Source organism: Parashewanella spongiae (assembly GCF_004358345.1).
GTDB lineage: Bacteria > Pseudomonadota > Gammaproteobacteria > Enterobacterales > Shewanellaceae > Parashewanella > Parashewanella spongiae.
Window position 1 is genome coordinate 173,015 of record NZ_CP037952.1, and the last position, 57,671, is coordinate 230,685.

General features: G+C 40.0%; 52 protein-coding genes (2 of these 52 running past the window's edge). 20 read left to right on the forward strand and 32 right to left on the reverse strand.

Annotated elements, in window-relative coordinates; genetic code table 11:
• Positions 1–822 carry the 5' end (the start) of a DNA polymerase I gene (polA, locus tag E2I05_RS00690; RefSeq protein ID WP_121853741.1) on the reverse strand. 1,953 nt of this gene lie to the left of the window's left edge, so 822 of the gene's 2,775 nt are visible here — the first part of the coding sequence; it begins with the start codon at positions 820–822; its stop codon lies beyond the left edge, outside the window.
• A gap of 375 nt (positions 823–1,197) precedes the next feature.
• On the opposite strand from polA, the gene elbB reads away from it, so the two are divergent.
• Complete coding sequence (elbB, locus tag E2I05_RS00695) at positions 1,198–1,851, forward strand: isoprenoid biosynthesis glyoxalase ElbB (RefSeq protein WP_121853740.1); 654 nt, start codon at positions 1,198–1,200, stop codon at positions 1,849–1,851.
• Here the strand turns inward: elbB and glpG are convergent.
• Positions 1,843–2,685: a rhomboid family intramembrane serine protease GlpG gene (glpG, locus tag E2I05_RS00700; protein ID WP_121853739.1), complete on the reverse strand. Its 843-nt coding sequence runs from the start codon at positions 2,683–2,685 to the stop codon at positions 1,843–1,845. The genes elbB and glpG overlap by 9 nt on opposite strands.
• A 114-nt stretch (positions 2,686–2,799) precedes the next feature.
• Positions 2,800–3,147: an alpha/beta fold hydrolase gene (locus E2I05_RS22885; RefSeq protein WP_121853738.1), complete on the reverse strand. Its 348-nt coding sequence runs from the start codon at positions 3,145–3,147 to the stop codon at positions 2,800–2,802.
• Positions 3,148–4,069: 922 nt separating this feature from the next.
• On the opposite strand from E2I05_RS22885, the gene ltrA reads away from it, so the two are divergent.
• Positions 4,070–5,176 (forward strand): group II intron reverse transcriptase/maturase, encoded by a 1,107-nt coding sequence (ltrA, locus tag E2I05_RS00710; protein ID WP_280525323.1) that lies wholly within the window; start codon positions 4,070–4,072, stop codon positions 5,174–5,176.
• Positions 5,177–5,688: 512 nt separating this feature from the next.
• Here ltrA and fieF read toward each other — a convergent pair.
• Both fieF and E2I05_RS00720 read right to left on the reverse strand, forming a co-directional pair.
• Positions 5,689–6,558, reverse strand: a complete 870-nt coding sequence (gene fieF / locus E2I05_RS00715) for a cation efflux pump FieF (protein WP_121854280.1) — start codon at positions 6,556–6,558, stop codon at positions 5,689–5,691.
• Between the two features lie 168 nt (positions 6,559–6,726).
• A complete protein-coding gene (locus tag E2I05_RS00720) occupies positions 6,727–7,218 on the reverse strand; it encodes a Spy/CpxP family protein refolding chaperone (protein ID WP_133309414.1) in 492 nt (163 codons plus the stop codon).
• A gap of 157 nt (positions 7,219–7,375) precedes the next feature.
• On the opposite strand from E2I05_RS00720, the gene E2I05_RS00725 reads away from it, so the two are divergent.
• A complete protein-coding gene (locus tag E2I05_RS00725) occupies positions 7,376–8,062 on the forward strand; it encodes a response regulator (RefSeq protein ID WP_121854283.1) in 687 nt (228 codons plus the stop codon).
• A 41-nt stretch (positions 8,063–8,103) separates the two neighbouring features.
• Positions 8,104–9,456, forward strand: a complete 1,353-nt coding sequence (locus E2I05_RS00730) for an ATP-binding protein (protein WP_121854278.1) — start codon at positions 8,104–8,106, stop codon at positions 9,454–9,456.
• Between the two features lie 724 nt (positions 9,457–10,180).
• On the opposite strand, the gene E2I05_RS00735 is transcribed toward E2I05_RS00730, so the two are convergent.
• Positions 10,181–11,368, reverse strand: a complete 1,188-nt coding sequence (locus E2I05_RS00735) for a cyclic di-GMP phosphodiesterase (RefSeq protein WP_279387039.1) — start codon at positions 11,366–11,368, stop codon at positions 10,181–10,183.
• 336 nt (positions 11,369–11,704) lie between these two features.
• On the opposite strand from E2I05_RS00735, the gene E2I05_RS00740 reads away from it, so the two are divergent.
• Both E2I05_RS00740 and ppc read left to right on the forward strand, forming a co-directional pair.
• Positions 11,705–12,163, forward strand: a complete 459-nt coding sequence (locus tag E2I05_RS00740) for a GNAT family N-acetyltransferase (RefSeq protein WP_121854277.1) — start codon at positions 11,705–11,707, stop codon at positions 12,161–12,163.
• 268 nt (positions 12,164–12,431) lie between these two features.
• Positions 12,432–15,080: a phosphoenolpyruvate carboxylase gene (ppc, locus tag E2I05_RS00745; protein ID WP_121854276.1), complete on the forward strand. Its 2,649-nt coding sequence runs from the start codon at positions 12,432–12,434 to the stop codon at positions 15,078–15,080.
• Positions 15,081–15,157: 77 nt separating this feature from the next.
• Here the strand turns inward: ppc and E2I05_RS00750 are convergent, their stop codons facing one another.
• From E2I05_RS00750 to E2I05_RS00760, 3 genes are all read right to left on the reverse strand, one after another.
• Positions 15,158–16,285: a hypothetical protein gene (locus E2I05_RS00750; protein ID WP_121854275.1), complete on the reverse strand. Its 1,128-nt coding sequence runs from the start codon at positions 16,283–16,285 to the stop codon at positions 15,158–15,160.
• A gap of 70 nt (positions 16,286–16,355) precedes the next feature.
• On the reverse strand, positions 16,356–17,627 hold the full coding sequence (locus E2I05_RS00755) for a CinA family nicotinamide mononucleotide deamidase-related protein (RefSeq protein WP_121854274.1): 1,272 nt from the start codon (positions 17,625–17,627) through the stop codon (positions 16,356–16,358).
• 50 nt (positions 17,628–17,677) lie between these two features.
• Entirely contained in the window at positions 17,678–18,826 is a 1,149-nt protein-coding gene (locus tag E2I05_RS00760) for a Kelch repeat-containing protein (RefSeq protein ID WP_243641105.1), read from the reverse strand.
• A gap of 100 nt (positions 18,827–18,926) precedes the next feature.
• Here E2I05_RS00760 and E2I05_RS00765 point away from each other — a divergent pair, with 100 nt between their 5' ends.
• Together E2I05_RS00765 and E2I05_RS00770 are read left to right on the forward strand one after the other, a co-directional pair.
• Complete coding sequence (locus E2I05_RS00765; RefSeq protein WP_121854273.1) at positions 18,927–19,331, forward strand: lysozyme inhibitor LprI family protein; 405 nt, start codon at positions 18,927–18,929, stop codon at positions 19,329–19,331.
• A gap of 23 nt (positions 19,332–19,354) precedes the next feature.
• Entirely contained in the window at positions 19,355–19,720 is a 366-nt protein-coding gene (locus E2I05_RS00770) for a VOC family protein (RefSeq protein ID WP_121854272.1), read from the forward strand.
• Between the two features lie 51 nt (positions 19,721–19,771).
• Here E2I05_RS00770 and E2I05_RS00775 read toward each other — a convergent pair whose 3' ends face one another.
• Both E2I05_RS00775 and E2I05_RS00780 read right to left on the reverse strand, forming a co-directional pair.
• Complete coding sequence (locus tag E2I05_RS00775) at positions 19,772–20,443, reverse strand: Fe2+-dependent dioxygenase (protein ID WP_165905525.1); 672 nt, start codon at positions 20,441–20,443, stop codon at positions 19,772–19,774.
• A gap of 334 nt (positions 20,444–20,777) precedes the next feature.
• Positions 20,778–22,994 (reverse strand): TonB-dependent siderophore receptor, encoded by a 2,217-nt coding sequence (locus E2I05_RS00780; RefSeq protein ID WP_121854270.1) that lies wholly within the window; start codon positions 22,992–22,994, stop codon positions 20,778–20,780.
• Between the two features lie 440 nt (positions 22,995–23,434).
• On the opposite strand from E2I05_RS00780, the gene E2I05_RS00785 reads away from it, so the two are divergent.
• Positions 23,435–23,716: a hypothetical protein gene (locus E2I05_RS00785; protein ID WP_121854269.1), complete on the forward strand. Its 282-nt coding sequence runs from the start codon at positions 23,435–23,437 to the stop codon at positions 23,714–23,716.
• Positions 23,717–23,908: 192 nt separating this feature from the next.
• Here the strand turns inward: E2I05_RS00785 and E2I05_RS00790 are convergent, their stop codons facing one another.
• A complete protein-coding gene (locus E2I05_RS00790; RefSeq protein ID WP_133309415.1) occupies positions 23,909–24,382 on the reverse strand; it encodes a hypothetical protein in 474 nt (157 codons plus the stop codon).
• 277 nt (positions 24,383–24,659) lie between these two features.
• On the opposite strand from E2I05_RS00790, the gene E2I05_RS00795 reads away from it, so the two are divergent.
• Positions 24,660–25,883 carry a tyrosine-type recombinase/integrase gene (locus E2I05_RS00795; protein ID WP_121854009.1) on the forward strand — a complete coding sequence of 408 codons (1,224 nt, stop codon included), beginning with the start codon at positions 24,660–24,662 and terminating at the stop codon, positions 25,881–25,883.
• Between the two features lie 111 nt (positions 25,884–25,994).
• On the opposite strand, the gene E2I05_RS00800 is transcribed toward E2I05_RS00795, so the two are convergent.
• Positions 25,995–27,092: a hypothetical protein gene (locus tag E2I05_RS00800; RefSeq protein ID WP_121854010.1), complete on the reverse strand. Its 1,098-nt coding sequence runs from the start codon at positions 27,090–27,092 to the stop codon at positions 25,995–25,997.
• A 184-nt stretch (positions 27,093–27,276) separates the two neighbouring features.
• Between E2I05_RS00800 and E2I05_RS00805 the strand changes: the two genes are divergently transcribed.
• Positions 27,277–27,465 carry a DUF2442 domain-containing protein gene (locus tag E2I05_RS00805; RefSeq protein WP_121854011.1) on the forward strand — a complete coding sequence of 63 codons (189 nt, stop codon included), beginning with the start codon at positions 27,277–27,279 and terminating at the stop codon, positions 27,463–27,465.
• Positions 27,466–27,554: 89 nt separating this feature from the next.
• On the opposite strand, the gene E2I05_RS00810 is transcribed toward E2I05_RS00805, so the two are convergent.
• The 14 genes from E2I05_RS00810 to prmA all read right to left on the reverse strand — a co-directional run bounded on the left by E2I05_RS00810 (position 27,555) and on the right by prmA (position 42,114).
• Positions 27,555–28,373 (reverse strand): hypothetical protein, encoded by an 819-nt coding sequence (locus tag E2I05_RS00810; RefSeq protein ID WP_121854012.1) that lies wholly within the window; start codon positions 28,371–28,373, stop codon positions 27,555–27,557.
• 32 nt (positions 28,374–28,405) lie between these two features.
• Positions 28,406–29,698: an McrC family protein gene (locus tag E2I05_RS00815; RefSeq protein WP_121854013.1), complete on the reverse strand. Its 1,293-nt coding sequence runs from the start codon at positions 29,696–29,698 to the stop codon at positions 28,406–28,408.
• Positions 29,679–32,201 carry an AAA family ATPase gene (locus tag E2I05_RS00820; RefSeq protein ID WP_243641094.1) on the reverse strand — a complete coding sequence of 841 codons (2,523 nt, stop codon included), beginning with the start codon at positions 32,199–32,201 and terminating at the stop codon, positions 29,679–29,681. Before E2I05_RS00820 ends, E2I05_RS00815 begins: the two co-directional genes overlap by 20 nt.
• Before the next feature lie 262 nt (positions 32,202–32,463).
• A complete protein-coding gene (locus tag E2I05_RS00825) occupies positions 32,464–32,946 on the reverse strand; it encodes a hypothetical protein (RefSeq protein WP_207805296.1) in 483 nt (160 codons plus the stop codon).
• Positions 32,939–33,634, reverse strand: a complete 696-nt coding sequence (locus tag E2I05_RS00830; protein ID WP_121854014.1) for a DUF3800 domain-containing protein — start codon at positions 33,632–33,634, stop codon at positions 32,939–32,941. Before E2I05_RS00830 ends, E2I05_RS00825 begins: the two co-directional genes overlap by 8 nt.
• Positions 33,635–33,649: 15 nt before the next feature.
• A complete protein-coding gene (locus E2I05_RS00835; RefSeq protein WP_121854015.1) occupies positions 33,650–36,028 on the reverse strand; it encodes a hypothetical protein in 2,379 nt (792 codons plus the stop codon).
• Positions 36,021–37,244: an SIR2 family protein gene (locus E2I05_RS00840; protein WP_121854016.1), complete on the reverse strand. Its 1,224-nt coding sequence runs from the start codon at positions 37,242–37,244 to the stop codon at positions 36,021–36,023. Before E2I05_RS00840 ends, E2I05_RS00835 begins: the two co-directional genes overlap by 8 nt.
• A 278-nt stretch (positions 37,245–37,522) precedes the next feature.
• Positions 37,523–37,993 carry a YagK/YfjJ domain-containing protein gene (locus tag E2I05_RS00845; protein ID WP_170179604.1) on the reverse strand — a complete coding sequence of 157 codons (471 nt, stop codon included), beginning with the start codon at positions 37,991–37,993 and terminating at the stop codon, positions 37,523–37,525.
• A 301-nt stretch (positions 37,994–38,294) separates the two neighbouring features.
• Positions 38,295–38,522, reverse strand: a complete 228-nt coding sequence (locus tag E2I05_RS00850) for a helix-turn-helix transcriptional regulator (RefSeq protein WP_121854018.1) — start codon at positions 38,520–38,522, stop codon at positions 38,295–38,297.
• Entirely contained in the window at positions 38,519–38,731 is a 213-nt protein-coding gene (locus E2I05_RS00855; RefSeq protein ID WP_121854019.1) for an AlpA family phage regulatory protein, read from the reverse strand. The genes E2I05_RS00850 and E2I05_RS00855 overlap by 4 nt, the downstream gene beginning before the upstream one ends.
• Positions 38,732–38,819: 88 nt before the next feature.
• Positions 38,820–39,614 carry a DUF6387 family protein gene (locus E2I05_RS00860; RefSeq protein ID WP_121854020.1) on the reverse strand — a complete coding sequence of 265 codons (795 nt, stop codon included), beginning with the start codon at positions 39,612–39,614 and terminating at the stop codon, positions 38,820–38,822.
• A gap of 122 nt (positions 39,615–39,736) precedes the next feature.
• Positions 39,737–40,042 carry a DNA-binding transcriptional regulator Fis gene (gene fis, locus E2I05_RS00865; RefSeq protein WP_121854021.1) on the reverse strand — a complete coding sequence of 102 codons (306 nt, stop codon included), beginning with the start codon at positions 40,040–40,042 and terminating at the stop codon, positions 39,737–39,739.
• Positions 40,043–40,059: 17 nt separating this feature from the next.
• Entirely contained in the window at positions 40,060–41,028 is a 969-nt protein-coding gene (dusB, locus tag E2I05_RS00870; RefSeq protein WP_121854022.1) for a tRNA dihydrouridine synthase DusB, read from the reverse strand.
• 204 nt (positions 41,029–41,232) lie between these two features.
• Complete coding sequence (gene prmA / locus E2I05_RS00875; RefSeq protein ID WP_121854023.1) at positions 41,233–42,114, reverse strand: 50S ribosomal protein L11 methyltransferase; 882 nt, start codon at positions 42,112–42,114, stop codon at positions 41,233–41,235.
• A gap of 427 nt (positions 42,115–42,541) precedes the next feature.
• Here prmA and E2I05_RS00880 point away from each other — a divergent pair, with 427 nt between their 5' ends.
• From E2I05_RS00880 to E2I05_RS00900, 5 genes are all read left to right on the forward strand, one after another.
• Entirely contained in the window at positions 42,542–44,956 is a 2,415-nt protein-coding gene (locus E2I05_RS00880) for a TonB-dependent receptor (protein WP_121854024.1), read from the forward strand.
• 96 nt (positions 44,957–45,052) lie between these two features.
• Positions 45,053–45,343, forward strand: coding sequence for a hypothetical protein (locus E2I05_RS00885; protein ID WP_121854025.1), 291 nt, complete (start codon positions 45,053–45,055; stop codon positions 45,341–45,343).
• Positions 45,340–46,872, forward strand: coding sequence for a PepSY-associated TM helix domain-containing protein (locus tag E2I05_RS00890; protein ID WP_121854026.1), 1,533 nt, complete (start codon positions 45,340–45,342; stop codon positions 46,870–46,872). Before E2I05_RS00885 ends, E2I05_RS00890 begins: the two co-directional genes overlap by 4 nt.
• Positions 46,869–47,177 carry a DUF3325 family protein gene (locus E2I05_RS00895; protein ID WP_121854027.1) on the forward strand — a complete coding sequence of 103 codons (309 nt, stop codon included), beginning with the start codon at positions 46,869–46,871 and terminating at the stop codon, positions 47,175–47,177. Before E2I05_RS00890 ends, E2I05_RS00895 begins: the two co-directional genes overlap by 4 nt.
• A 1,105-nt stretch (positions 47,178–48,282) precedes the next feature.
• Positions 48,283–49,197 carry a reverse transcriptase domain-containing protein gene (locus E2I05_RS00900; protein WP_133309416.1) on the forward strand — a complete coding sequence of 305 codons (915 nt, stop codon included), beginning with the start codon at positions 48,283–48,285 and terminating at the stop codon, positions 49,195–49,197.
• Here E2I05_RS00900 and E2I05_RS00905 read toward each other — a convergent pair.
• Positions 49,095–50,240, reverse strand: coding sequence for an ISAs1 family transposase (locus E2I05_RS00905; protein ID WP_133309417.1), 1,146 nt, complete (start codon positions 50,238–50,240; stop codon positions 49,095–49,097). The two genes, E2I05_RS00900 and E2I05_RS00905, sit on opposite strands and share 103 nt — an antisense overlap.
• A gap of 192 nt (positions 50,241–50,432) precedes the next feature.
• On the opposite strand from E2I05_RS00905, the gene E2I05_RS00910 reads away from it, so the two are divergent.
• On the forward strand, positions 50,433–50,813 hold the full coding sequence (locus E2I05_RS00910; RefSeq protein WP_170179605.1) for a group II intron maturase-specific domain-containing protein: 381 nt from the start codon (positions 50,433–50,435) through the stop codon (positions 50,811–50,813).
• A gap of 464 nt (positions 50,814–51,277) precedes the next feature.
• Here E2I05_RS00910 and E2I05_RS00915 read toward each other — a convergent pair whose 3' ends face one another.
• The 3 genes from E2I05_RS00915 to trxA form a co-directional block, all read right to left on the reverse strand.
• Positions 51,278–52,423: a hypothetical protein gene (locus E2I05_RS00915; protein WP_121854647.1), complete on the reverse strand. Its 1,146-nt coding sequence runs from the start codon at positions 52,421–52,423 to the stop codon at positions 51,278–51,280.
• 173 nt (positions 52,424–52,596) lie between these two features.
• The gene (gene rho / locus E2I05_RS00920) at positions 52,597–53,862 is read right to left on the reverse strand and encodes a transcription termination factor Rho (protein WP_121854646.1); all 1,266 of its coding nucleotides are present in this window, start codon (positions 53,860–53,862) and stop codon (positions 52,597–52,599) included.
• A 224-nt stretch (positions 53,863–54,086) separates the two neighbouring features.
• On the reverse strand, positions 54,087–54,413 hold the full coding sequence (trxA, locus tag E2I05_RS00925; RefSeq protein ID WP_121854645.1) for a thioredoxin TrxA: 327 nt from the start codon (positions 54,411–54,413) through the stop codon (positions 54,087–54,089).
• A 316-nt stretch (positions 54,414–54,729) separates the two neighbouring features.
• Here trxA and rhlB point away from each other — a divergent pair, with 316 nt between their 5' ends.
• A complete protein-coding gene (gene rhlB, locus E2I05_RS00930) occupies positions 54,730–56,043 on the forward strand; it encodes an ATP-dependent RNA helicase RhlB (RefSeq protein WP_121854644.1) in 1,314 nt (437 codons plus the stop codon).
• Positions 56,044–56,970 (forward strand): Ppx/GppA phosphatase family protein, encoded by a 927-nt coding sequence (locus E2I05_RS00935; protein ID WP_121854643.1) that lies wholly within the window; start codon positions 56,044–56,046, stop codon positions 56,968–56,970.
• Here E2I05_RS00935 and E2I05_RS00940 read toward each other — a convergent pair.
• Positions 56,959–57,357 (reverse strand): thioredoxin family protein, encoded by a 399-nt coding sequence (locus E2I05_RS00940; protein WP_121854642.1) that lies wholly within the window; start codon positions 57,355–57,357, stop codon positions 56,959–56,961. The genes E2I05_RS00935 and E2I05_RS00940 overlap by 12 nt on opposite strands.
• A 125-nt stretch (positions 57,358–57,482) precedes the next feature.
• On the opposite strand from E2I05_RS00940, the gene E2I05_RS00945 reads away from it, so the two are divergent.
• A protein-coding gene (locus E2I05_RS00945; protein ID WP_376707908.1) for a mechanosensitive ion channel family protein crosses the window boundary here: on the forward strand, positions 57,483–57,671 show its 5' end (the start). It continues 1,068 nt past the right edge of the window; the window shows 189 of its 1,257 coding nt (coding positions 1–189); its start codon is at positions 57,483–57,485; the stop codon falls past the right edge of the window.

A 57,671-nucleotide genomic window follows, 5' to 3' on the forward strand; every position in this document is an offset into this window, starting at 1 on the left:
TTCATCATTGTCAGCTGGTTGGTGTTCTAACGCTTGCCATGTTTGCTCAAGTTCAACATCAAGTTTAATGGTGGCAAGCTCGTAAGATAATTGCAGTGCCTTCGCATTATCACGAATTTTGGTTGGCATGGTTTTCGAACCTCGAAAGCCAAGGGCTACGACAGCGTCAGGATCGGAGAGTATATTTGCGACACTACCAGCACCGATGAGTAAGGCTAAGGCTGTTTTTTCGCCAACACCTGGTAATCCCGGAATGTTATCGGCTTTGTCGCCCATTAGGGCGAGTAAATCGATTATACGATCAGGACGAACCCCAAACTTTGTGGTGACTTCATCAGGTCCAAGGATGGTATCTGTCATGGTGTTAATTAGGGTGACATTATCGTCAACTAATTGTGCCATGTCTTTATCACCCGTGCTGATCAACACATTGCGACCGTCTTTGCTCGCTTGAGTGGCGATTGTGCCAATGACGTCATCGGCTTCAACGCCCGGAATCGAAATGAGAGGTAACCCCAATGCTTTAATAATGCGGTGTAATGGCTCTATTTGATTACGCAAGTCATCCGGCATAGGTGGACGCTGGGCTTTGTATTCACTGTACATATCATTACGAAATGTTTTGCCTTTGGCGTCAAAGACCACGGCTATATGGCTTGGAGAATATTGCTTGAGTAAGCTGCGCAACATATTAACTACACCATAGACAGCTCCGGTGGCTTCGCCTTTCGAATTGGTTAAGTGCGGTGGCGCATAATAAGCGCGATAGAGATAAGAAGAACCATCGACAAGAACGAGTGGGTTATCGGCAATTGTTGGCATAGGTAATGAAGATTTCTTTGTGGCTTTGATTAGTTAATAGCATGCCACAGACAGGCAAAATCGGCTACGACAATTTCTATCATAACTTGTGGATAAGTCTGTGAATTTAAATTTTTGATCGCCAAAGCAGATCGCAGATCAATGAAACGCAATAAGCTTAACCTATTGATTTTTAGTGGTTAATTTCTTTTGGTGATGCAGTTGTGTAATCGATTGAAATTTAGTCGTAATTTGTGGACTTTTATTATTGCAAGCTGTTTCATCCTTGATTCAGTACAATTTTATGGTAGGTATATTTGCTGTAATTAAGTTAGCATATTTTTCGAGCAGATCAATCAAAAAATGAACAATTTGTTAAATAAAAAGGTAATTCATATGAAAAAGGTGGCTGTGCTATTAAGCGGATGTGGTGTCTTCGATGGTTGTGAGGTTAATGAGGCGGTGTTAACTCTGCTAACGATCGCAACAGAAGGTGCAAGTTATCAATGTTTTGCGCCAGATCAAGAACAAATGCATGTGATTGATCATTTGAGCGGAAATGTAGCGGAAATGGAAAAGCGAAATGTATTGGTGGAGTCAGCACGTATTGCACGTGGTGAAGTACTTGCAACAACGGCATTAGAAATTGACAATTTTGACGCGCTTATTATTCCGGGAGGTTATGGCGCGGCAAAAAATTTATGTGATTTTGCAGTAAATGGAGCAGATTGTGAAATATCCACATTAGTTGAGTCCTTTATCGATCAATTTAAACAAGCTCAAAAACCAGTGGGTTTTATTTGTATTTCACCAGTGATGATCCCAAAGATCTATCCTCAAGGTGCTACTGGCACTATCGGTACAGATGAAGAAACGGCTGCTGCATTTGATGTGATGGGTGGCCAGCATCAACAAACTAATGTGGATGACATTGTTGTGGATAGCAAAAATAAAGTGGTCAGCACTCCGGCTTATATGTTGGCGAACACCATAGTGGAAGCTCACAAGGGCATAGAAAAATTGGTTAAAAAAGTCATAGCACTAACGTGAAGGACTTTTTCGGCTGTCTATCCAGCCTTGAACTAGGCCTATAATGAATCCAGCTAAGTGAGCACCGTTGGCCGTAGCCGTCGGTAAGGCTTGGCTGAAGCCTAACACCATCCATACAATGGTGATGACCACTAAAGCGGGTTGAATTTGTATACCGCAATCAGGCCGACGTACACTGAGCACAGCCACATAAGCGATGAGCGCATACACGACGCCGGACAGCCCGCCGAAGTTAGGACCAGCAAGAAAGTACTGAACAACATTAGGCAAGGTGCCGGCGACAATTAATAATGTCAGTAGTTTTGTTAATCCAAGATATCTTTCAATTTTACCACCGAAGTACCACCACCAGAGCAAGTTTGAGAGAATATGAATTAACGAAAAATGCAGTAAGCTTGGAGTGAAAAAGCGCCAAAATTCATTGGCTTGGTTATTGGCGGTTGCGCCGAAGTAGGAAAATGCGGAATACATTTGACTGGCAAAACCCAGATTCATCAAGCCGAAAATCAAAATACAACTAATAAATATAATGAAGGTCAATGGACCTGAGTTGGCTAAAAACTGCTTGATAATAGGGCGTGACGATGAAGTGTATTCGATTTTATTGCGTGTATCGCCATGTTCCCAAGAAGCTTGTAAGTATCTAGGATCGTTTGGATGCGATAGAAAGTGCTCTAATACTTTATGGGCGATTTCGGCGTCATCTTCAGTAGCCACAAGAATGATCACCCCTTGTGGTATTGGCTCTAACACGCACTTGATGCCTTGACTCTTTAGGTAGTCAGAATACGCTTGCGCGGCACGTAGGTTCGGTATTTCGCCAATTTCTATCATGTTGATACTCTATTTTGTATTTAATGGCTTGGAGTTTAGCAAGCATTATTTAGGTTCGCTTTGATAAGCTGAGCGATCTTTTCAGTTAACCATTGCGGCCCCAAATCCGCAATATCATTGTGGCGAGCATTGCCAATAGTGAACACACGCAGTTAAGTTTTCGAGCTCATCTTTACGATACAATACCCCTTCATCAGCCGGAAAGTCAGAGGCACGGATCGATAACACTTTGATATTTTTATCGCGTGGCAAGGGTACTCGGCGATGATCTAATGTTACCACTGAAGTAACATGTTGGGGATATTGCGCGGTATATAAGGCCGAAATATCCCCTCCGTTTGAATGGCCGACAAAAAGCGGTTTCTCAAAATGATAAGCTGGGTATCGGCTTGAAAGCGTTTGTCTGACGTACTCAAGAGTATTGCCCCCCGCGTTGCCAGTTTTCGAGTCTAGTAATGGAATAGGATTTTTCTATTGATAAACCTAAAAACATCAGTTGAACGCAGAGTATATGAGCAACTGTTTGAGCAATACGATGATTTTATTATCATGTTTTTCACCCAATGAGTGAAATGCTCTACGCTCACAAGCTTGTTAAAATGGCTGCTATCTGCGTTGTAACTTTTGCAAGTAGAATAACTACTTGCTGCAAGCTACGCCTTAATATCAGCATTTTTCCTACGCTTGAGAATGCAGTCAACTGATGTTTCTAGGGAGCGCCACGAAGCGCTTTATTCTGTTGCGGGATTTGTCTCAACGTATACGCAGCCAAGCGATTACATGGCCATAAACCAGAGACAGCAACGTTATTATTTATAATAAGTCCATCAGGTTGAAACGTACCTGACGGGATAATTACCAGTTCATCCCGAAATCTGACGGGCATGCATAATGGGTAACCGCTATGACATGAAGCCCTGTGACAAAGGCCTTGAATAAAGGTTGAGATGCAATGTAGGCCGCAGCATCAAGCGAATTCAGTTAAGCGTCGTAAATCAAAAAATGAAGATGGGGAGTCTTTCCTAGTTGACGAACCCTGACACAAACAGAGAAGCAACTGGTAAATGCATCTGTTTGATCTTCCGGCGTAATATGAAGTGGCATGTATTGAAGGAAATAAAGTGAACGTGGGAGAGCCTGAGTGTTGGAAGGTAGTGACTTCCACTATCCGAATATAAGGTAAACCGAAATTTCAGATAGGGCGCTCAGGCAGTCGGATGAGCCCATAGTACCGTTAACCGTGAAGACAACATAACTTTACATCAGGGAAGGGGCTCAGTGTTACACCCGTTTTTTAACGTAACTTTTGAGGTGAAATTGCCATATGGCTAACACTCCAGTAAATATCAGAATATTACAGCGAAAACTTTAAGGAATTGATGGCATCACATTCAGTTATCTAGAGCAGCAAAAGAAAGTCGTTGCGCTGTTAAAAGAAATTCAAACTCAATTACAACAGAAAAACTATCGACCTAGCCCAGTCAAACGAGTAGAAATACTCAAAGACAACGGCAAAACGCGGAAACTTGGGATCCCGATAATCAGTGACAGAATTGTGCAAATGGCGATGACAATAGTGATGCAACCCGTCTACGAACCTCATTTACATGAACACAGTTATGGCTACCGTCCATGTCGAAGCGCCCAGCAAGCGGTAAAAGTCATTGAAATGAGCCTAAAACAAGGCTATCAGCACGTACTTGATGCTGACTTGAGCGCCTATTTCGATACCATCCCGCACGCTAAGTTGATGGCAAAAGTAGAAAGGCGAATAAGCGACAGCAGCTTTCTGAGTTTACTGAAAAGCTTTATCAAAGCGCCCATCAGCATAGAGACGGTCAACGGGAAATGGCGAATAGAAGCAAGCCGATGTGGCACTCCGCAAGGCGGAGTTATCTCTCCACTACTGGCTAACATCTATCTCAACGATTTCTGTTTGAAAATACACGAAAAAACACCGTGTAAAATCGTTACCTATGCAGATGATTTTGTTGTACTTCATAAGCAAACCTACACACAAGAGCAACTGGACTGGATAACACAGCAATTAAGTGATGAAGGTCTGAAGCTAAATCAAAGTAAAACCCACTGTGTGGATATGGGAAAGCTGATGAATGAGTTTGATTTCCTCGGTTTTAACTTTCAACGGATCACAGGCCTCATCAAAGGCACCAGTTACATCAAGATAGAGGCGTCTAAGAAGAGCCAAACAAAGCTGAAAAATAAAATCAGAGACATAGTGAAACACCGAACCTCAAATACACTTGGCGTACTGATAAATAAGGTTAATCAAGTTCTGAGGGGATGGAAACACTATTTTGGTGGGATAGGTTATCCCAGAGGTGTATTTTTCAGAATAAATGGATTTGTAGTAAACCGGTTCTATCGCTGGCATCGTCGCTTAAGTCAACGTCGAAGCAAGTATCTATCACGAGGTGCTTACGAAAAATTACGCCAAGCTGGTCTTGAGTATTTACCCACGACAAGATGATAAGCAAAGTGAAGGGGCTGAGAGAAGTGTAACAACAGAGCCGTGTGAGGGAAAACCTCATGCACGGAATCGAAGAGGGGCTGCTGGATAAGCGATAGCGAAGCCAGTAGCCTACTCTACATAAAGGCGGATCTTGAGGTAGCTCATGATCAATGGTGACAACCAAATAGCCTAATTGATTGAATGCATCAACCAAAAACTGATATTGAGTATGGACAATGCCATAACCAGAACCCAGTAATGCGACTGGGTACGGAGTGCTAGCTGTGCAGCCTTTTGTGTTGCGTGCTTGATGAACTTCGATGGGAATAGAGCGATTTCTATGGGCATCTAATAACAGTTGTTCTGCTGCATTAGCCGCTGGCAGCAGTAATGACATGATAAAAAATGATGTAAAAAAACCAAGGTGTTAATAATCGTTTCATAGCACTTAAATTCCGCTTTTGTCAGTAGATTACGTTATGAAACGACACATGTGAATCAGATGTTGTGTTATTTGCACAGAATCCGTATTAAATCGGATCTTGATGAATAATCACCTCTGCATGAGGAAATAGCTCAGCGATTTTTTTCTCGGCAGCGTCGGCTATTGCGTGAGTTTCATGCAAGGTTAGTGTACCTTCAAGCTCAAGGTGGAGTTGCACAAAAGCGGTTTTACCAGATTGGCGGGTACGTAAATCGTGTATACCAATAACCTTATTGTCGCGGGTAGCGATGTCAGTGATCTGTTGTCTGATTTCCTCGCTTAACTCTCTATCCATTAAATCCTGAACAGAGTGATAAGCTAAATCAATACTCTGCCAGCCAAGATAAAGTGCAATGAGTACAGCAAATAGACCATCCGCCCACCACCAACCATACTGAGATAAGACGAGCGCGAGTAGAACTGTAGCGTTGAGCAATATATCACTGGTGTAGTGGAGCGAATCGGCTGCGATAACTTTACTATTAGTATGTTCAAGCACTTTACGTTGCAGTATTACCAACGCAAAAGTCAAAATAATCGCAAAGACACTGACTGAAATACCAATGCTGGTATTGGTAATGGGGACGGGGCCGATAAGCCGCTCACTACCATAAAAAAGCAGTAGTACAGCGGTACCAAGAATAAAAGCCGATTGCGCTAATGCCGCAAGCGATTCAGCTTTACCGTGGCCAAACTTGTGCTCGTCGTCAGCAGGGGTGATGGCATATCTTATTGCAATGAAATTAATGATTGACGTTGCGCCATCAGCAAATGAGTCCGCCAACGAGGCCAGCATGCTGGCTGAGCCTGAATACAACCACGCTAAGGCCTTAACGATGATAAGTACGATGGCTACAGACACTGAAGCTCGGCTTGCCAGTTTTACCCAAAAATCATAAGAATTTGCTTGCATCATAACGAATCGAATAAACCAAGATTTTTATCGATTATAGGATAAATTGAATAAAGTTTTATTGCAGTAGCGCAAAGTTACAGGGATGAGTCGAAGCCGCAAAATTAATCGTACAATTTAAACGGCTCGCTCTTACGGTGAATACTGGACATCGAAGCGTGAGTCGCTGAATCAATGTTGTCTTCTTTTGTGTCTGCGTTGCTTCATTTCATCGGCTTGCTGTTTTTGCTCTGGTGTCAGCAATTGGTATAAGTCATGTTGTAGTTTCAATTTATTCAGAGCATGTTGCTGGCGTTGCTCTGAGCGCTGGGCGATCAACGCATTGGCACTTTGTTCATCAAAACTATCTGCTTTAATGAGTGCCTGAATTTGTTGAGCATAATTTTTGCGGTCTTCAATGGATGCTTTTATGGTACGAGTATTTTGTTTATGAGCTTTTACTAGGGCTTTAGCTTGTTGCTTTTGTTCGTCAGTCAGGTCAAGTTTGCGCAGTATTTTCATCATGTGAATACCACCATGATGATGTGTACGGTGAATTTTTTCACTTTTTTGTACTTTCATTTGCGGGGCGCTGTCTTGATGAGCAATAACAGAAGGTACGATGGCGACTGAGCCAATGACTAAGGTTAATGCGGCCACTTGGCACTTGGTAAGTATTTTCATCTGTCACTCCTAAAAATAAATAAAATGATTGGGACAAATGAAGTCTACGCTTTTGAATGTAAGTTTGGTTTGGCTTTAGGTAAAGCTGTGTAAAGATGTGTGATAGTGGTTTATGAGACTTGGTAAACTGAATAAAACCGAAAGCTTAGGAAACTCAATGCATCAAATATTGTTGATTGATGATGATCTTGGTCTGGCCGAATTATTGGGACAGTTACTGGAGCTTGAAGGATTTGAACTGACTTTAGCTCACGACGGTAAATCTGGATTAACGCTTGCCTTGTCGCAACACTTCGATCTTATTTTACTGGATGTGATGTTGCCAGAATTGAATGGCTTTGAAGTATTAAAAGCGCTGCGGAAGCAAAAACAAACACCGGTATTAATGTTAACGGCACGTGGCGAAGACATCGATAGAGTAGTCGGACTTGAGATCGGCGCCGACGATTATTTGCCCAAGCCATTTAATGATCGAGAGTTGGTGGCACGAATTAAAGCCATTTTACGCCGTAGTCAGCTGACCGAGTCGGGCACTCAATCAAGTAAAATTCTTGAGTATGGTGATTTAACTCTGGATGTTGGGCGTCAAGAAGCTTATTGCGGAAAAGCACAGCTGTTACTTACTGGCAGTGAATTTGCTTTACTGCATGCGATTGCTGATAGCTGCGGCGAAATGGTCAGTAAAGAAACCTTAAGTTTAACTGTACTAGGTAAAAAGTTGATGCCGTTTGATCGTAGTTTAGATATGCATTTATCCAATTTACGCCGGAAATTAACACCTCGGAAAGATGGGCGCCCAAGGGTAAAAACCATACGTGGAAAAGGTTATATTTGGCTGCCTTAAGCAATTAAGAGAGTATTTAGCGACAACTTTAGGATAATACAATGGCAAATCGCTTATTCATTAAATTGTTGCTCGGTTTTTGGTTATGCAGTTCATTAACATTGGGACTCGTGGCCGCCTTGCCTTTGTTGCAGCAACATCATGATCGCGCTCCTTTGCCACCTAACCTGCACCAATTATTGCTCAAAATCAGTCATAAATTGCAGCAAAATCCAGAGTTGCTGACCGCAAGTCGTTTAAGGCATTGGAAACATTATCGCCAATATAAAGGCCGAAAATTACGGCTTTATTTGGTCGATGAAAACGGTAAATTTGTGACTAAAATGCGTCGTAGTCGTTCCTTGCGCCGATTTATGCTGATGGCTGAAGAAGCGCAGCGACCTATCCGGCATCAATTTAAAACCGAATTATTTTTCGGTCCTTATCGATTTAAAGTGAATGACGTAGAATATGCGTTATACGGTCAACTTCCTATCAGTCATCCTAAACCTTGGTTCTTGTTTTTTGTGGATAACAAACTGCTAACATTAGGGTTGGGAATATTCTTTTCTGGTTTACTTTGTAGCTTGTTGGCGTGGTATTTAGGCAAACCGTTAAAGCAGCTTAAAACCAGTGCTAATAAATTAGCTGCAGGGGATTTTGGTAGTCGAGTGGACGAATCTACCGTTAAGCGTACGGACGAAATGGGGCAATTGGCAAAAGCATTTAATAGTATGGCAGATTCGGTCGAAAGTATGATGCATCAACAGCAACGGCTCATCAGTGATATTTCACATGAATTACGTACTCCATTAACGCGCTTGCAGCTTGCATTAGCCATTGCACACAAGAAAGGTCAGCAAAGTAGTGAGACCGAACGAATTGGTTATGAATCTGAGCAGTTAGAGCAACTCATTGCAGAACTTTTAGTGTTGTCAAAAACCAGCATGGATCAAACCGAAAAAAAACAATCACTCAATTTGTCAGACTGCTTGTTATCATTGCTTGATGATGCTGAGTTTGAAGCTTGTGAACAAGATAAACAATTACATGTGCAGATGAACGATGAGATTGAGATAGCGCTGTACCCCATACTGTTTTGTCGTAGCGTTGAAAATATCTTACGTAATGCGATCCGCTACGCTGAGAAACACATCAATTTCACAGTAACCACAAAGGAGCAGTCGATATTGATTGGTATTCGAGATGATGGTCCAGGATTACCAGAGTCTGAGTTAGCGGCTATTTTTACGCCTTTTTACCGTCCTGATAGTGCGCGCGATAGAAACTCAGGAGGTTGGGGGCTAGGGTTAGCGATTGCCAAAGAAGCCATCGCTCATCATCGAGGAATCGTTTGGGCTGAAATGGTTTCGCCTACGGGATTACAAGTGAAGATTGAATTACCGCTACAATAATCCTAAATAAATCGGTTCAATGCACAATTTAACTTTAATCTCTGTGGGTTTAATTCCCCGCCCCTTGGGGGCGAAGTAACCAATGAGATACTTTTGTTATCATACCGGCGAAGGCTGGTATCCAGTGACTTTTCTAGAAAAGAGCAAAGGCATTAGACTCCAGCCTTCGCTGGAGTGACGATACTGTAAAATTATACCCCGCTGCTTGCGGCGGGGTTGTTGATTGAAGTTAAATACAAAATTAAACAACCCGAATTCACCTATCAGATGAGTGCTGAACATTCATATACTTGCCAAAATCACCGCTAGCTGCGTTATAAATTTTGCAAGTAGAAACGAAGTAACGACAGTCTTGTATGTCGGTAACCACAACTTGCTGCTATTCATGCCTTGCTATCAGTAATTTTTCTGCGTGTATGAACCTAAATAAATCGGTCGAACGCACAATTTAGCTTTAATCTATTGAAGTTAAATACAAAACTAAACAACCCTAATTCACCCATCAGGTGAGTGCTGAACATTCATATACTTGCCAAAACCACCGCTAGCTGCGTTATAAATTTTGCAAGTAGAAACGAAGTAACGACAGTTTTTTATGTCGGTAACCACTACTTGCTGCTATTCATGCCTTGCTATCAGTAATTTTTTCTGCGTATATGAACGCTCCCAACCGATTTATTTAGGATGAACGCTCCCAACGGATTTACTTAGGATAATAATCTACTTAATAAAAAGGGCTTGGATCGACATCTAATGAGCTTGGGGATATTCCTCGTTCAATATTGACATCTGCGGTTAATAAATCAACGTACGTTATTTCAAGGTAATGTTTATATTTCAATGAATAAAAGCACTTTACAATAGGATGTAAAGCATCACGACCCTTTGACTCCCACACGATACCGACTCGGCTGTCTGATAATTCCACTAATGAACCTGTAGGGTACACGCCGATACAGCGAATGAATTCATACACCAGTGCTTTATCGAGATGAAATGGCGTCAGTTTGAGTAAAATCTTGAAGGCGGCGGCCGGGCTCATGGCTTCTTTATAACACCGCGTGGCAGTAAGAGCATCATAGATATCGATAATGCAACTCATACGGCCATGATGAGGAAGTTGCTCACCCTTTAAACCGTATGGATAACCAGTACCGTCAAGTTTCTCGTGATGCATTAAGCACACGTCTTTACTGATCTGAGATAAGCCAGTGGTTTGCTTCATAATCTCAATAGCATGCTGCTGATGACCTTTCATTTGAATAAACTCGTCATCTGTCAATTTACTGGGTTTATGGAGAATTTTATCGTCAATATAAATTTTTCCGACATCGTGTAGCAGACCACCGATAGCAAATTGCTTCAGTATTGATTTATCAAGTTTAAGGTGTTCGCCAAATGTGATCAGCAAAAAAGCAACGTTAATTGAATGTTCAAGTAAATAGGCATCTTTTGAGCGTAATGCTGACATACAGCGAAGGGCGTCAGGATCACCCATCACGGATTCAAGCATATTATCAGCAAGATCTTCAAATGGACTGACTTCGATAGCCTTTCCTTCGAAGGTCTCACTTAATACTTTGCGTAGTAGATCTTTCGCTTCACCTAGTAGTTCTTTGGATTTGTCCTGTTTTTGTGTTCGAGTCAATGGTTCTATAACTGTGGAGGTTTGTGCTTCTGGCTGAGCATGTTTTGGAATTGGTAAACCGCATGATGGATCAGAACGCAGTGCATTGACCCATGTATTCAGTACGCCATTGCGTTTCAGTTTAATGATGTCCTCTCGGCTACGTATTTGGCCTGGGTTAGATATTGTGATCGTGTTATTGCGATCTTCAATTTGGCTAACAAACATACCGATGCTTAATTGAGTCACAGGAATTTTTAATAACGCATCAGACTGCTTGATCACAACGAAAAATCTCCAAGTTGTATTGTATCCTTAGAATTCACTTCAGATTGAATCTTATCATTAAACAGTTGATTAAAAATGAAAAAATTGTCTTATTGAGTATAAATTCTAAGCAATTGCTCTATGCTATAGCTTAAGAATTGATACTGATTGAGCTACTACATGTTCAAATACAGAAATATCGCTCAATATATGTCTGTTAATGTGCGTTAGATCAGGTTTTTTGATTGCAGGTAGCGTGTTGAACAGAAGAAAACTCTACTGGTCTTACCACTAAGGTTGATTTTTGGTACAATGAAGGCTTTCAACATATTTGTAATGAGAGGATTTTTGGGTATGTATAAAGTCGTTGTCGAGCGGTATGAGGCATTGTCGAATGAGATCATTAAACAACTTTTGGAGTTAAATCATCAAATTCCAGAGCTTGAATCAGGGCTCACTGAGTCAGAGATCACGCAGCGATTAAGCGGTAAATCGATACTTATTTTAATAGCAAAGGTTGAAGGTGAGATAGCTGGATTTAAGTTAGGATATCAACAAGATAGCACATTGTTTTATAGTTGGCTTGGTGGTGTCGCTCAAGACTATCGCGGTTTAGGCATTGCCAAATTATTACTTAATGAACAAGAAAAATGGGCAAAAGCTCAGGATTATCAATGGCTCCAAGTAAAAACAAAAAATTGCTATCTAGCTATGCTAAGTATGCTAGTGAATCATCGTTATAACATTATTGAGTTTGCTGATAAACACAGTGATGCCAGCCAAAATAAGCTGCTGTTAGAAAAGATGTTGTAGTCGTAATTTTTATACCTTGAGAAGAAAACCACTGTTAATTATTGTTCAGTACTGTATGTTTGATATCCAACATTTTTAATCTGAATCCGATTTTTCAGAGTATGAGCTAACTAAACTGAAGATAGGATATGGCTTTAAATTACTATGAAAGTTCTCTGGATCTTTATAGGTCTCTTCCGAAAGTCATGGCAAGTCACTTATCAGAAACGATAATCGCTCATTAATAACAGAAAACTGGACTATTTTCTGAGTATTTTCAGGAGTAATAATGGCAGCACAATCCATCGAAATGTATGCATCTTTGCGATCTAATGTGAGTAAGCTTGGGCAAATTCTAGGTGATACTATGCGCACTCATCTTGGACAAGACTTTCTCGATAAAGTTGAACAAATTAGAGTACTCGCTAAGCAATCTCGTCAAGGTGATGATGACAGTAAACAGCAAATGTTGACGCTGTTGACTTCGTTACCAGATGATGAACTAGTACCCTTTGCTAAAGCATTTAACCAATTTTTGAATTTAGCGAATATGGCTGAACAGTTTCACACCATCAGTCGTGATTGCGATGAATTGGTGTGCGCGCCTGATCCACTTGAGCAACTTTTTAAGCAACTCTCAGACAAGTCAAAATCAAAGCAACAGCTTATGTCGTGTTTACACGAATTGGATATTGATCTTGTGTTGACGGCACATCCGACCGAAATTTCTCGCCGCACTTTGATCCAGAAATATGCGGCTGTAGTGGATTGTCTGGCCGAGAAAGAAAATTCTCAACTCTCAGAGTATGAAGATAAAACGCTGACCTTAAGGTTACGACAGTTGATTGCACAGATCTGGCACACTAATGAGATCCGTAGCCAGCGACCTACACCCGTTGATGAAGCTCGCTGGGGATTAGCGACCATTGAAGTTTCACTGTGGCATGCTGTACCGGAATTTTTACGGCAAATGAATGATCAGCTAGAACGTCAATTAGGTGAGGAACTGCCTATTGATATCTCACCGATACGTTTTTCCAGTTGGATGGGCGGAGACAGAGACGGAAACCCGTTTGTGACCGCTAAAGTCACCAAAGAAGTATTGAGCCGCAATCGTCGCGCCGCGGCGAATTTGTATTTAACCGACATTAATGAGCTTATTGCTGAATTATCGATGGAAGCCGCCAGCGCTGAACTCGCGGATTTTACCAACAACCAAGCAGAACCTTATCGCGTAGTACTGCGTGCAATACGGAAAAAGTTGGAGCAAACCAAAGAGTACCTTAATGAACGCATTGAGGGCTATCAACCTGATTTGGATAAGCACACCCTAATTTGGCATGAAGATGATCTGAAACAGCCATTGATGATGCTGTATCGTAGTCTTTGTGATCGTGGTATGAAACTCGTGGCAAATGGCAAGCTGCTCAATACCTTGAGGCGCATAGGTTGCTTTGGTATACACATGCTTCGTTTGGATATTCGCCAAGATTCAGCCAGACATTTAGACGCCATCCATGAACTGGTGGATTATTTGCAATTAGGTGATTATAAAAGTTGGTCTGAAGCAGAAAAACAACAATTTTTGTTAACTGAATTGCAAAGCAAAAGACCATTGATCCCTGCCAACTGGCAACCTTCTGCCGATGTACAAGAAGTCATCGATACTTGCCGTTTAGTCGCAGTGCAACCGAAGCAAGCATTGGGTTCATACGTGATTTCAATGGCAAGTTTGCCTTCAGATGTACTGAGTGTACTGCTGTTGTTAAGAGAAGCTGGTTGTCAGAAAAACATGCGTATTGTGCCGTTGTTTGAAACATTAGATGACTTGAATTCAGCCGCTGACTGTATAAAAAAATTGCTGGCAATTGACTGGTATCGAGCCTATACCCAAGGCTTACAAGAAGTGATGATCGGTTATTCCGACTCTGCGAAAGACGCAGGTGTTATGGCGGCTGCATGGGCACAATATCAAGCCCAAGAGCAGCTGGTGGCCGTATGTAAGCAAGCTGATGTTAAATTGACCTTATTCCATGGTCGAGGTGGTAGCATAGGTCGAGGTGGTGGCCCAGCCCATCAGGCGATTTTGTCGCAACCTCCGGGATCTGTAGATGGTCGCATTCGCGTCACTGAGCAAGGTGAAATGATCCGTTTCAAATTTGGTTTACCTAAACAAGCTTGCAAAAGTTTGGCTTTGTATACATCCGCCGTAGTTGAAGCAACATTATTGCCACCACCTGAGCCGAAACCTGAATGGCGAGCTTGTATTCAAACCCTCGCGGATGAATCCGTAAAAGCCTATCGTGATGTGGTGAGAGGTGAAGCTGATTTTGTTCACTATTTCCGCAGTGCAACACCAGAAGTTGAGCTCGGTAAATTGCCACTTGGCAGTCGACCTGCTAAACGTCGAGTTGATGGCGGAATTGAGAGTTTGCGAGCGATACCGTGGATCTTTGCATGGTCGCAAAACCGTTTGATGCTTCCAGCATGGTTAGGTGCAGGGGAAGCGCTTCGAGCGGCAGTTGGGCGAAATGAAACGAAATTGCTTCGAGAAATGATCAGCGAATGGCCGTTTTTCTCAACACGCTTGTCGATGCTGGAAATGGTGTATGCCAAAGCGGAGCCGAATATCGCCAATTACTACGAAACCTGTTTGGTCGATCCTAAATTGCATCACTTAGGTCACACTCTACGTGAACGACTTGATCGTGGTGCGGCTACTTTACTAGAGCTCAGTGGTTCTGATCGACTCATGTCAATGACGCCTTGGAGTCGTGAGTCCATTAAACTCAGGAATCCTTATGTCGATCCCTTGCATTTTTTACAAGTCGAATTACTGGCTCGTACCCGCAAAGAAGATGCGGCGTCTGAAAATGTTGAATTAGCCTTAATGTTAACCATAGCTGGCGTAGCCGCCGGAATGAGAAATACGGGTTAATGAATAACGGATAGTCTAAGACAATACCAATTATTGTGTTGTTAGCTTTATATTATTAAGTATCACAGTAATTGGTATTAATGACGGTTGATGAGATCTTTCAGAGTACACTTCCCCAATGAAATATCATCTAGACGATGGAATGAGTCAGGTACCTTATCGTGATAGCCTAAGGCTTGATTGAACCGCTCGGCAATAGGAGTAAAGTTTTCTTGAATATTATTGGCTAGCATTTTGTCGTTAAGCTTGGATAAATGCTCTCTTAGAGTGGGGGTGCCTAGTAAATGATTGGTATTGATGAGTGCGACTAATTCACTTGAGAACTCAATAGGGCAATAAAGTGTAATGGTTTCTTCATGAACTTCCACTTGATAACGAACAAATTTAGATTTATCAATGAGATCATTTTGATGGATAAGCACTATTTCATCCCATTGAACATTACCCGGATTATCTTCGAGATCAGCATAACCCTCGTCATTTCCTTGATCTGAAGTTACTGACAAATCGCTTAATAAAATTGTTTTAAAACCGTCCGATATAGGACATTCTTTTATGCTGTATATGCGTTCATCAAGAATCTTTAATAGTTGATCGTGATGCTGTAAATCGCCCTGTGAAAATGTATCCACCATTTCATCAACAAATTGAACTGATGTTTTTACCGGCAAATGAGAAAGGACTGCAAGCGAATCGCTCTCGGCTTTTAACACGATTAGATCTCGATAATGAGCAATATCAATATCGGAGGGGATTGGACGCTGAGGTATTATTCCCTTTATATGATATACATTAGCAGGTGCAGCTATTGCTGTACCGTTAAAAATAGCGCGGTCATTAATTGAAAGCACAAGCGTATAACTTTCTGAACCTTGCAGGGTGTCTTTAGCCGAAAATGCCATGCTAAACACATTGAGATCGCCTAACGAATGTTTTTGGAGTTCAACGAAGCTTTGGCAAAGCTCAACATGGGTCAGTTTATTAGCAAGAGCCAGTTTGAGTTGATTGTCAAAATGAGTTTGTGTCGCTATTTGTGTCTGTAATTCTGTCTGAGTTAGAGTTGATAACTCACAATTATCGAGCAAAACCTCATTTACATTTTGAACTACAGCTAACTCATGGCTGGTATCTGGTTCTGCAATAGCCGAATCCATAGATAGATAACTGCCATGTCGTTCGATATCGCCTGTGCCAATTGCTAACATAACTTGCCTCCAACTTTTAGCTTTTAGCGAATGTAGTTAAGTATAAAAATTAGAGGCTGTGTTGAAGCAGTTAGTTTCCTTTTTTATATGAAGGATAATTAACTAAAACTGCAGTTTTATTGAGTTTACGACGCAACATATCCAAGGCAACGGCACAAGTAAGTGAACGAACGAGCCCTCTTGAGCGAGCTGGAAGCTGCAGTATTTGGCTGAATATTTGTTCGCGACATGCAAGAGCAATCGCGACAGTACCAACGGGTTTTTCATCTGTGCCGCCATCGGGGCCAGCAATGCCGCTGGTGGCTAAGGCATAGTCGGAATCTAAAACCGCTCTGGCACCCTCAGCCATTTGTTCAACTGTTTCAATGGATACGGCACCATGAATGTCTATGATGCTTTCGTCCACGCCAAGCAAATTAACTTTAGCGGCGTTGCTGTAACTCACAATACTGTGCACTAAATAGCGGGAACTACCAGCAAAGTCGACCAGTTGACTGCTGAGCATTCCACCAGTACATGACTCGGCAATGGCAAGTGTTTTACCTGAATCAAGTAACAGTTGGTGGAGCTCTGCAGCAAGCGATAACTGATTTTTAGCCACGATGAGATCAGCTAAACAAATGTTAATTTCAGCAGCAACGCTATCTAAATGAGCGATGGCTTTTTCGCCACGAGCGAAGATTTTTATCTCAATATAAGGCATGGAAGAGCGATAACCGAGTTCAATGCCTTCTGGAAGATGGATGTCTTGCAATTTTTCAGCAAGAAAGGACTCACCACCACCAATCGTCAGCAGTTTGGTGACTTTGACGGGTTTATCGAGGTCAAACTCATTTTTGATGAAGGGAATAAATTGATCAGTGACCATTCTTTTCAATTCGAATGGCACGCCTGGTGTAAAAAAAAGCCAAGCGCGATTTAATTTCACTCGAAATCCACAAGCGGTACCAACTGGGTTATCCACCATAATGGCGGACTCAGGTAGCATGGCTTGCTTTAAGTTATTAACGGGCATTGGGCGCTGGTTTTTGGCAAACCATTGTGTCAATCGTTGCCGCCATTCTTTATTCTCTACTTGGGGTTCGCCTATAGCCATTGCCATGGCTAATGAAGACATGTCATCGCTGGTGGGGCCTATACCACCATTAACCAAAATAATATCTGCGTGTTGACTTCGTTGTTGAAATGCTTGAATAAGATCTTCAAGGCGATCACCCACGGTCATTCTTTGCTGCATTTCAATGCCGTGATCCATCAAAGTATCGGCAACCCATGCGGCATTGGTATCCACAATTTGGCCTGCTAAGACTTCTTCACCTGTGCATATCATCTCAAGCTTCATGTATTATCCCTGAAATTAACTGATTGAATTATTTGTGAAAATAAAGTGTATTATTTGTACCAGAGTTCAGGTACCGGATCGATAAAGAGTTGATCAGTGACTTGTTGCTTGTCTGTCATGCCACCGATACGGATTAACATTTCGTCGTAAACTATTAAGCCACGATGATCCATGCTGGCTCGTGTCACCTTGAGGGGCGGTTTCCATTGATGAGTGGCTAAATCAAACCGATGCATCAGGTTTGACGACGGACTGGGTGTACCGTTATAGCCAATACCGCTGTAGTTGTATGGGTTATCGCTGCCACCAATAAAAATAATTTGCCCAGCACTTCCAGCATTTTTCACGCCTGCTGCTGCCATTCGATAATGCGCGGTACTTGAAGTTAGACTGCCTAGCTTATCGGTACTGACGTAATGAGGGATTGAAAGCCATTCAATTTTGAGATGGTTATTAGGCAAAATGATGCCGTACAAGCACTGTGGTGACGACACAAATTTGCGTTTCTCGTTCTCTTGTGGCGCCGTTTTAACACCATCACAAACGACCAATTGGTTACCCACAATACCTGCTGACAAACCAAATGTCGCCGGGATGGGTAAAGGAGTAGCTTGCGCCCAAGAGTCCGTTTGAGTGTCATACACTTGAACTAAATTAACATTGCCCGTTTGATGCCAGCCGCTGAGTAAATAGATGTATCTGTTTTGGTAGCTAAAAGCCGCCGTATCATCAACAGGGACTGGCATGTCAGCAATGCGCGTGTATTTTTTAGTGTTGATGTTGAAACGATAGTTATCCTTGGTGCTTACCTCCGTATGATCCCTTGCAACGGTATAGCCACCAAATAAATAGGCATTATTTTTTATCCCCACAGCAATCGCCGCCAGCCGACCGAGGAGAGGCTCAATGTGCGGGACAGGAGGTAACCTTTGCCATTTAGCATTTTTTGTTAATGGTAACGCCCAAGCCTTATTGTGAACATCTATGACTTGTTTGCCCGTCCCTAATCCAGAAAAGCTTAATAGCCAGTGAGTATTACCTTCATTTACGATAGCTACCGCATTGTTGGAGACTGGTTCTGGCAATGGCGATAAGGTTTCGGCATACAATGGAGCAGTGTTCAATGTTGTGATTGTGAGCAAAAATAAGGCCATTGCTGACGGTGAAATACGAGACAACAGGACGTTAAGTGTTGGCATGTTTATTCCTGATATGTAAAAGTGCTGCTATTCTAATCGAAGTAAAGTAACACAAATTGGAATTACAATTAGATTTGTCATAGTTTATAAGGTGATCAATATGATTAAATACATAGTGTTTATAACTTGCTTCATAAGCTTGACTGTACAAGCTGACGAGATTTTTTGTGACAAAGCCAGCAATACTTTCCAAATGAATCAATGTACCAAGCAAGACATGGTAGCGGCAGATGCTCAATTAGAGCAATATTTGGGTAAAGCGAAACAAAAATACCAAAAAGAGACTAACGTATTAGCGGCATTGGTTCATGCACAAAAAGTGTGGGTTAACTATCGTAAAGCGCAATGTGATGCGATATACGAAAAATGGTCAGGTGGAACGCTTAGCGGTGTTATTTATGGTAAATGCATGGCAAGATTAACTCGAGAGCGTACCCATTCGGTTTGGGAAGATTATTTAACTTATATGGACTCGACGCCGGCTTTATTACCAGAGCCAAAGTAAAAGCGACTTGAAAAGGAATTCACATGAACGAACATGAGAAACTCAACTATGTTGAGTTTGCTGCAAAAGATCTCAGTGCCACTAAAGCGTTTTTTATCGATACATTTGACTGGGCTTTTACTGATTATGGCCCAGAATATATTGCATTTGCCCACGAAGGGTTAGCGGGTGGCTTTTATCAAGAAGATGCCAGCAGTCGACCAGAAAACGGCGGTGCATTACTGGTGTTTTACTCTGATGATATTGAATCAACCTTAGCTAAAGTGACCGAGCACGGTGGTGAGATTGTAAAGCCAATTTTTGAATTTCCTGGCGGTTGCCGTTTTCACTTCACCGAGCCCAGTGGTAACGAATTTGCTGTTTGGTCAGAAGCGGATACCACTTCTTAATCGCCGGCGGTCAGCAATATTTCACAAGATGAATTCAGTAAAAGGGCAATACTAGGTTGTTGCCCATCTTCTCAATAAATTAGCATGAGTTTTAGTGATTAAGTCAAACTCAGAAGTTTTACCTTGTTGTCCCATGATACCTTTACGAGCACAGTCTAAATCGTAAAGCATTTCTCGTTTATCTGCGCCAGAGACTAAGCTTTCAATCCAAGTGAGCGCAACAAGCCTTGAGCCAGATGTCACAGGATTAACACGGTGTAATGTCGTGCTTGGGTAAATAATGACATCGCCAGCGTTTAGTTTGTAACTCATTTCAACGCCACCTAATGTCATGACCAACTCACCGCCATCGTATTCGTTAGGATCGGATAAAAATACAGTACAAGAGATGTCAGTACGCACTAGGTGCTCGTGATGCATGAGCGCATCATCAATATGATCGCCATATCCGCCACCTTGAGTGGATAAACTGACAATAAAAGGCATTAAATTTTTGGCATAAGTGCGTGCCGTAAACTCAGCACAGCTCGACAGTGTTTGGGTGAGGTGCTCGTTCAATTGCTGTTTAATCTCGTCACTTGCTTGCCACTGCCGATTTCTTTTAACATCTTTAGCATGCCAACCGGCGGTCTTCTTTCCGTCTTCAAACTCACCTTGCTTAATGAGATTACGCAAAGCTTGAATTTGCACAGTGTTTAATAATTTTGGAATGGGTGTGATCATAATAGTGCCTGATGAACGTCCGCCAAAAATCATTATTGGCGGACGGTATTAACTAGGGGCTGTTTATCTTTCAGGATTAAATTTTGTGCTATTTGAGCGTTTATCTGTTCAAGGCGTAAGCAGTAAAGCTTAGTCATCTAAGTAAACGGGTTACAACACAGAACAGTGAACGCTCAAAAGCATCTAAGACAGCGTAAATTGGTCATTTCTACTGCGTTATCGCTTGCTTATTTGGAATACCAAACCGCACAAGCTCTGTCTTGTATAAAACGACCAATTTATCGCTGCAAAAATAACCATGAAAGATAAACAGCCCCTAATAGCGTGAACGATATTAGAAGGTGTATTTCAGCTTCACGTTTAACGAACGAGGTGCATTCGGTTGAACGGTCACCCAGTTTGCTCCTGCTTCAGCGCGGTTCTTATCTAAGGCATTATTCAATGTCATTGAAATATCCCAATGATTAATTTTGTAAAATGCGCCTAAGTCCATTTCAACAAAGCTTGGCAGAATGTAGTCTCCGTCAAAACGCTCGGACTCATATCTTAGTCCCAAGCCGAAGGATAAGGAGTCATCAACCGTGATATTATTCCACAGCGAAGCAGAATGCTTAGGTGCATTGTCTACTTGCTGACCGATATCATCGCCCACGGTATTGTACGCTCGGTTAAATGAATAGCTAAAGTCAGTATTGAAATGATCATTAACGTGATAGGTCAAATCTAATTCAACGCCTTTAGATTCGAAACTTTTACCTAAAAGTTGCTCTAAGAAATAACCATTTTCAGTGCGTAGGAACTGTGTGCTGTTTTCACGCTCTTGTTGGTAAAATGTCAGAGACGTGGCTAAATCACCACGGAGTGCATCGGCTTTCATACCAAACTCGTAGTTTACGCCTTCAACAGCCACATAGTCAGTTTTTCCTTGACCATATTGAGCAATGTAACGTGCACTGACGGGTTCGTATGCTCGACTCACAGTAGCAAACACGTTGGTGTCACTGTTCAAAGCTTGAACTATCCCGAAATCCCACAATACGTCATCATATGTTTTACTGTAAACCTTGCCATTGCGTGACTCTTGCTGTTCTTGCTTGATGTAAGCCAGTCCAGCCACTACCGTTGTTTTGTCAGTTAACTTGATACGATCTTTAAAATAGATGTTGGTGTCTTGTTGGTTCTTAGGAGCAAATTCAACTGCTAAAATTGACGCTGGTACTTCGCCTACAATTTGATTGTTTGGGTTTGAAGCTGAAATCCAATTTTTTCCTACCGCCTCATCACTGTTTTGGAAGTTTCGCTCAAATTTAATATCAAGGTCGCGATAGTTATAGCCGAAAAGCACATGATGCTCCATGCCCATCAAATCTGTGATACCTTGAAGATTCACGTCCAGTAAACGATAGCTGTCGTCACCTTGAGTGAAAACCCATTTGCGGTTTACGATGTCTTTACCAATCTCATTATTTAACGCACTACTGTCTGAAATGTATAAATCTAGCGCTTCTGATTGAGTAGTGTTATAGCGATATTGTGACACGAGACTCCAATCTTCATTAAAGTCATGATTCAGTATCAAACTAAAGCTCTTGGATAGATTTTCGCCCTCATCTTTATCACTGCCATAATACTCTCCACGATTAATAGGCTTGCCGTAATGAGTAAATGCACCTTTGGCGAAGTTTTCAGTAAATACGCCATCAGAGTAACTGCTACCACCAGTCATATCACGTTTCGAGTACTCAAATCGTGGCATCAGTGAAGTGCTATCGCTTAAATTTGCGGTGAAGGCTAAATCAATAAGAGTCTCATCAACTTTACGGCCTTGCTGGAAATGCTCACCAGAGGGAGTGTATTGTGCGAGCAGACGGTATAAGTAAGTCGCGTCAGTATCAATTGCTCCGGTTGTATCGACATCAAAGCTGGTCTTGTTGCTTTTGAAATATCCAGTGTCGTCAGAAAGGTAACTGCGATTTTTTATGGCCACACTAGTCGCAGAGATTTCTTGGGGCTTTTTAGTAATGATGTTGACAATACCGCCGCCAATCCCCGCTCCGTAGAGTAAGGCTTCAGGCCCACGCATGAAAGCAACACTTTCGGCGTTAAATGTTGATGGAGATTTTGATCCAGTGCCACCTTCTCCGCCTTGTAAAGACCGTAAGCCATCGACCATCACAGTATCAATACTGGTTCGAATCCCGCGAGCGGTGTAAGTGCGGTCCGCAGGACCATTGCCGCGAAAACCTGCCACATAGTTAAAGGCTTGTTTCACGTCCTCAATAGCGCGCTTATCAAGCTCTAAGGCGTCCAACACAGTGATTGAACGACCGACATCTTTTAAAGCAACATCCATTTTTGTGGCTGTTTGATCTTTCATTTTCAGTTTATTAGGACGGTGACCTGTGACTTCAATATGCTCAATGTCATCTTTGGTGGGTTTCTGTTGGTGCGCATCTTCAGCGAGTGCTGGCGTTGCGGCAACAAGGGATGAAATAAGTGCTGTATGTAACAAATTTTGTTGTACCAATTTGTTCGATTTCCTTGTCATCATCGTCTTCTCTTCGTAAATAATATGAGTAAATGTTTATGAAACAGTGATGCGTGCTGAAGAATGTTATTCACGTATCAAAAAATCTTAGTACGAATGATAATAATTATCATAAGTAATATCAACAAGAGGCTGTTAAAATAATAACAATATTTATCTAAAATGGATTTCAACCCTAAAATAGATGGCATTATGAGCGAAAATGCATATGTTCATCCTGCATTGTTGTTTGATAGAGTTATTGCCTAGGTAAAGTGTGATGGGTAATGTTTTTCTATGTTCTGGGAAGAGTGACTTCAGCTCATATTCTTCGTCTTGTAAAAAGAAAGCGTGAATTAATAGTAGTCCTCATACAGCCGAGATTGAGTACACACGTATTGTAAAAATATCGATTGATCAATAAGCTGGCTTTTATTCGACAATAATAGAGCCAAGGAAACTGAATGGCACATGGCGTAATTACTGATAATTGGTCACTGCAAGATATTTCAGATCTGTTGCTCAATGGTATGGACGAAACGGTTGTAAAAGAAATCGTGGTTGATGATCGTCAACACTATTATTGTGATCGACTGCAAGCTTGCATTCAAACAGAAGCCTTGTTCGATTTCATGACAGATGTGGTGTTGAGAGACGAAATCATTGTTGACCAATCATTTGAGCATTCCTGGTTCTCGGCACAAAGTCCACTCATAAAAGAAAAAAAAGAGAATAGGCTTAAGTGAAAGAGTATAGCCTTTTGAAAAAAAACAGAAAGAACATCGTGCATTGCTTCTCTTACAGAAGCTTTTCGTAAAACCCATATGAAAAATAAGGCAACTAATGTCGCCATAGCTAGCTCTCTGTTATTGAATGTTTCGAGCATAAATCTTCCATGATGTTATAACTCAAGTTTCGGAGTTCATTTTTAGCTAAAATCATGGGTACTTTCCAGTAGAAATAGCCTCTTGGCGTAATGTAAAAGTATCCATTTGCATAACTTGATTAAAAAACGAGGTCACTTCTTCGTTGATTTTATTCAGTATGATTTCGCTTTCTGTTGTTGATAACGAAGAAATACTAGAAACTGCATCGCTGATCAAAGCCTTAAATAAGCCCCATAATTTACAAGCAAAATCTAAATTTTGTAGACTGTCGCAAAGTAGGTTCCATGAGTCACAGACTTTGCTGTTTTCATCATTTTGCTTCGCATGCAGAAGCAAGCAAAACCTCAACCCTGTTAGATGAATTGAAGCAATATAAGCACTGTAATGACGACTTTGCTCACTCAAAAAGCCAAGATGTTGTTTGGCTTCCTTGAAGTACACTTCAATTTCCCAACGCAAAGCGTAAATCTCAAGAACCATTTTCAGTTTGAATGTGAGAACTGAAAAACCTATGTGTGTAACCATGCGTGTAACTTAAAAACAAAAATGGGTTACACATTGCTGTATAACCCATTTAACTACAAAGTGTTATAACTTTGTTTTTAGTTCATGCCGTATTATCCAATCTTATGTTTCTGGTTGTTTTTAATGATTCTGGTTTTGCTAGTTAAATCTTTTGTAATCATATTGTTATAAATTATTTTGGTTTTGTTTGTATTCATTCGTTTTGAGTCTTATCATGTTCTAGGGGTACATGTGGGGGTCATGAAATACGTTTCATGTCCCCTTTTGATGAGGTGACATGGGAAAGTTATTCGACAAACATTTAAAAGCAGTACTTAATAAAAACCATCCAAAGCAGTTCACATTGACCGATGGAAATGGTTTAGGGGCAAGAGTTTCATCTACGGGAAAAGTACGTTGGCAATATCGTTATAAAATCGAAGGCAAAAGCCATCGTGTCGACTTAGGTGATTATCCCGAAATATCCCTACTCAAAGCCCGTGAGCAAGGTATGCAATGTCGTACGTGGTTTGAAGAGGGCTTTGACCCAAAGGTGAAACGCTCACTTGAACGGAATAAAACATTAAAACCCGTAACGGTAAAAGATGCTCTTGAATATTGGCTGGTGGAATTTGCTGAAGAAAACAGAGCAAATGCTTCTAAGCACAGAGCACAATTTGCAAAGCACTTATATCAATATATAGGTGAGTTGCCATTAGACCAGACTGAAATGAGGCATTGGCTTGAATGTTTTGACCGAATCAAAAAAGGGATTAAGGAAAAACAAAAAGCGGCTCCTGTTGCAGCAGGCTATGTACTTCAAAATGCCAAGCAGGCACTCAGGTTTTGTCGTATTCGTCATTATGCCACCAGCAGGGTATTAGATGACTTAACCATTACGGATGTTGGTAGTAAGCAAAATAAAAAAGATAGAGTACTTAATCAGCAAGAGCTTATAGACATTTGGTGTCATGCGAACTCTAAAAAGCCATCGCTTTATTTTCAGAGGTTATTGAAATTACTGATTGTATTTGGTGCTAGAACTCAAGAAGTTAGATTATCAACTTGGGATGAATGGGATTTTAATGAGGGGGTATGGACGGTTCCTAATTTTAACAGTAAAACACAACAAAAAATCATCAGACCAATACCTAAGCAATTGATAAGTTGGTTAATAGAGTTAAAGGGTAATTCAAAAGATTCTGATTTTATCCTTGAAGAATTTAGAAGCCCAGAATCGGTAAGTGGCTCAGGAGGGAAAGTTTGGAATCGCCTCGATCACAAAGAACCTTGGAAACTGCATGACTTAAGAAGAACACTTGCAACAGGCATGAATGATCTTGGCGTTGCACCGCATGTCGTTGAACAGCTTCTGGGTCATAGCCTTGGCGGTGTCATGGCCATTTATAACCGAAGCCAGTATTTATCTGAAAAAAAGGCGGCGCTCGAAATGTGGTTTGATCATCTAGAGTTATTAAGAAATAAACCTGAGAATGTGCATGTTTTATCAAGAGTTGTGTAGGGTTTTAGATAAGTTAGAAGTTGATAATGTGACTTTGTAATAGAAAAGGTCACATTATCAGTTGGCTAATTTTTTTGAGAGAAAAGAGCTGCTATATTAATTGTTAACAAGTTAGATAATCATTGCACCCGGTACATACCCACCAGCTTTAGCGACATTGGATTTTATCTCGCTCATAAAGTCTTCAGGCATGTGCAACCATTTTCGGACTTTTTCTAGTTCTACTAAAAAATTGGTTCTATCAATATTTTTTACAATGACATTGCGGTTTGTTAGTTCGTAGTGATCTGAAGAGAACTCAATCAATAGGTGATATTCCAATTGCCCGTTTAAATAAAGAGACAAATTTGCATCACCCCATGAATCAGGGTGGCTGTAGATTTCAGGTTCCGATAAGTGATCAGTGAGCTTGAAATCTATTACAGATGTGCAAGGTAAAGTTTCAAGTGTTTCAAGAAGGTATTCGTTAGAATACAGATTGTCATAATTGATTAACCTCAAACTGCTATTTAAGACAACATCACCGATAAGTACAATTTCGTATTCTATAGGGGATAAAGGGTTGGCCTCTTTCATTCCTAATTGATATTGTGGATACAGCTCTTTTAGTGCTAACAAACGAATCAAAAGTTGTATGGGGGTTGCTCCCGAAAATGAGTCTTGTGAACGGTTATATAAGCTGTATTGTTTAAATATATCTGTTGGAAACTTAGGTTGTTCGCTGCTAAAACAACTTCTTTCACTTGAACGGAATTTTTTATATTTTTTGAACCATTTTGAAAGAGAGGGATCTTCACATAGCGTATTAATTGCTAAAACAATGGAATCTTGCTTATCACCATACTTGAAGTGTTCAAAATGACTCAAAAATAGCTCAAGATAATCTTTTCTTGAAAACAGCTCCGTTAATCGCTTTGAAAGTCTCTGTTTACTGGTACTTTCAAAAGAACTCAACAGTTCATCAATTGAACTACAAAGCTCTGCTTTTACATATTTACCTTGTTTTCTTCTAGGGTAACCAAATTTATCGACTAACTCTTGCAGCTGCGATGAAGTAAACTGATGTTTACCTTCTTTAGCTTCGCTGATTCTTGTTGGTTCTAGCTCAAAGTCTATGGCAAGTTGTTTTTGATTTTTTCCCTGTTCTTTATAGGCTGCGATAGCGTGTTGAATGATAAGCCGGGTTTCCTTTCTATTTATACTACTCATTGGTTAGCTCAATCTAGTGATCATCGAAGAGAGCATAAATTATCAACTTGAAAAAGTAATTACTGATTTTGTGTAATTATGATGTAATTATTACATTACCTGTTGTGGTGGAGCTCTAAGAGGAAAAGCGCAGTGAGTATTTTTAGTAAATCAGCTACTCATATCAAAGCTCACAAGTTGAGCATTGTTTAGCGGTGGCGAAACTAGAAATGTAGATTTTGAGCGATTTATTTTTAATGAAAGCAATCCGGATATTAAAAAGTACAGAGAGATTGCATATTTTTTAGAATATGAAATTGTTGATGGAAACTTGAATTGGCATGATTATTCGTTGATTTTCCCTGTAGAGGATTTGTATCAAGAGGAAATCTAGATATGATTCAGCGAAGTTAAAGCTTACCAAGTTTTCACTAAAACATAGCAAATCCCCTTCTTGTGAGCTCTAAAAGTTTATTTGCTGGTTTAATAAACTACGTTATAAACTCTAGTTGCACAGTCATAGCAATACATTGAGTTGTACATGAAATCCATGTGTATTTTTTCTTCACAATGACCACATTGCTTAATTGGTTTTATCTCGTCAACGAGTAGCTCTACTTCGTGTTCAACTTCTTTTCTTGTGAGGTGTATCGGGAGAGTTTTAATGACCTCATATACTTTTTTTGGTTGATGAGGATGAGGCCACTCCGTTCTACTTAGGTAAACATGAATCTGTTCACAGTCTCGCTCGGCTCTTATGCCATCATGGTAAATGCCGTTTATTCTGTTAACGAAGCAAAAAGAAAAAGGTTGTTTTACCATATTATTACAAGCGTTATATGTGCAACATGATTCATTCTGAGCTTTGAAGTCAGCATCAATGAGCTGGTGGCACTTTTGGCAGATAAAGAAAGCGGGTGAGTTGTGGAGTACACGACATAAAGCTTTTATTGAATGTATTGCTCGGCTTGGGTTTACGTTGAGTTTTTCATAGATAAGTTTTTTATGGGTTCCATTATGTGAACGAATTGTCGCTGTGATCCTGAAGTCAGCCTCTAATTCAATATGATAAATGTTTTCTTTATCTACTTCCGATGCAAGGTATCTGAATGCATTTATATGACTTTCAATGTGTTTAGCCAATGAATTAAATGGATCTGTAAAAGTTTTAAGTTCTCTGATACGAGTATAGAAATAGCGTTCTCGTACATGTTCAAAAAACTGGTCAATAAATTTTTGGTGGCCTGTTATAAAAACTGAACGCTGCATTAATAATGACTGAACGGTTGGTAACGTGTCCATGTGTATTAAAATCCTTTTATCTTAGTTCGTTTTTAGCCAAGCTTATTTAAAAATTGTTTGTGGTCTTCATCATTTAAATCGAAAGGGCAGATATTTAGAGTTAGATTGTCTTTGAAAGTGAATTCCTGAAGTTCTTCATCAAAACGTTTATGCTTCGGATAAATCAAAAAGAGCTTACCTGTACCGTCAAGGTATTTTTCACCATAAGCGTGCATTTGATACATATCTGATTGAGATAAATCATACTTATGCTTAGCTGTATTTTTTGAACTATTTAGTAACTTCCACTTGGTATCTAAAACTGCACGTATCTTTTTACCTTCATAAATGACCATATCAGGTTTGAGCTTGAACCAGTCTTCACCATTGTGGCGCAATAAGGATTTTGATTGTGCTTGTTCTTTTAGCTTCAAGTTTTTCGGTAAATATTTAGCTAATTCAAGTGCTACATATTTCTCAAAAAGCACTTCCATAGGGAATAGAAAAGATAAACCGCTGCTCTTTCCTGACATAGCAATTGGTGATTGATAACTTAAAATCAATTCACACCAAGGTTTAAGTGGAGAGTAATGTGATAAAGACCGTTCAGATGACCACTTTCTGAAATCATTCGTGTGATTCTTTGATTTAGGAATTTCAGAAAAAACAAATAGCAGCTCTCTTGCGAGCTTTTGATTAAATGTGGATTGTGACCAGTTCAACACCTGAGCTAGTGCAGAGTGAACTAATCGATTCTCAGCTCTATCTGCAGTAAATATATCATGCTCAATATGAAAGAAATGTTGCTTTCCTGGTCTTTGAAGAAGTTGTTTATGAGTTAACAATCGCCCTTTTAAAAAACGAGTTTCACTATGTGTGCGTTGATATTGACTGCGAATACCTCTTTTAACTAAATGAGCGACGTTTTCTAAAAATTGACCTATGAGAGTTTCAAATAGAGGTCTTCTTAATATCTCAAGTTGTGTTTGTTCAAATTGATAGAGCTTAATTTTATGTACAGCGCTGAGCATTTTAAGAAGCGTTTTTCGTGACTGAATAATGTCATTTATGTCATCTGATACAGATGTCTTTGGTAAAACTTCGATTCGGGTACCACATGGAGTTTCCAAAACACCCACAAAGTTAAGCACTTTAATTGCAAGCTGCTTTTTATATTGGGTGACACGAATAAGGTTTCGTTCGGTGGCATCGTTACTTTGACTATTCAGTAACAGCCACTCAAATGCTGTATTTGGAATGGAGTGGAGATCAATATTCTTGTATTTATCTCCAACCACCAGCAGAGCATATTCTCGAACGATAATATTACTCTGTTGTTTCTGCATTTGGATTATAAATCCCTATATAGGCTTGAGGTTGACTTAACGCTTTGTTGTTGCGTTCAAAGCGTTGAATACCATGTTTATCAAGTTCGTCACCTAACAATAATTCGATTTCTTCTTCAGAGAATTTTTCGTTGATGAATCTTAAATCTGATTTATTAGGTTTTAAATGATCACCTAATACTTGACTGACTCGCTCCCAATCTTCAAAGAAATACTCTTCAAGCAATGGAATAATTTCAAGTTCAAATATTTCAGCAAGCTTTTCAATTGTCGATTCAGTTTTTAAAGGAAGTAAAAAACTGTGCCCGATAGTGTGTTCTCGGTCATACAAAAGTTCGATTCTTTTATTGATGGTTTCGAGCATCTTTGAAATATTAATTTCATCAACTTTAATATCTTTTAAAACAGTGTAATCAGGCATCATCTCAATAAATTTAAAACGACGACGTAGAGCGATGTCGAGCTGTGCTAACGATTTATCAGCCGTATTCATTGTGCCAATGATGTATAAGTTTGATGGCACTGAAAATGGCTCTTTAGAGTAGGGCAACTTAACAGTTAATGACTCTTTGCCACCAGCACGTTTACTTGGTTCAATTAGGGTGATGAGCTCACCAAAAATATTCGCAATGTTGCCACGGTTAATTTCGTCGATGATTAATACACGCTTCTCACTATTAGAAGTAACTTCGTTAGCAATACCATAATTAATAATCCCTTCAACAAGTGGTGCAAGGACGTTGGGGTAACCATTAATAAGGTATTTTTCTAATGGAATATGAACTCTGTCAAAGACCTTCTTGTCAGCAATATCTTTAATGGTAATTATTTTTTGACGAACTAGATTCAAAAGTTCATGAACAATTGAGCGTGAGATAGGCAAATGTGAACCATTAGGCTTTATTATCATTATTTCTTCATCTGTAATTGCTTGAACTTTATAACCTTTGAATTGGTAACCGGGTTCAACAATTACTTTTTTTGTAGCAAGCTCATTACCTTTTAGTAAATGTTGAAGTTTGTCTAAATTGATTGTTGGCGTTCTTAATCGATATAAAGTCATTTGAGAGATACTTCTATCAAATAACTCTTCAGCAGGAAGCGAGTATTCATAAACTCGATGCCAAATGACTCTGCGCTTTTGAGCATAGTGCCCATTTTCTATTGCGTAAGGATCATACTCATAGTCACTGGTAACTTCTGCAATTGCTCTAAATTTTTGGTTGCCATCTGAAATAACAATTAAATCACCAATATTCATTTCGGACTTGAAGTGAAATACAGAGGTTACTCCATAGTCAGTGCTTTCTTTATCTTCTCTGATGTTTACGTTTTCAGAACGATACTTATTGATGACATCTTTTCTGGTGTTACAGGAAGTAAAGTCGATATTTTTACCATAACCAAGTAAGACATAATTGTTCTCAATACACTGATGATAGATTCCTCCCTCATCCCCAAGAGTATTTCCAAGAGACATTTTCCAGATTTTTTTACCAGCAATATCAACACGTTTTTGAGATAATGATAATTGAGGCTTGGCTTTTGCCGCATTGCACATGCGCTTAAAAATACCGTCTTCTATCTGGTATGTAAGTTGTCCAAGGTTGTCACTGTTAGCTCTTAAGCCTTCAATGAAATCTTCATAACTAAAACTTTGATGGAATGTGACAAAGCCAATACGGTTAGCTTTTAATTGTTTATCAAATTGATTTTTTAGCGCTTCTCGATCATGTTTATGTTGCTCGTAAAACTCAGGCTCTATAATCTTTAATGCATGATTAATGGTACTGTAGGTTTTACCAGTACCCGGTGAGCCATAAAGGATAGCGTTCAACGTTGAGCAATTATCATCATTTATTTGAGTTTCTAGTTGCGATTCTTCATCTTCAATAATAACCGCTTCCTGTTCATCTTCAGTTGAATTAGCAGACCAGATTTGGCGGCCATATGTAATGATGTCGGTATCGCCACGGTTTTGCATTAATTCTCTGTATAATTTAGAGCGTGGGGCTTTGGTCATGCCAGTAGCACTTTCGAGCATTTGTTTTTGGTAAATGCCAACAATTACAGGGTTATCTCTGTCTTGGTTTAAAAATGCAAACTTCCACTTTAAAGTATCAGAGATCCCCAAACTTTCGATTTGCTCTAATTCACCAGTTTTAATGAATGTATAAACATCGAGTAGTTGCTTTTTTATTGATTCAAATGCTTCCTGCTCAGTAGCACCAAATTTCTTATTCCAAGAATACACCTCTCCGTGTTGAATATGTGCTCTTCCACCTTTTGGATTTTTGCTTCGTTTATAAATACCGAATTTAGATGAATCACCACCTCGAATAGAGCCAAGAATTTTCGTTTTATGCTCTAACCAATAGGCTAATGTGTCTTCATTTGAAACATTAACATATTCCTCTAGAGTAAGATGTTGAATTGCTTCGATAGGCCATCTCTTAAGAAAAGCATCCCATGCATCGACTCGTTGTTGATCTGTGTAGCTCACTATAATTCCTTCTATTTATTCAGATAACTTTGATGTTAATGAATAATTAATGATTTATTTTTTAATTATTTTTCTATATTTTTCAATTAAATACTTTGATTTAGATAAGTGAAAGTCATAATTTTTGTCATGACATCTTGAATTAGTGTCGACAGGCGCACATAATTAGCGCATCTCATCTACCATCCTAACGGTGTTAGCGTAGAAGGAGTTACGGCTCCGTTCTCGTAAGAGGACGCAGCCAGCCAACTTTTTAATCTTTCTAAGTATTTCTTTTCCAGCGCTTTAATAACTTTCTAATTTGATTGTCATATTCAATATAAAATGCAGTCCAAGGCAGAATGTAGCCGTTACGTTTATTGAGTACGACAAGATAATTTTCATCTTCAAGTAAGATATGAATTCTTTCATCACTTCCATTTTTCTCTGTCCAAATTTTTATTCCTGGATGATCGTCATGCTCGATAATTGGTTTAGGCCAGCGTATACGTTCGCAGCGTCTTATATCTGTTGTGCGCTCTTCTTCAACTTTGCCTTTACTGATCATATGCCAGAAGGTAGCCGATTTACCATCGTATTCAGGATGTCTTTTTAACCCCAACCTTTGACCTTGAAATACAGGTTTGTTACTAACAAAATCATGACAAAAAGCGGCGTAAACCGCATTAAAAAAAACATCCCAATTGCCGTAAAAGTCTTCCATAAGGATGAGTTCTGGAAGCCAATCTAACTCCATATCATCCATACATAGAATCCCATACCAATAGGTTAAACTTGTTCTCTCTAGCTAGAGTGGTTTGCTTTAGACTGTAGCAACTGCGCTCTTTAATTCGGTTGATTAATGCGACCTTGGCATTATTTGAGTTCAAATCACGGTGCAAATAAGCCAGTGCACCAATTAACAAGTCGGCAAGCTGTAATTGCTCTGCTTCATGGGAGTGGATGCGCTTTACATCTTTGATGATACGCTGTGAAAAATCATAAGTGGTGTTGCATAGCACTTTATGTAAACGGGTGATTTTTTCATGCCCAAGTGTATCTTTAATATCAATGTAAATGCGGTATTGGCTCTGAGGCTCTAAGATAGCCTTGAGCATGGTGAAATACATTTTGTAATACCAATCATCATGATCTTGATTAAACCTTCCATGATCTAGTTTGGTTTTATCTGCCACCAGCCCTCTAAAATGTAAATCGTCATCATCAAAAAAGAAGTCGAGTAAATCCATATAAAAGCCAAGTTTCGAAGAACTTACCTTTGTCCATTTCACTTCAAAGGTTGCGGGTAAATTATGCTTTACCTTGATTTCTCGAATACGTTTGGCAATTTCTAAACGTTTATCCAACGGACACCAGATAGCGCCTAATACCATCACTTTTTGACCATCATTTTCTAAATGGCATGATTCATCACAGTAGACGTTATATTCCATGTTTAATACCTTATGTTAATCACCAACACCATACGAATGCTTTTCAAGTGTGATTTGCTCCTCGATCCGTTTTATTTCTTCTTCTATTCTTTGCTCTAGGTATTCTTTGTATTTGTAAGCAAACTTCACGACACTTGAATTTGTATCATTAAGCCACTCTTGTATGTTTTCTAATTTATTTTGATAAGCATCAACGAAGCCATAATTCCCCCGAGTGACTCCTGTACTGGTTAATGCTCTGAGTATCATTGCGAATCGTTCATCATTGTGGCTATCAAATTTGCTGTTAATCAATAAGTCACGAATTAAAGGCAAAATTGCAGAATTTCCTTCGTAGCAAGAAGCTATATCTAGAATTAGTTTAAAATCTCCCTTATCAAGTGGATTTAAGTTATCAAAAATTACCTTATTGAGTTTTGACTCATAAGGTGAAAAGCACTTTTTAAATAAGCTAATTACACCAGTTTTCTTTAGACCAGAGAATGAATCTTGATGCCGCTTAATAAACTGGATTAACTTTTTTGGATCTTGAGACAAGGGTTTGTTAATCATGCTTAAACTATGGGGAATGGTCTCATAGTAATTTTCAGATGGAGATTTAAGTCTCAGCTCTTTCAATGCAAGTCGTTGTTCAAAAAAGTAAAGTATGTCAGTAATATTGTCTTGAACAACCTGAGTCAAGATAGATTCAATTTGGTAATTCAGGGTATCAACTAGAGCCAAGTTTTCGATGACAAGTTTTTGGTTGGCTTCTGTTAGTAACTTAAGTGGGGTCTCTTTAGTATCATCAGACCAAAAGTGATAAGTCCAAGTGCAGTTTTGCTTATTGTTAAGGTAAGTAAAGGCTTTTTGGAACAGTTGGCAAACTTCTTCGTTGGATAAAGATAATGCAGACTTACCAAACAATCGAAGAAAGCGATTTAAGCCATTTATTTCATTTTGCAATATTAGCTTATCTAGCAATACATCAAGAAGATCGAACTTTGGATTATTGACTAATGAAATAGTTGAGGCAATTTCACTGAGGTAGAGTGATTGCCCTATCCATTCCTTGAGTTGCTGAATAAAACTAGTATTTATAGTTGAAGCCCATATACCTTTGAAGATAGGCACAGCAATTTGCTTTAGTCTGTCTCTCTTTTTAAGTTCATTGAGTACTTGGCTAGGGTACTTTTTGGTGACAATTTCGGTAAATCTATATAGTTCAGGAAAGGTGGCTAAATCATTAGAGTCAGTTTGAAGATAGCTTTCTATTCGATCTATCCATTTACACAAGTTTTCTTCATTTATGTTTGAAATGTGTTTGTCTATTCTTGTATGTCGAATATTTCTATGATTTTTAACTACCTCTCGGTAGTTTTCACCTTTTTCCCAATCGCCAAAGATGCCTTCGAAGCCAACAAGATCGCGATAAATCTGGTATTCATCACACCTATCAATTGCAGCTTTTACAGTAAGAGCTGATTCTTTAACTGCATCGTTACTAGCATGGTAGAAAATCCAATAAGCATCATGTTCAAGTTTTTGGATCAGTTCCATTGATTCACTTGAAATTTGTTTTGCCCAAAACTCTAAAACTTCAATTGTATTTTCTTCGATGAATTGCTTTATTTCTTCAGAGAGAGGGTGACGATTCCATGTTCTGCAAGCCTTATGCATTGCTTGAACAAGTTCTTTTTTTTGTTGGGTATTATTAGTAAGTTGAAATATCTGAAATAGAGTAGAGATTGTATTTTTACGAAGTGATTTTAACTCTGTTGTATTAGGAATAGGCATAGCTTGCATGACTACATGCTGGTACTCCCACCTATGTCCTTCAATATCTGTCGCTAAAAAGTTTGAGAGAGATTCAATAATCAAAGGGAATAAATTAATTTTTTCTCTTTCGTTAAGTTGACGAATAAAGGCCAATAATTTGATTTGAGGCTCAAGGCCAATTGTTTCAAATGCATACAAGTTAAACTCTGCTATCTCCTTTATTACATGCTGAATCTTATTATGCTGTGCTTTATCTGCTTTCCAGAAGCTAAACAGTATGGGTACTACTCTATCTTGTTCTATATAACGCAATCTTCCAAGTAGTTGAATTATGGCACTACATAGAGACTCTTTATTACGGTATTTACTGAAATGTTCAGTATTCTGTTCAAGTTCAATGGAAGAAGAGTGCAGACGTTCCCAACAACTGACAAGATCCATAATAGCATCAGTTGCTACATGACTAATAAACTTATCTAGAAGTTCAAGAGCAGAAGAGAGTGATTCATAGCTGATGGAAGAAGCTAAGATTGTTTGTACACCTTTGTATTGTGATTTTAAAAAAACACTAGCTTTAGGGTCATCATGAGGTTTTGCAGCAAAGTATTCGATTGTTTTTAATTTTAGATTATCCATTCTCATACTCTCCTAAAAACATAATAATATCGTCTTCTACTAATTTAGCTGCTTCTTGTGTTAACTCATTTCTGGAAGAAAGTAAGAAATGATTTGTACTTTTCAGTAGTTGCTGGTTAATAAGATACTCAATACGGTTATTGACATCACTGCGTTCAAATCTTTTAAAGCCTGTAGCATACTCAATACAATCTTCTTTTTTGACATTATCAAAAAATGAAACAAAACCTAATATCTGTTCATCCACTGGTATGATTTTTTCGTTTGCTGTTACCAAAGTCTGTCTTACTAAGTTTGTAGTATCACTAGGAGTATTTTGAATATCAGAGCCTAGGGATCTGCTATCTAAACTATGATGTTCTTTAACCTTTTTTACTAAGAATTCTAATTGATTTAAAAGGTCAGAGTGGTCTTTGGGATTTTCAGAGTCACCTGTGTAGTTTATTAAATTTACACCACAGTGCTCTCGATAAAACTGAACTTCATCTGTACAGTTCTTCATAAAAGCCCATATGTTAAGGCTGTTAGTTCCAAGTACTTCAGTTAAGTACTCTTGGATGTAGTTAAGGTCAGGATCGTTTAATCCAGCTCCTATAAAAACAAAAGTTTTAGTCTGAAGTAGACACTTCAGGGCTTCGAAGTCGATTTTATTACTATGTGTTGCACGATTGTAGTGTTCATAATTCAGAATTATTGATTCAGGACACGTGATGCAGCCATGATATTTATAAATGAAGTTTCTTAATCTGCCATGTTTAATGTCATTTAGAACATCAATATTACTCCGATGAACGACTTGAATATGTGAATTGAACGTTTGTTCAAGTAAAAGATCATAATTTGGAGTGATTAGTGCTCTAGTAGGTAGCTTACTGATTAATTGATGTATTTTTTGAGGAGCTGCAGACTTGAAGATGGAGCATTTTTTGTAGTTAGTAAAAAAGTCAGGAAGTGATTTATTGGTTTTATTTAGTTCATCAGTAAGTGCTGTTGCAGCTTTTATCAGATCTCCTTTTCCAATGAACGAAGAAGCCGTTTTGACATTACCACCAGAAGTAGATGTATAGTCAGTTAGCCACTCTACTAATTCTTTCCATGAAGGCAAGTTTGCTTGAGCGGAAACACCTGAACCAATAAATAACACAGTATCTTGGTCGAATATCTCAGCTAGTTTGTTTAGGTTATCTTGATCAGAGTTCATTTTTAAAATTTTCACTTTCACTCATTTTAATACCAGCCAACTTTAGTCCATTAAGTAGTTGGCAATGATACTATTAAATTCACAATTTGTGATCAGTTCTAATACATAGATATTGTGATCTGCAAGAAAGTTAATCCCGTTTTCCATTTTTCAGAAATTGCATGTTATCTGTTAGAAGAATTTGCAGTCACTTGGGTTACGTTTGATTTTATTCGTGCAGAGTTGTTTGATAGTTAAAAAAGAAAGTGATCAAAACAGGTTTTTTTGATCATTTTCTTACACGAAACTTCTGATCACTTTTTAGTGTCTGAAAGCTTACTTGCTTGATATGTTTTTACATTTTTAGGAGTAAGTTGTTTACTGTAGTTTTTGGCTAGATAGCTGATACGATAGATAGCTAAATTTAGCTGCTCGGTATCATTTCTTTTTAGTAGGTAGCTAGGGTTTTCTGGCATCCAAAAGTCGATATCTGGTTGCATATATTCTGCTTTTTCTAATAGCTTCCAAGCCCCACCAGCTTTAGCCTTATGACCGTTTAATAAAAGATAACAATGATAATGTGCTTTGTCTGAAAACTCTGTTTGTTCACGAACCCAGAAAAACCATGCTGTTGATTTATATTTTTGGTTGGCAAATTTAAGAATGTTTTTTCGGAGTAAACTGATAGTTTTATTCTGTGGTGTTTCTGAATAACAACGTATATCAAATCTTACTAATTGTATTTTTGAGTATTTCTCTAATGCACTCAAAGTTTGAGTGATCATGCAATTCATTATGCTTTTGTTTATCCCTTCTTCAAAACTTTGAATGGGAAATAAAACTTCATGATAAGGAAAGTGATCAATATACATTAACGGTAAATATTATTAAAAACCTGTACCAACATAAGCGTGGGATCTTTGATTGAACCTTGAGCACTGCATGCTTGGAGCAATCTGCTGTATTGGTTTTACTGATTAAACAATGAGTTTATGGACTGCTAGATTTCACAATGATAAAAGAAGCTTTATCTTGTCGTAATTTGTCGCACCATAAGCCAAAAAATTAGGTGGTCGAAACCACCTATTAATCGGATGCTTGCTTGAGCCATTTATTATAAACACTGACTGGCCAACCCAAAGTCCTATTATTGGCGCCAACTTTAGGCTTTGGAAATTGTTTTCGTTTTACTCTTCGGTTGAGTGTGCTGCGGTGAATGCCAAGCAGCACTGTCATTTCAGTTATTCGAATTAACCTTTCAGGCTGCTGTTTTTTAAGCATTGATGCAATAATAGCACTTTGTTTCATTGTCATAGTTCCTCAATGCTACCTTGTTCAGCAACTTTGCTAACCCACTTTTGAAGTTCTGATAATCTCCAACCTACAGAGCGGCTTCCAAGTTTTATTCGTTTAGGAAAACGGTTTTGCCTTTCAAGTTGAAAAGCCTGAGAACGACTGATTGAAGTAATCTTTTGTCGTTCGGCTTCTCTTACTATGCGGTCATTTCTTAAATAAGTAGACATGAATACTCCTAGTTGTTGTCCTCATTTAACTTGAGTTCATCATGCCTGTGCTTGTTCAAAAAAGCGGGGTAGAAATGAAAGTCGATTTTTACCCCAAAATATTTTTTAGCCGTGAACTCATTAAATATCTTTCTTTTCTAATGTTTGATAACAACTTTGCAAGAAAGGATTCATCATTTAGGACTTGATTCAGAAAAGGTATAAAAGTTTTTTTGATAAATTCGTCATTTTTCTGATCTTTAAAAAGTAATTTATTTAAGATCGGCTGGGTGTAGTAAGTTGAAATTTTAGTAGAGTCTGAAATGAAACACTGTTGGCAGTGAATTATCAGATCTAACAGAGGGATGACTTTGTAGTTTAATAACTTTTTGAATGTTTGTTCACTCGCTTTCGTCGCTTTACTTTTTGTTGGCTCAGGTATCGATAATTGCTGACGCATCTTATCTAAAATATGCTCCATACTTCCTAGAATTGTCTTATTGTCAGCCGTGGCAAGATCAACGGCTAAAATGACTCTATTTTCATTGCGTAAAATAGGAAGGTGATAGAGATAATCTTCTAATAAGGATTCATCTTTATTTAGCAGGTTAATCTCTTCATTTATGACAGCTATATCAACATGGTTAAGAATAGTAACGGCAGGGTAATCAGTTTTTGTGCTACTGGGCTGTGAAAGCGTGACATACCTTTTTTCTTTTATAAAAGCCCACTCTTTATCGTCAATCATTTTTTTTCCAGCTAAAATAGGCAGATGTAGCCAAAGAAGCCTTCTTTCGAGTTCGTTAATAAACTGCTCACCAGTTAACTCTTCTAAACAATCATAGTTATTTATCGAAAACCAATTAGGCCAATGTGGGTGCTTGTCGTTACTAATTTTTTTCATTTATTCTTTTTACAGATGAGTTAAGGAATGTGCTCGGGGTACATTGTAGGGTCATAAAAACAAAAAAAGACCAGTGTTTGACCACTAGTCTTTTTATTTTTCAATAAGTTAACTTATTGTTTTTAGTTCATGCCGTATTTTTTTAATTTTTTACGTAACGTGCCACGGTTGATGCCAAGCATGTTAGCTGCGCGAGTTTGGTTACCGCGAGTGTGTTGCATGATGATGTCTAGTAGAGGTGCTTCAACTTCACTAAGAACCATTTCGTAAACTTCAGTGGCGTCCTGACCGTCTAACTGTGAGAAGAAGTTGGATACAGCGCGTTTCACTGCGTCACGTAATAATTGTGGCTTAATGGTGCCATTTGCCGTTTCAATTTTGCCAACGGTTAACTGGTGAACTTCTGTATTAGTTGTCTGATCAAACATTCGTATTCTGCTCTTAATTAATTCTGTACTAAATCATCAAAATAGCATTCCACCATGGAATACTGTTCTGTAGTGGTTTCCAGCCGATTAAACTCAGCCCTAAACTGACGTTGCGATTCTTGGTTCAAGTACCAACCCATGTGCTTTCTGGCAAACCTAATTCCTTTATATTCACCATACAAAGCATGCAATTTGGTTAGATGCTCCAACATTATGCGACGTTTATCAGCTTGACTAACTGGAGTTAGGTTTTCACCTGTCTCCAAGTAGTGTTGGATTTCGTTAAAAATCCATGGCCGTCCTTGGGCGCCTCGTCCTATCATTAATGCATCGGCTTCGGTTTTTTCCAGTACAAAGCGCGCTTTCTCTGGAGTAGTAATGTCACCGTTTGCAATAATCGGGATCGAAACAGCCTGTTTTATTGCCCTGATTGTGTCGTATTCGGCGTCGCCTTTATACATGCATTGACGTGTTCTACCGTGAACGGCGAGTGCAGCAATACCACAACTTTCTGCAATCTGAGCGATTTGAACACCATTTTTGTGTTCAGGATCCCACCCAGTTCGAATTTTTAACGTGACCGGTACTTCAACAGCCGTTGTTACTGCTGCCAAAATGCGCTCGACAAGTTCTGGATCTTGCATGAGCGCTGAACCGGCGAGTTTTTTATTCACCTTCTTAGCTGGGCAACCCATATTAATGTCAATGATGTGAGCGCCTTGTTCAATATTGAACTGAGCCGCGTCTGCCATTAACTTTGGATCGGCACCTGCTATTTGCACTGATCGAATGCCTTCTTCGCCTGAGTGCATCATTCTATGCTTGCTCTTTTCAGAATCCCAAACCAAAGGATTCGAAGACAGCATTTCAGAAACCGCTAAAGCGGCGCCATGACGCAAACACAGATTTCGAAAAGCCTGATCGGTGACACCAGCCATTGGCGCCACGATCAGCTGATTTTTCAGTTGATAGGGTCCAATTTGCATGCGCTTTCTTCACCTTGTGCGTTAAAGGGGCGCTATATTAGCCCTTTTTAGCGGTCTTGAAAAGGTCAATAAATGACCTGGGAGCAACTTTTTTACTTGACATTTTGTAGCTGTGATCTGCCGAACAACACAGGGGATACACGGCATTTACAATTTGTTCCCATTATTGCAATCTTTTGGGCGGTTTAATATTGAGCTGTGTCGCTATTTTCGAATGCCTGTTAAGCGTGTCCAGTCTTCTTTATAAGTTGGTTGATCCATTTCAAACCATTGACCATAGTGCTCAAGCAGTGCTTCGGCTTGCTCATGCAGTAAACCAGAGAGTGCCAGTTTGCCGCCGGACTTCACTTGTTCTGCAATTAATGGGGCGAGTTCACGCAATGGGCCTGCTAGAATATTCGCGACCAGCACGTCGGCTTTCAGATCTTTTGGTGCTTGCTCGGGCAAGTAAAGTTTTAGTTTATCGCTGCATTGGTTACGCTCAGCATTGGCTTTTGAAGCTTCAATAGCTTGGTAATCAATATCGATGCCTGACACAGATTGCGCGCCCAGTTTAAGTGCTGCAACCGCAAGAATGCCTGAACCACAGCCAAAGTCGATAACGTCAGATGTGGAAAGATCTAGACCATCAAGCCATTCAAGACATAAAGCTGTGGTGGGGTGGGTGCCAGTACCAAAGGCTAAACCGGGGTCTAAAATGACATTAATGGCTTTTGGATCAGGAATATCGCGCCAGCTTGGGCAGATCCATAACCGCTCGCCAAATTTAATGGGGTGGAAATTATCCATCCATTCGCGAACCCAGTCTTTGTCTTCAATTTGTTCAACCTTATATTGAACATCTTTACCGAGTGCGGGGAAGGCTTTGAGTATTTCAATCACAGGATTCAAATCCATATCGGCTTCGAATAGTGCAATGATGATGGTTTCATTCCATAAAGGAGTTTCACCCAGCTTAGGTTCAAAAATAGGTTGATCTTGACCGTCTTCTAATGTGATTGAAAGCGCACCTTCTTCCATCAGAAGATCACCGATTTCGTCAGCATGTTGGCTGTCCGAATTGATGCGCAGTTGAATCCAAGGCATGAGTCGATCCTTTATTGAGTACATTTTGGGGCGCTATTGTATACGCACCAGTCAGTTATTTACACCAAAATACGATGGACTAAATGAAACCTGATTCATAAAAGGAGTGGCGGTTGACGCTGCCAAGTTGAGTATAAGGAGTGTCTTCTGTTCTGTTATGAATGTTCAGCACTCACCTGATGGGTGAATTCGGGTTGTTTGATTTTGTATTTAATTTCAATAAATTAAAGTTATATTGTGCATTCAACCGATTTATTTAGGATCAAGTATCACGGGTATTAGGACGGGTTGGTTTGGTGTCGACGTGTTCTATATTGATGTTGATCACATTATGATTATTCAGTCGAAGTAGGCATTGAATAGGAGTTGCAATGTTAATGTAAATCGTTATCATTTGTGATAACTTTGTGATATCGAGCTTTTATCAATGATTCCATTTCGTATTTCGCTGCTTGCTGCAGCTTGTGCTTCCACTTTTATAGCTTCACCGCTTTACGCTGCCGAAAAGGATGTGAGTGCAGAAAAGAATAAGATTGAACGTATTACAGTTTATGGTCGCCAAAACCAAGTTGTGATGGATTCAGGCTTAGCGACTAAATCAAACATGTCGCTAATGGAAACACCTGCAGCCGTAGTGATTGTGGATAAAGAACTCATTGAAGCTCAAGGGATTACCAGTTTACAAGACGTGCTCAATAACATCAGTGGTGTAATTCAAGCGGGTAACAATTACGGTATCGGCGACAACATTGTGGTACGTGGTTTGGGTGCCAATTATACCTTCGATGGTATGTACGGCGGTGCAGGCTTAGGTAACACCTTCAACCCAACCCGTTCTCTGACCAATATTGAATCTGTCGAAGTTTTAAAAGGGCCTGCAACAGGTCTTTATGGCATGGGCAGTGCGGGTGGTGTGATCAATTTAATTGAAAAGAAACCCCAATTTGAATCTCGCCACGAACTGACTACAGAAATTGGTCAGTGGGACAGTTACAGCTTAGCTTTTGATAGTACAGCTGGCATTACCGATAAATTGGCCTACCGCGTGGTAGGGAAAAGCGCACAAAGTGATGGTTATCGCGGTTTGGGTTCCGACAGAGATGAAATCTATGGTTCACTCAAATATTTAGTAACTGACAGCCAAGATGTGATGTTTTCAGTGGCGTATATTAATGACGCTTTAGCTGTGGATTCAATTGGCGATCCCATTCGAATTTACAATGAAGCTTCTACGGGAAAACCGGCTGAAGAGGCTACATGGGAAGATTTGGTGAATGATCCAAATGGACTAGGGCTCCAGTTAACCGACGAACAACGCAAGCAGCTCGCTGACTCACTTGCATCAGGTGATGGTGTGACACCATTTGACTTAAATGGCCAAGGGTTAATCTCACCGTTATCGAAAGATAATCAAGGTGAAGAGTTACGTTTTAAATTGACTCACAACATCTACTTCACTGACAATTTATTTTTAAATCAGCAGTTACAATATCGTGACTACACTTCTGGATTCACTCGTCAAACGGGCGCTTACAACTATGTTTATTGGAACAGAAAAGGTGTCGTAAACGCCAATCCACGAGCTCCATTAGTTGAAGATGGGGTGCTATACCCGTTTGCCGCTCGTCGTCAGGAGTATCGTAAAGTCGACGCGGACGAAAGCTCAATGCAGTATTTTGCTGACTTACGTTATGACTTCCAGATTGATGGTATCAATAATGAAATATTGGTGAACGCGAATTATGAAGACCGAGATATAGATTTTCAGCGATATTCAATATATGACGCTGATAAAACCATCAATGACAAAGATGGCAATCAGATCTACCAAGGTCAATTATCGTACATTTATGACATTCGTAACCCAAATTGGGATCATGGAAACTTCGAAGATTATGATCCATTACTTACATCGAACTACAAAAAAAGTGTCAGTGCTTGGGGTGTGGGTATCCAGCATGTCGGTTACTTTGGTGAATACTTTACCTCACGGATCGGTGTGGCCTTTAACGAAATTAAGCAAACTTATCAGCATTTAGGTGTCGACGAGCGCTACCGTGCCAGTGCTGCAGCACCAACGCCTGAAGAAGACAGTAAAGATAAAGGTATCACTTACAACCTTGGCGTAACGTATAGGCCCTTTGAAAATATGTCAGTGTTTATTAACCACTCGAAAGGACGTACGGCTTATAGCATTCTTGGCGCAATTAAAGCCTCTGATCAAGAGCGTGAGGATTCTGAGTCGGTCAGCAATGACTTAGGGTTCCGTTATAAAGCCTTTGACGACCAACTTTTAGCGTCATTGGTCGTGTTCGAAAGTGCCCGTACTAATATTGCCTATACCAACCCTGAATACCGAGATAACCCTGATGCCCCAGGTATTCCTCAGTTTTTGTACGATGGTGAAGAAAAAACCAAAGGTGTTGAGTTAGATGTAAATGCACAACTGGATGATCAGTGGATGGTTAACATTAATGGTCTCTATCAAGATGCACGTGATCAAGATGATGAACTGAAAAAAGGTATTCCGTTTGTTACAGCAAGTGCTTGGGTAACTCACACTAATGATTGGTTCAATCTGAGCAACCCAATGAACATCAGTTTAGGGGCTCAATATGTCGATAAACGCACAGCCGGTTCATCATCGTTTGGGATCCCTTATGGTTACGTACCAGCCTATACCATTATGAATGCGGCTTTCAGTTATAAAGCAGAAGCATGGAAAGTACAGCTGAATGTCAATAATCTGCTGAATAAAGATTATTACAGTAAGGCGATGTTTTTGGGCGGAACGCCTGGAGAAGAGCGAAACGTGAAATTAACACTGAACTATGCCTTATAAGGTCGGTTAATCATTGAAGTGAAAAACCAGAGCGTGTTACTTCACGCTCTGGTTTTTATATTTTTAAAAACCTATTGAAATAAAAAGGAAACCTCTATGTCATTCTCAACACCGATATTCATTCGGGTATTTACTGCCATTTTTGGCGGTTATGGAGTGGGCATAGCAGGCAGTTTAGGGATGATCCCAATATCCCTGTGGCTATTCACCAATAATCCTCACGATGCGGTTTATATCGGAATGATGATAAGCTACGTGTTTTGCTTTGGCGCATTTATCTGGTGTTTCTGCTGCAAAACAGCGACAGCAGCCGTGCGTGACACTAGCTTATTCAGTCTCAGTTTGTTGAGCTTATATTGGTTATTCCCAGCAGGGGGCTCACTATGAAAGGGAACTTTCGTCGTTCGATGATTTGGCTGCATACGTACAGTGGATTGTTACTGAGTTGGTTGGTGTTTACTGTTTTTGTCACAGGTACATTAAGCTACTACGCCGAAGAACTGAATGTCTGGATGCAACCAGAACGTTTGCAGCAGCAAAACGCTCGAGATCCTATTAACCTTGCTGTTAGCACCTTGAAACAGGAAGGAGCGGGTGCGGAAAAATGGAGCATCAATCTGGGTAGCCTTCGTGATCAAAAACTGCAAATAAGTTGGCAATTGCCGGGACAAAGTCGAAGACAACAACAAAGGCAAACTCTATCTGAAAGTGAAGTTGAGTCGCGAGACACGGTCGGTGGTGATTTTTTTGTCCATTTTCATTACGCGCTTGAATTGCGAGATTATGGCGGTCGTTACTTAAGTGGCATCGCTGCATTCATCATGTTAGTGGGAGTATTCAGTGGTATTTTCACTCATAGACGATTTTTTAAAGATTTTTTCAGTTTAAGATGGAAAAACATAAAGCGAGGATTGACTGACGTGCACGCGATCATGGGGATTGTGACTATTCCATTTTGCTTCATGATTTGTGCCAGCGCGCTACTGTTCTATCTTTCGATGTATGTGCCGACCTCAGCAAACTTGCATTATGACAAAGGCTATCGTGAGCTTTCACAACAAGTCAGCCCAAAATCATTCATAAAAGCGCCTTCAGGAGAGCCTAGTGCACCGATCAGTGACATAAGTGCGATAATAACGCAAGTCAATGAGCGTTGGTCTGAGCCGAATAGTGTGTCATTCATCAGTTATCAATATCCTTATGATAAAAATGGCTACTTAGTGTTTTACCGTAATAAATCCCAAGCCTTGTCCAGACAAAGTGAAACATTGACCTTTGATGCGACGTCACAGCAACTTATTCACAGCACAGAGCCTGCTAGAATACCGAAACAGATCAGCTATATTTTTCTTGGCCTCCATGAAGCCAAATTTGCCCCAAATGGCTTGCGCTTTATGTTGTTTCTTTTAGGGGTTTTTAGCTGTGCGTTAATCGCCACAGGCTCCATACTCTGGCTAAATCAACGTATCGCCAGTAATAAAATGCATTTGGGCAGCAAAATGGTGGCTTGGTTGAACCAATCCGTGCTGGGAGGTTTGGCTGTCGCGATAATGAGTTTGTTTTATGCTAATCGAATACTGCCCACTGATATGATTGAGCGGGAAGCCACTGAATTATCAGTTTTCTTTGGTAGTTGGTTGATAACTGCCGTTGTCGCAGCATGGTTACGAAGTACACATTGGTGGAGCCGATTTTTGTTCTTGATTGGAGCAGGCTTTTTGCTGCTGCCGCTTATAGATTTGCTTCTACCATCGCACTATTTACTGGCGGCAATCACATCTGAAAATTGGCAGTATCTCGGAGTCAGTTTAGGCTTTATGGTGGTAGGTATCGGCACCTTGTGGTTGGCTAATTTTCTGCGTATTCGGCAAGTCATGTCGAACGAGCTGCTTAAAACGGCAGGAGTGACAATATGATCCTTTCAATATTATTGATGATAATAGCCATCTGTGGTTTTTCATTGAGTTCCAGAAAACACTATCACAGTGTATTTAACACATCGCTGACGGCAAAAGTTGAGAAGTGGATAACGGCCTTGGCATTGGGAAGCTTATTAGCTTCCCAATGGTATTTATCACAGCAACCACTGCTGGGCTTTGCATGGTTATATTGGTTAACGGGATTATCGTTAACTATTATATGTGTCGGTCTTGTATTAAGCTGGGCTGAATCTCGACATGGTAAAAATAAACAAACCAATCGCAAAATGAAAAACGCCTAATCCTCTTATACCAATTACAGTAATTAAATGCTCAACTCAGAGCTATGTATGCGCAAAAAGTACAAACGAAATTGGTGAAAACATAGTTATTACCGACATACAAAACTGTCGCTATTACATTGCTACGTTGAGATAATTTTGTGAAGTATTCTTTATAAATCAAAGTGTGCGCATACAAGCTCCAGAAGGGCAAGGCTAAAGGTTTCCATAACTGCGTTGCACGTTCTTGAATTATCCCGACAAAAGCACGAAGTGCGTTGAACCTAAAAACATCAATTGAACGCTGAGTATATGAGTAACTGTTTGAGCAATACGATGATTTTATTATCATGTTTTTCACCCAATGAGTGAAATGCTCTACGCTCACAAGCTTGCTAAAATGGCTGCTATCTGCGTTGTAACTTTTGCAAGTAGAATAACTACTTGCTGCAAGCTACGCCTTAATATCAGCCATTTTTTCTACACTTGAGAACGCAGTCAACTGATGTTTCTAGGGAGCGCCACGAAGCGCTTTATTCTGTTGCGGGATTTGTCTCAACGTATACGCAGCCAAGCGATTACATGGCCATAAACCAGAGACAGCAACGTTATTATTTATAATAAGTCCATCAGGTTGAAACGTACCTGACGGGATAATTACCAGTTCATCCCGAAATCTGACGGGCATGCATAATGGGTAACCGCTATGACATGAAGCCCTGTGACAAAGGCCTTGAATAAAGGTTGAGATGCAATGTAGGCCGCAGCATCAAGCGAATTCAGTTAAGCGTCGTAAATCAAAAAATGAAGATGGGGAGTCTTTCCTAGTTGACGAACCCTGACACAAACAGAGAAGCAACTGGTAAATGCATCTGTTTGATCTTCCGGCGTAATATGAAGTGGCATGTATTGAAGGAAATAAAGTGAACGTGGGAGAGCCTGAGTGTTGGAAGGTAGTGACTTCCACTATCCGAATATAAGGTAAACCGAAATTTCAGATAGGGCGCTCAGGCAGTCGGATGAGCCCATAGTACCGTTAACCGTGAAGACAACATAACTTTACATCAGGGAAGGGGCTCAGTGTTATACCCGTTTTTTAACGTAACTTTTGAGGTGAAATTGCCATATGGCTAACACTCCAGTAAATATCAGAATATTACAGCGAAAACTTTACTTACGCTCAAAGCTTAACTCGGAGCTTCGATTTTACAGCTTGTACGATAAACTCAGTCGCCTAGATATACTCGAAGAAGCCTATCGACGATGCAAAGCCAATAAAGGCGGAGCAGGAATTGATGGCATCACATTCAGTTATCTAGAGCAGCAAAAGAAAGTCGTTGCGCTGTTAAAAGAAATTCAAACTCAATTACAACAGAAAAACTATCGACCTAGCCCAGTCAAACGAGTAGAAATACTCAAAGACAACGGCAAAACGCGGAAACTTGGGATCCCGATAATCAGTGACAGAATTGTGCAAATGGCGATGACAATAGTGATGCAACCCGTCTACGAACCTCATTTACATGAACACAGTTATGGTTATCGTCCATGTCGAAGCGCCCAGCAAGCGGTAAAAGTCATTGAAATGAGCCTAAAACAAGGCTATCAGCACGTACTTGATGCTGACTTGAGCGCCTATTTCGATACCATACCGCACGCTAAGTTGATGGCAAAAGTAGAAAGGCGAATAAGCGACAGCAGCTTTCTGAGTTTGCTGAAAAGCTTTATCAAAGCGCCCATCAGCATAGAGACGGTCAACGGGAAATGGCGAATAGAAGCAAGCCGATGTGGCACTCCGCAAGGCGGAGTTATCTCTCCACTACTGGCTAACATCTATCTCAACGATTTCTGTTTGAAAATACACGAAAAAACACCGTGTAAAATCGTTACCTATGCAGATGATTTTGTTGTACTTCATAAGCAAACCTCAGGGCGGGATTATGCTTTGATGAAATATTCACCAAACAAAATCTCAGCCCTAAATTTTGCATCCCAGCAGGCTCTCTGCATCTTGCCAGCAACACTGTCTTTTGAAGAGTGACTTTTAACTAAGTTCAAAATCTTTCTTCTGATTGTAGCCAAATTTTTTGCACCATCATCAGCATAAATTTTACAGGCATCCTCTTTAAAAGTGACATCGAGAACCCAATGCTGACTATTTTCAATTGCCCAATGCTTCCGTATATATTTAGCTATATCTTTCACATCACTGGCTAACGAAGTTATGTAGTAAGACGTTTCTTGACTTGATTTATTCTTCAGCTCTCGCATTCGAGTGACTTCAACAACGGCATGACTGCCTACAAATTTAGCTGTTTCGTCAAACCAATTTGTAATTGGCAAAAGGCGATAATGTCTTTCATTAATTCGTCCGTGCTCACCGTCTAATTCTGTAAAGTGATTCTTTTTTAAAAGCTCTGGTGTATCTCTATAGCACTTATGAAAATAAGCTTCAATTTCAGCAAGTAATTTACCTTGATTCTTTTTCACTTGAAGAACGTAATCACCTTTTCCCTCACGTATTAAGGCTGTAGTTTCTTTCTGGCAGTGCATGGCGTCAGCGGTAATAACTGCATTTTCAATGTCCATGTGTTTTAGCATGGATTGCATTACAGGGATTTCGTTCGTTTTAGTCGACGTTTCTTTTTGACGTATTATCAGTCCATTATCCACAACCATTGCCGTCATTAGTTGAAGCGCTGCTACGTTATCCCCGTGCTTAGAACCACAAGCCACTTTACCATCAAAGCTGATATGCTCTTTACCATCTCGTTCCCGTAATGTGTTGGAAAAGTTAATAAAGCAAGACATCATACTTTCGGCTTTAACACCTCTAATTATTCTTCCAATTGAATGTCTTGTCGGGATACCGTTACTAAATGGACGGTATTGTCTTAACCAATCTAATTGAGCTTCCCCAAAAATGTTGATGGCTTTCCACCCTGTCGCACCGCAAAGCACTGCGGCAATAGTAAGAAAAATAATATCCGCTAAATCATACTCTTTATTGGCTTCTACACGATGGTCTTCAATTTGCTCAATCTCTTTCATTACGTCCATAATCAGGCTCAAATCAGTATTCATTTGTCGATCTGATCATCGTTATAGAGGAAAGTTCAAAATTTCTTTAATTATTTTTTTCAAGACCTAAAGCGCGATCCCGCCCTGAAGCAAACCTACACACAAGAGCAACTGGACTGGATAACACAGCAATTAAGTGATGAAGGTCTGAAGCTAAATCAAAGTAAAACCCACTGTGTGGATATGGGAAAGCTGATGAATGAGTTTGATTTCCTCGGTTTTAACTTTCAACGGATCACAGGCCTCATCAAAGGCACCAGTTACATCAAGATACAGGCGTCTAAGAAGAGCCAAACAAAGCTGAAAAATAAAATCAGAGACATAGTGAAACACCGAACCTCAAATACACTTGGCGTACTGATAAATAAGGTTAATCAAGTTCTGAGGGGATGGAAACACTATTTTGGTGGGATAGGTTATCCCAGAGGTGTATTTTTCAGAATAAATGGATTTGTAGTAAACCGGTTCTATCGCTGGCATCGTCGCTTAAGTCAACGTCGAAGCAAGTATCTATCACGAGGTGCTTACGAAAAATTACGCCAAGCTGGTCTTGAGTATTTACCCACGACAAGATGATAAGCAAAGTGAAGGGGCTGAGAGAAGTGTAACAACAGAGCCGTGTGAGGGAAAACCTCATGCACGGAATCGAAGAGGGGCTGCTGGATAAGCGATAGCGAAGCCAGTAGCCTACTCTACTTGAACGCCAGCTTTGTATGGCAGTCGTAGGGAATATAAGTACCTGTCGATAAGTTCTTTGATAATTATTGTGTTCAGGTTTAGTGCTATACAAGACGCAATGTAGGGCGCATAGCCGTAGCTATTTAACCGAAGTTGCAACACAGTAGAGTGGTGAAACTAGGCACTAGAAAATCTTAAGAAACTTATGGTCAGGTACTTAGTATTTCGAACATGCGCCTTGTACTGAAAACCTTTATCTCTTGCTGAGTGAGAGATTAATTACTGTATTTGACATTACTATCAATTGCTTATGAATACTTGGGTGTGAGGGTAATATTGTGACTAAGTTGATCCGCCGTTTACTATTCTGAAACATCGACACTAAGCCATTTCTCATAGTTTCCACTGAAAACACTTTCATCGTACACCGTATCGTCTTCTTCGGTGGTTACAGGATGGTATAAGTTATCGAGTACATCTAATGATGGAGGGGAAACATCAGAGGACAGTGCTTGTTTAATAGCGCTTTCTGTAATGTTGTCCGCTTGTACATCAAGTTTTTTTGCTAATTCAATGCAGGTATAAGCAGCATAACGGCTGCAATTCGTGGTATCAAACAAACCTTGAAATCGTGTGCTCACCGATTTAATAACGCCATAAAAATTAAATCTGTCGGAATCAATAATAAGCATTGTTTCTGGCGTCACTATGCCTAAGACAGTATGAGCATTGGTTAAACAACCTCTTTCATTTACCCCAAGCGGAAATAATATGGTTTTATTAGGGTGCTTTTTTCTTAGCGCTTGAACTAGTGTAGGCATTCCTCGCTTAACTTCTGCTAAGGATTGTGTACAGCTTTTATCGACCAATACGGCTGAGTTTGTTTGAAACTGATGTTTACTAAGTTGTGAAGCAATCATGTCATCGGCTTCACTTAATTGAGTCACATGATGACGAGTATGATCTGTGCTAGCAGTGATTTTGTTTTGCCACCAATTAATAAAAGAGCCAACATGAGGTTGTTCGGGACTAAAATGTGAAGAAAGTGATAGAGCGTCAAAACTGGTGTGTAGTGAAACACTATCGATTTCAGTAGATAACTCTTTGTTCGAACTTGAAGTTTGTTGCTCACTTATCGCGTATGATTTACTGGTTTTTACGCCTTCGATAGACAGCGCAGGCTCTGAAATTATTTTATAATCGTCAAATGAAAATTGGTAATTTTGGTTATTTTTTTCATGCCAATTTTTGGCAAAATGAAAGGCCGCGAGCTGAACTCTGAAGGGTCTTTTTTTTTCACTGTAAATTTCAGTAAGTCGATGCTTACCATTTTCGTTTGTTACTTGATATTCAAAATTGCCTAGTACCTTATTGGTACCTTCTTCTCGTTCATAACACCTAACGTAAGCTTTTGATAATTTACCTGCTTCTACGGTATTAATTTTCCCGTCAACATTGGTAATTTCATCAGGGTAAAAAACACTGTATTTGATTTGCTCGACAGACATGCTCAGGACCTACAATAATTTAATGCATATAATTTAATGAGTTAGGCGCACAATATAAGTAAGTATGGTTTATTAATCGAGCCGATTAGATTAAATTTTATTAAAGAGAGCAGGCGGTGGCATAAAAAAACCAGTCAAATGACTGGTTTTTTGTGTGAATTGAGCACGCGTTATTAGGATTTAGCGCGTTTCATGGCCGTAAAGAATTCATCATTGGTTTTGGTTAAAGCCAGCTTGTCGATTAAGAACTCCATTGCGCCTACTTCATCCATTGGATTAAGGATCTTACGCAAAATCCACATCTTCTGAAGTTCGTCGGGTGTGGTTAACTTTTCTTCACGACGAGTACCTGAGCGATTAAAGTCAATCGCTGGGAAGACACGTCTTTCAGCTGCTTTGCGAGAAAGATGCAACTCTTGGTTACCGGTACCTTTAAATTCTTCGTAGATGACTTCATCCATTTTAGAACCAGTATCCACTAAGGCGGTCGCGATAATTGTTAAGCTGCCACCGAATTCGATGTTACGAGCGGCACCAAAGAAACGCTTTGGACGATGTAGAGCGTTAGCATCAACACCACCGGTAAGTACTTTACCCGATGAAGGGATCACAGTGTTGTAAGCGCGCGCTAAACGAGTGATAGAATCTAACAAAATGACAACGTCTTTTTTGTGTTCAACTAAACGCTTGGCTTTTTCAATGACCATTTCAGCCACTTGAACGTGACGGCTAGCAGGCTCATCAAAGGTTGAAGCAATCACTTCACCTTTAACCAAACGTTGCATTTCGGTCACTTCTTCAGGACGTTCGTCAATGAGCAATACCATCAACAATACATCGGGATTATTATGAGTGATCGACTGAGCTATATTCTGTAGTAGTAAGGTCTTACCCGCTTTTGGCGGTGCAACGATCAAACCACGCTGGCCTTTACCTATTGGCGAACACAAATCTAAAATTCGTGCGGTAATGTCTTCCGTTGAACCATTACCACGCTCCATGCGGATACGTTCATCAGCGTGAAGCGGTGTTAGGTTTTCAAATAAGATTTTGCTACGAGAATTTTCTGGTTTGTCGAAATTAACTTCGTTGACTTTCAATAATGCAAAGTAACGCTCACCTTCTTTCGGAGGGCGTATCTTACCAAAAATGGTATCACCAGTACGCATGTTAAAGCGGCGTATTTGGCTTGGCGATACATAGATGTCATCTGGACCTGCGAGATAGGAGCCGCCAGCACTTCGTAGGAAGCCGAAACCATCCTGGAGAATTTCTAATACACCACCGCCGAAGATGTCTTCGCCGCTTTTTGCGTGTGCTTTTAGAATGGCGAAAATGATGTCCTGCTTACGTGCACGGGCCATATTTTCTAGTTTCATACTTTCAGCTAGTTCGACTAGCTTGGATATGGGGGTCTCTTTAAGTTCTGATAAATTCATGTTGGGGGTCTTGTTTTGCGTGACAAAATCTACTGATGTTATGACAGTAATGTTTTGTTATCCAGGATTATGGTTCAGTGAGTGAGAATTGAATATTTCGATGTTATTTGTATAACAAACTAGCACTAAGTAAGGAGTTCGTCCAGAAATTTAGAAAAACTTGACACAATTAATCGATATTTGTGCCAAGTTTCATGTTTTTTGTGTTGATTTCGAGGCTGAACTTACAGTTGAGCGTCGACAAATTCTTTTAATTGAGTTTTAGACAATGCGCCAACTTTAGTTGCTGCAAGTTCACCATTCTTGAAAATAAGCAATGTAGGAATGCCACGTACGCCATATTTAGCAGGAGATTGGTTATTTTGATCAACATTTAACTTGGTTACCGTTAGTTTACCGGCGTATTCTTCAGCGATATCGTCAAGAATTGGAGCAATCATTTTACAAGGACCACACCACTCTGCCCAGAAGTCTACTAATACAAGACCTTCAGCTTTTAATACGTCGTTTTCAAAGCTGTCGTCGCTTAGGTAAATAATTTTATCACTCATGAAGTTCTCCAGTTCGGTTGCCATTGCTGGTTTGTTAACGGCTTAACCTGTATATTGGGATACGTACTTGTACTTTCAAGTCCGAATACTGCTAAATGTCAGCTTTTTATGCCTTGTAATGCAATGCTGCCATTTTAACGTAAATAATAAATACGTAGCAGCTAAAAGCATCGAAAGTGAGAACTAAGAATCAAGTGCTCAGCTCCGGATTTTTTAACAGACCTTTTTTTTATTGTTGTTATTACAAACGGTCAAGTATTTTTATCAATTCTTTCAGAATTGATATTGTTGCAACCCTAACTGGTATGCCTACGCTATGAGCGATACACATTTATCAAGTCAAAAATTTGCTGATCTAGCTTTGGATCTTAAAGTAAAATCAGCCTTAAGTGAAAATGGATTCGAGTTTTGTACTCCAATTCAAGCTTTATCTTTACCTGTACTTCTTCAGACGAAAGACATTGCTGGTCAAGCACAGACCGGCACGGGTAAAACCATGGCCTTTTTGGTCGCTACTTTTAATCACTTGTTGACGACTCCAGCTCCAGAATCGCGTCAATTAAATCAGCCCCGTGCGATCATCATGGCGCCGACTCGTGAACTTGCGATTCAAATCGCCAAAGACGCCAAGCTGCTTTCAGACCACACAAAACTTAAAGTTGGGATTGTGTTCGGTGGTGAAAGCTACGATGTGCAGATGAAAGTGCTTGAAAAAGGCGTGGATATTCTTATTGGTACCACTGGGCGAATTATCGATTACGTTCGCCAAGGTGTGATCAGCTTAAGCGCGATCCAAGCGGTTGTGCTAGATGAAGCTGATCGTATGTTCGACTTAGGCTTTATAAAAGACATCCGTTTCTTATTTCGCAGAATGCCAGACTCAAAACAACGTTTAAATATGTTGTTTTCAGCGACATTGTCAATGAAAGTGCAAGAATTGGCTTACGATCATATGAATGATCCCGTTAAAGTCGAAATTGCTCCTGAAGAAAAAACCTCAAAAAACATCAAAGAAGAGTTATTTTATCCATCCGCAGAAGATAAAATTCCATTGCTCATGAGTTTGATTGAGGAAGATTGGCCAGAAAAAGCCATCGTGTTTGCGAACACTAAACACATCTGTGAAAAACTTTGGTCATGGCTTGAAGGCGATAAACACCGAGTGGGGCTACTTACCGGTGATGTGCCGCAAAAGAAGCGTTTACGCATTTTAGAGCAATTTACCAGTGGCAAAATTGATATTTTAGTGGCAACGGATGTGGCGGCGCGCGGGTTACACATTGCGGATGTATCGCACGTGTATAACTTTGATTTGCCCGATGACTGTGAAGATTATGTTCACCGTATCGGACGTACAGGTCGTGCCGGTCAAAAGGGGATTTCAGTGAGCTTTGCTTGTGAAGAATATGCTCTGAACCTGCCTGCGATTGAAGACTACATTCAGCATTCTATCCCAGTGACAGGCTATGCCCGTGATGCGTTATTGGATGATTTAGCTAAACCTGCTGCCATCCACCGTAAGCACGTACCGAGAACAACTCGAGAACGCAACTCAGGCTCTCGTCCTGGCGGCGCTCCACGAGGAAAAAGCCGCCCGCAGCGTCATGATCGGACTCGCAGACATTCATAAATGACTTCTCGATTTGCTGCTGCCATAACGCTTGGCTCTAATAGCTTTAATATGCTGGTTGCCCAGTTTGAATGTGGCCAGCCTAATGTTGTGGCAAAATACAAACGCAAAGTACGACTCGCCAACGGCATTAAAGCCGATGGTGAGTTAACACCAGAAGCTATGATTCGGGGGCTGGATTGTTTGGCCATGTTTGCTCAAAAGCTCAAACAGCATCAAATCCCGTCTGAACGAACTAAGATCATTGCGACAGCGACCTTAAGAAATGTTAGCAACGCTGACGATTTCAATGGGCAGGCGTTGGCTATCTTGGGACAACGTATTGAAATAATTTCTGGCGATCAAGAAGCCGAGCTTATTTATCAAGGGATGTTTCATACCACAGAAGGCGAATTTCGCCGTTTGGTTATCGACATTGGTGGTGGCAGTACCGAGTTCATTATCGGTGACGGTGACAAACTTTTGTATAAAACGAGCCTTCCGATAGGTTGTGTCAGTTATCAGCAGCCGTATTTTTCTCAATTCCCCTACCAAAAAGCGGATTTTGATAACGTGGTCACTCAAGTTCAACGTGTCTTATCACCTCATTTAGAGATGCTTAAATCCTATGGATGTTCTCGTGCCGTAGGCGCATCTGGAAGTGTTCAAACTTTGGTGGAATTGTTGAGATACCGTGGCTTTGACGAGGTCATAACATTAGCGTTCCTCAAGCAAATTAGAACTGAAATACTGCAACAAACATGTTCAACCTTAAGTAATATTGAAGGCTTAACACCTGAGCGAGCACCAACATTAGCGACGGGCGTCGCGATTATGTTGGCGCTGTTTGAGTTACTCGAAATCACTTCGATTAACCTGTCGGGCGGGGCGTTACGTGAAGGCGTACTTCATCAATTAGCCCAAACTTTACAAGGTTCAGTTAAGTAACTTCACTAAGTCTTCTTCTAGTGTTAACTCAGGTCGTTCGATGATACGACCAATTTCACTATCTTGTTGCTTAACGATATAAGTTGGTAAACGGCTAAATTCGTATTGAGCGGCCAGTCCTTGTACATCGACTTTTTGTTTATCTACGCCAAAATATTTCACTTGAATGTTTGCATTGCCAATGGCATTTATGATGGCGTTGAAGCGTGGAATATCACGATGGCAATCTGGACACCATGTGCCAATAATGACAACGATTTCTGTGGGCGTTTGAATTTGCTTAAGCGGCTCAATCACTGATAAGTTGACTTGATAGTTGCCGTCAAAGTCTGGAAATTTGGCTAATTCAGCGAGTAACTCAGTAAGGTTTAAAGCACCTGTTAACATGGTATTAAGGATCCAATCGAAAAGTTATGCTGCATTTTGAAGTAGGCTCGATATATACTCAAGCTTAGATTGAAAAGTGAACGACTTATCTGTGATTGGTATAATGTATCGCCAAGGAGTGCTGAGTGAAAATTGATGTGCCAGAGAACGCCACTAAGTGGCTTATCGACCAAGGGTGGAATGCAGAGCTTGCCTCTGTGTTGACTGCAGTTGCCATATTAACATTATCCGTTGTCTTTGTTTGGTTAATATATTTGCTTGCGAAACGGGTGCTTGTCAAAATGATCCATGCGCTGATCAAGCGCACGCGAGCC

What these genes read in the sequence shown, in the direction of transcription:
- elbB (WP_121853740.1), top strand. Translation starts at nt 1,198, where the DNA reads ATGAAAAAGGTGGCTGTGCTATTAAGCGGATGTGGTGTCTTCGATGGT.
- glpG (WP_121853739.1), bottom strand. Translation starts at nt 2,685, where the DNA reads ATGATAGAAATTGGCGAAATACCGAACCTACGTGCCGCGCAAGCGTAT.
- fieF (WP_121854280.1), bottom strand. Translation starts at nt 6,558, where the DNA reads ATGATGCAAGCAAATTCTTATGATTTTTGGGTAAAACTGGCAAGCCGA.
- E2I05_RS00720 (WP_133309414.1), bottom strand. Translation starts at nt 7,218, where the DNA reads ATGAAAATACTTACCAAGTGCCAAGTGGCCGCATTAACCTTAGTCATT.
- E2I05_RS00725 (WP_121854283.1), top strand. Translation starts at nt 7,376, where the DNA reads ATGCATCAAATATTGTTGATTGATGATGATCTTGGTCTGGCCGAATTA.
- E2I05_RS00730 (WP_121854278.1), top strand. Translation starts at nt 8,104, where the DNA reads ATGGCAAATCGCTTATTCATTAAATTGTTGCTCGGTTTTTGGTTATGC.
- E2I05_RS00740 (WP_121854277.1), top strand. Translation starts at nt 11,705, where the DNA reads ATGTATAAAGTCGTTGTCGAGCGGTATGAGGCATTGTCGAATGAGATC.
- ppc (WP_121854276.1), top strand. Translation starts at nt 12,432, where the DNA reads ATGGCAGCACAATCCATCGAAATGTATGCATCTTTGCGATCTAATGTG.
- E2I05_RS00750 (WP_121854275.1), bottom strand. Translation starts at nt 16,285, where the DNA reads ATGTTAGCAATTGGCACAGGCGATATCGAACGACATGGCAGTTATCTA.
- E2I05_RS00755 (WP_121854274.1), bottom strand. Translation starts at nt 17,627, where the DNA reads ATGAAGCTTGAGATGATATGCACAGGTGAAGAAGTCTTAGCAGGCCAA.
- E2I05_RS00760 (WP_243641105.1), bottom strand. Translation starts at nt 18,826, where the DNA reads ATGCCAACACTTAACGTCCTGTTGTCTCGTATTTCACCGTCAGCAATG.
- E2I05_RS00765 (WP_121854273.1), top strand. Translation starts at nt 18,927, where the DNA reads ATGATTAAATACATAGTGTTTATAACTTGCTTCATAAGCTTGACTGTA.
- E2I05_RS00770 (WP_121854272.1), top strand. Translation starts at nt 19,355, where the DNA reads ATGAACGAACATGAGAAACTCAACTATGTTGAGTTTGCTGCAAAAGAT.
- E2I05_RS00775 (WP_165905525.1), bottom strand. Translation starts at nt 20,443, where the DNA reads ATGATCACACCCATTCCAAAATTATTAAACACTGTGCAAATTCAAGCT.
- E2I05_RS00780 (WP_121854270.1), bottom strand. Translation starts at nt 22,994, where the DNA reads ATGATGACAAGGAAATCGAACAAATTGGTACAACAAAATTTGTTACAT.
- E2I05_RS00785 (WP_121854269.1), top strand. Translation starts at nt 23,435, where the DNA reads ATGGCACATGGCGTAATTACTGATAATTGGTCACTGCAAGATATTTCA.
- E2I05_RS00790 (WP_133309415.1), bottom strand. Translation starts at nt 24,382, where the DNA reads ATGGTTACACACATAGGTTTTTCAGTTCTCACATTCAAACTGAAAATG.
- E2I05_RS00795 (WP_121854009.1), top strand. Translation starts at nt 24,660, where the DNA reads ATGGGAAAGTTATTCGACAAACATTTAAAAGCAGTACTTAATAAAAAC.
- E2I05_RS00800 (WP_121854010.1), bottom strand. Translation starts at nt 27,092, where the DNA reads ATGAGTAGTATAAATAGAAAGGAAACCCGGCTTATCATTCAACACGCT.
- E2I05_RS00810 (WP_121854012.1), bottom strand. Translation starts at nt 28,373, where the DNA reads ATGGACACGTTACCAACCGTTCAGTCATTATTAATGCAGCGTTCAGTT.
- E2I05_RS00815 (WP_121854013.1), bottom strand. Translation starts at nt 29,698, where the DNA reads ATGCAGAAACAACAGAGTAATATTATCGTTCGAGAATATGCTCTGCTG.
- E2I05_RS00825 (WP_207805296.1), bottom strand. Translation starts at nt 32,946, where the DNA reads ATGGATGATATGGAGTTAGATTGGCTTCCAGAACTCATCCTTATGGAA.
- E2I05_RS00830 (WP_121854014.1), bottom strand. Translation starts at nt 33,634, where the DNA reads ATGGAATATAACGTCTACTGTGATGAATCATGCCATTTAGAAAATGAT.
- E2I05_RS00835 (WP_121854015.1), bottom strand. Translation starts at nt 36,028, where the DNA reads ATGGATAATCTAAAATTAAAAACAATCGAATACTTTGCTGCAAAACCT.
- E2I05_RS00845 (WP_170179604.1), bottom strand. Translation starts at nt 37,993, where the DNA reads ATGATCACTCAAACTTTGAGTGCATTAGAGAAATACTCAAAAATACAA.
- E2I05_RS00850 (WP_121854018.1), bottom strand. Translation starts at nt 38,522, where the DNA reads ATGACAATGAAACAAAGTGCTATTATTGCATCAATGCTTAAAAAACAG.
- E2I05_RS00855 (WP_121854019.1), bottom strand. Translation starts at nt 38,731, where the DNA reads ATGTCTACTTATTTAAGAAATGACCGCATAGTAAGAGAAGCCGAACGA.
- E2I05_RS00860 (WP_121854020.1), bottom strand. Translation starts at nt 39,614, where the DNA reads ATGAAAAAAATTAGTAACGACAAGCACCCACATTGGCCTAATTGGTTT.
- fis (WP_121854021.1), bottom strand. Translation starts at nt 40,042, where the DNA reads ATGTTTGATCAGACAACTAATACAGAAGTTCACCAGTTAACCGTTGGC.
- dusB (WP_121854022.1), bottom strand. Translation starts at nt 41,028, where the DNA reads ATGCAAATTGGACCCTATCAACTGAAAAATCAGCTGATCGTGGCGCCA.
- prmA (WP_121854023.1), bottom strand. Translation starts at nt 42,114, where the DNA reads ATGCCTTGGATTCAACTGCGCATCAATTCGGACAGCCAACATGCTGAC.
- E2I05_RS00880 (WP_121854024.1), top strand. Translation starts at nt 42,542, where the DNA reads ATGATTCCATTTCGTATTTCGCTGCTTGCTGCAGCTTGTGCTTCCACT.
- E2I05_RS00885 (WP_121854025.1), top strand. Translation starts at nt 45,053, where the DNA reads ATGTCATTCTCAACACCGATATTCATTCGGGTATTTACTGCCATTTTT.
- E2I05_RS00890 (WP_121854026.1), top strand. Translation starts at nt 45,340, where the DNA reads ATGAAAGGGAACTTTCGTCGTTCGATGATTTGGCTGCATACGTACAGT.
- E2I05_RS00895 (WP_121854027.1), top strand. Translation starts at nt 46,869, where the DNA reads ATGATCCTTTCAATATTATTGATGATAATAGCCATCTGTGGTTTTTCA.
- E2I05_RS00900 (WP_133309416.1), top strand. Translation starts at nt 48,283, where the DNA reads ATGGCTAACACTCCAGTAAATATCAGAATATTACAGCGAAAACTTTAC.
- E2I05_RS00905 (WP_133309417.1), bottom strand. Translation starts at nt 50,240, where the DNA reads ATGAATACTGATTTGAGCCTGATTATGGACGTAATGAAAGAGATTGAG.
- E2I05_RS00910 (WP_170179605.1), top strand. Translation starts at nt 50,433, where the DNA reads ATGAATGAGTTTGATTTCCTCGGTTTTAACTTTCAACGGATCACAGGC.
- E2I05_RS00915 (WP_121854647.1), bottom strand. Translation starts at nt 52,423, where the DNA reads ATGTCTGTCGAGCAAATCAAATACAGTGTTTTTTACCCTGATGAAATT.
- rho (WP_121854646.1), bottom strand. Translation starts at nt 53,862, where the DNA reads ATGAATTTATCAGAACTTAAAGAGACCCCCATATCCAAGCTAGTCGAA.
- trxA (WP_121854645.1), bottom strand. Translation starts at nt 54,413, where the DNA reads ATGAGTGATAAAATTATTTACCTAAGCGACGACAGCTTTGAAAACGAC.
- rhlB (WP_121854644.1), top strand. Translation starts at nt 54,730, where the DNA reads ATGAGCGATACACATTTATCAAGTCAAAAATTTGCTGATCTAGCTTTG.
- E2I05_RS00935 (WP_121854643.1), top strand. Translation starts at nt 56,044, where the DNA reads ATGACTTCTCGATTTGCTGCTGCCATAACGCTTGGCTCTAATAGCTTT.
- E2I05_RS00940 (WP_121854642.1), bottom strand. Translation starts at nt 57,357, where the DNA reads ATGTTAACAGGTGCTTTAAACCTTACTGAGTTACTCGCTGAATTAGCC.